Origin of the sequence: Asticcacaulis taihuensis (assembly GCF_900100255.1) — a bacterium.
In the GTDB taxonomy this organism is placed as follows: domain Bacteria; phylum Pseudomonadota; class Alphaproteobacteria; order Caulobacterales; family Caulobacteraceae; genus Asticcacaulis; species Asticcacaulis taihuensis.
Genome location: NZ_FMTS01000001.1, coordinates 1 through 57,671 on the forward strand (window position 1 = coordinate 1; position 57,671 = coordinate 57,671).

The 57,671-nt window shown below is 58.9% G+C and carries 49 protein-coding genes, 1 tRNA gene and 1 pseudogene (1 of these 51 running past the window's edge); 33 read left to right on the plus strand and 18 right to left on the minus strand.

Annotated elements, in window-relative coordinates; genetic code table 11:
• From BLO49_RS00005 to BLO49_RS00060, 12 genes are all read left to right on the plus strand, one after another.
• The coding region (locus BLO49_RS00005) for an EF-Tu C-terminal domain-related protein (RefSeq protein WP_245678794.1) at positions 1-649 on the plus strand (649 nt) is incomplete at its 5' end.
• A gap of 287 nt (positions 650-936) precedes the next feature.
• Complete coding sequence (locus tag BLO49_RS00010) at positions 937-1,209, plus strand: hypothetical protein (protein ID WP_090642672.1); 273 nt, start codon at positions 937-939, stop codon at positions 1,207-1,209.
• Positions 1,210-1,293: 84 nt separating this feature from the next.
• Positions 1,294-1,629 (plus strand): YbaN family protein, encoded by a 336-nt coding sequence (locus BLO49_RS00015; protein ID WP_090642674.1) that lies wholly within the window; start codon positions 1,294-1,296, stop codon positions 1,627-1,629.
• Positions 1,626-1,868, plus strand: a complete 243-nt coding sequence (locus tag BLO49_RS00020; protein WP_090642677.1) for a putative signal transducing protein — start codon at positions 1,626-1,628, stop codon at positions 1,866-1,868. The genes BLO49_RS00015 and BLO49_RS00020 overlap by 4 nt, the downstream gene beginning before the upstream one ends.
• Before the next feature lie 123 nt (positions 1,869-1,991).
• Complete coding sequence (locus BLO49_RS00025) at positions 1,992-4,220, plus strand: S9 family peptidase (protein WP_245678795.1); 2,229 nt, start codon at positions 1,992-1,994, stop codon at positions 4,218-4,220.
• Positions 4,221-4,350: 130 nt separating this feature from the next.
• The gene (locus BLO49_RS00030; protein ID WP_090642679.1) at positions 4,351-5,178 is read left to right on the plus strand and encodes a GIN domain-containing protein; all 828 of its coding nucleotides are present in this window, start codon (positions 4,351-4,353) and stop codon (positions 5,176-5,178) included.
• 52 nt (positions 5,179-5,230) lie between these two features.
• Complete coding sequence (locus tag BLO49_RS00035; RefSeq protein ID WP_245678796.1) at positions 5,231-7,300, plus strand: DUF3857 domain-containing protein; 2,070 nt, start codon at positions 5,231-5,233, stop codon at positions 7,298-7,300.
• A 92-nt stretch (positions 7,301-7,392) separates the two neighbouring features.
• On the plus strand, positions 7,393-8,637 hold the full coding sequence (locus BLO49_RS00040) for an endo-1,4-beta-xylanase (RefSeq protein WP_245678797.1): 1,245 nt from the start codon (positions 7,393-7,395) through the stop codon (positions 8,635-8,637).
• 119 nt (positions 8,638-8,756) lie between these two features.
• Positions 8,757-8,832: transfer RNA gene (locus BLO49_RS00045), tRNA-Trp, on the plus strand.
• Positions 8,833-8,932: 100 nt separating this feature from the next.
• Positions 8,933-9,250 carry a preprotein translocase subunit SecE gene (secE, locus tag BLO49_RS00050; RefSeq protein ID WP_415499943.1) on the plus strand — a complete coding sequence of 106 codons (318 nt, stop codon included), beginning with the start codon at positions 8,933-8,935 and terminating at the stop codon, positions 9,248-9,250.
• A 5-nt stretch (positions 9,251-9,255) separates the two neighbouring features.
• A complete protein-coding gene (gene nusG / locus BLO49_RS00055) occupies positions 9,256-9,831 on the plus strand; it encodes a transcription termination/antitermination protein NusG (protein ID WP_090642685.1) in 576 nt (191 codons plus the stop codon).
• A gap of 132 nt (positions 9,832-9,963) precedes the next feature.
• Positions 9,964-11,967: a TonB-dependent receptor plug domain-containing protein gene (locus BLO49_RS00060; protein WP_170828149.1), complete on the plus strand. Its 2,004-nt coding sequence runs from the start codon at positions 9,964-9,966 to the stop codon at positions 11,965-11,967.
• On the opposite strand, the gene BLO49_RS00065 is transcribed toward BLO49_RS00060, so the two are convergent.
• Both BLO49_RS00065 and BLO49_RS00070 read right to left on the minus strand, forming a co-directional pair.
• Positions 11,964-14,168 (minus strand): copper-transporting P-type ATPase, encoded by a 2,205-nt coding sequence (locus BLO49_RS00065; protein WP_281187164.1) that lies wholly within the window; start codon positions 14,166-14,168, stop codon positions 11,964-11,966. The two genes, BLO49_RS00060 and BLO49_RS00065, sit on opposite strands and share 4 nt — an antisense overlap.
• 9 nt (positions 14,169-14,177) lie before the next feature.
• Positions 14,178-14,450, minus strand: a complete 273-nt coding sequence (locus BLO49_RS00070) for a metal-sensitive transcriptional regulator (RefSeq protein ID WP_090645883.1) — start codon at positions 14,448-14,450, stop codon at positions 14,178-14,180.
• A gap of 223 nt (positions 14,451-14,673) precedes the next feature.
• Between BLO49_RS00070 and rplK the strand changes: the two genes are divergently transcribed.
• Entirely contained in the window at positions 14,674-15,102 is a 429-nt protein-coding gene (rplK, locus tag BLO49_RS00075; RefSeq protein ID WP_090642689.1) for a 50S ribosomal protein L11, read from the plus strand.
• A 1-nt stretch (position 15,103) separates the two neighbouring features.
• Positions 15,104-15,790: a 50S ribosomal protein L1 gene (gene rplA / locus BLO49_RS00080; protein WP_090642690.1), complete on the plus strand. Its 687-nt coding sequence runs from the start codon at positions 15,104-15,106 to the stop codon at positions 15,788-15,790.
• 51 nt (positions 15,791-15,841) lie between these two features.
• Here rplA and BLO49_RS00085 read toward each other — a convergent pair whose 3' ends face one another.
• From BLO49_RS00085 to ftrA, 3 genes are all read right to left on the minus strand, one after another.
• Complete coding sequence (locus BLO49_RS00085) at positions 15,842-16,441, minus strand: MiaE family protein (RefSeq protein WP_090642692.1); 600 nt, start codon at positions 16,439-16,441, stop codon at positions 15,842-15,844.
• Positions 16,442-16,824: 383 nt separating this feature from the next.
• Positions 16,825-17,745 (minus strand): hypothetical protein, encoded by a 921-nt coding sequence (locus BLO49_RS00090; protein ID WP_090642694.1) that lies wholly within the window; start codon positions 17,743-17,745, stop codon positions 16,825-16,827.
• A gap of 87 nt (positions 17,746-17,832) precedes the next feature.
• Positions 17,833-18,807 (minus strand): transcriptional regulator FtrA, encoded by a 975-nt coding sequence (ftrA, locus tag BLO49_RS00095; RefSeq protein WP_090642696.1) that lies wholly within the window; start codon positions 18,805-18,807, stop codon positions 17,833-17,835.
• 401 nt (positions 18,808-19,208) lie between these two features.
• Between ftrA and rplJ the strand changes: the two genes are divergently transcribed.
• From rplJ to rpoC, 4 genes are all read left to right on the plus strand, one after another.
• Entirely contained in the window at positions 19,209-19,721 is a 513-nt protein-coding gene (gene rplJ, locus BLO49_RS00100) for a 50S ribosomal protein L10 (protein ID WP_090642699.1), read from the plus strand.
• A 51-nt stretch (positions 19,722-19,772) separates the two neighbouring features.
• Positions 19,773-20,162 (plus strand): 50S ribosomal protein L7/L12, encoded by a 390-nt coding sequence (gene rplL / locus BLO49_RS00105; protein ID WP_090642701.1) that lies wholly within the window; start codon positions 19,773-19,775, stop codon positions 20,160-20,162.
• Between the two features lie 423 nt (positions 20,163-20,585).
• Entirely contained in the window at positions 20,586-24,659 is a 4,074-nt protein-coding gene (gene rpoB / locus BLO49_RS00110) for a DNA-directed RNA polymerase subunit beta (protein WP_090642704.1), read from the plus strand.
• Positions 24,660-24,750: 91 nt separating this feature from the next.
• A complete protein-coding gene (rpoC, locus tag BLO49_RS00115) occupies positions 24,751-28,941 on the plus strand; it encodes a DNA-directed RNA polymerase subunit beta' (RefSeq protein ID WP_090642706.1) in 4,191 nt (1,396 codons plus the stop codon).
• A gap of 95 nt (positions 28,942-29,036) precedes the next feature.
• On the opposite strand, the gene BLO49_RS00120 is transcribed toward rpoC, so the two are convergent.
• Entirely contained in the window at positions 29,037-29,492 is a 456-nt protein-coding gene (locus BLO49_RS00120) for a hypothetical protein (RefSeq protein WP_090642708.1), read from the minus strand.
• A gap of 227 nt (positions 29,493-29,719) precedes the next feature.
• Here BLO49_RS00120 and BLO49_RS00125 point away from each other — a divergent pair, with 227 nt between their 5' ends.
• From BLO49_RS00125 to BLO49_RS00135, 3 genes are read left to right on the plus strand one after another with little or no spacing between them, the layout of a single operon-like run.
• Positions 29,720-30,166 carry a hypothetical protein gene (locus BLO49_RS00125; protein ID WP_139159586.1) on the plus strand — a complete coding sequence of 149 codons (447 nt, stop codon included), beginning with the start codon at positions 29,720-29,722 and terminating at the stop codon, positions 30,164-30,166.
• Between the two features lie 2 nt (positions 30,167-30,168).
• Positions 30,169-30,375, plus strand: a complete 207-nt coding sequence (locus BLO49_RS00130; protein ID WP_090642713.1) for a helix-turn-helix transcriptional regulator — start codon at positions 30,169-30,171, stop codon at positions 30,373-30,375.
• The gene (locus BLO49_RS00135) at positions 30,372-30,551 is read left to right on the plus strand and encodes a hypothetical protein (protein WP_090642716.1); all 180 of its coding nucleotides are present in this window, start codon (positions 30,372-30,374) and stop codon (positions 30,549-30,551) included. The genes BLO49_RS00130 and BLO49_RS00135 overlap by 4 nt, the downstream gene beginning before the upstream one ends.
• On the opposite strand, the gene BLO49_RS00140 is transcribed toward BLO49_RS00135, so the two are convergent.
• Positions 30,548-31,738 (minus strand): BaiN/RdsA family NAD(P)/FAD-dependent oxidoreductase, encoded by a 1,191-nt coding sequence (locus BLO49_RS00140; RefSeq protein ID WP_090642718.1) that lies wholly within the window; start codon positions 31,736-31,738, stop codon positions 30,548-30,550. The two genes, BLO49_RS00135 and BLO49_RS00140, sit on opposite strands and share 4 nt — an antisense overlap.
• A 92-nt stretch (positions 31,739-31,830) precedes the next feature.
• On the opposite strand from BLO49_RS00140, the gene BLO49_RS00145 reads away from it, so the two are divergent.
• Complete coding sequence (locus BLO49_RS00145; protein ID WP_090642721.1) at positions 31,831-32,139, plus strand: SCP2 sterol-binding domain-containing protein; 309 nt, start codon at positions 31,831-31,833, stop codon at positions 32,137-32,139.
• 45 nt (positions 32,140-32,184) lie between these two features.
• On the opposite strand, the gene BLO49_RS00150 is transcribed toward BLO49_RS00145, so the two are convergent.
• Entirely contained in the window at positions 32,185-32,874 is a 690-nt protein-coding gene (locus BLO49_RS00150) for an MBL fold metallo-hydrolase (RefSeq protein ID WP_090642723.1), read from the minus strand.
• 154 nt (positions 32,875-33,028) lie between these two features.
• Between BLO49_RS00150 and BLO49_RS00155 the strand changes: the two genes are divergently transcribed.
• The 3 genes from BLO49_RS00155 (at position 33,029) to BLO49_RS00165 (ending at position 37,839) form a co-directional block, all read left to right on the plus strand.
• Positions 33,029-34,612, plus strand: a complete 1,584-nt coding sequence (locus BLO49_RS00155) for an amino acid permease (protein WP_090642726.1) — start codon at positions 33,029-33,031, stop codon at positions 34,610-34,612.
• 62 nt (positions 34,613-34,674) lie between these two features.
• Positions 34,675-37,137, plus strand: a complete 2,463-nt coding sequence (gene hrpB / locus BLO49_RS00160) for an ATP-dependent helicase HrpB (RefSeq protein WP_090642728.1) — start codon at positions 34,675-34,677, stop codon at positions 37,135-37,137.
• 42 nt (positions 37,138-37,179) lie between these two features.
• On the plus strand, positions 37,180-37,839 hold the full coding sequence (locus BLO49_RS00165; protein ID WP_090642731.1) for a glutathione S-transferase: 660 nt from the start codon (positions 37,180-37,182) through the stop codon (positions 37,837-37,839).
• 328 nt (positions 37,840-38,167) lie between these two features.
• Here BLO49_RS00165 and BLO49_RS18290 read toward each other — a convergent pair whose 3' ends face one another.
• From BLO49_RS18290 to BLO49_RS00185, 5 genes are all read right to left on the minus strand, one after another.
• On the minus strand, positions 38,168-38,332 hold the full coding sequence (locus BLO49_RS18290; RefSeq protein ID WP_170828150.1) for a hypothetical protein: 165 nt from the start codon (positions 38,330-38,332) through the stop codon (positions 38,168-38,170).
• A 127-nt stretch (positions 38,333-38,459) separates the two neighbouring features.
• Positions 38,460-39,440 (minus strand): bile acid:sodium symporter family protein, encoded by a 981-nt coding sequence (locus BLO49_RS00170; protein ID WP_245678798.1) that lies wholly within the window; start codon positions 39,438-39,440, stop codon positions 38,460-38,462.
• Positions 39,437-40,228, minus strand: coding sequence for a TrmH family RNA methyltransferase (locus tag BLO49_RS00175; protein ID WP_090642737.1), 792 nt, complete (start codon positions 40,226-40,228; stop codon positions 39,437-39,439). The genes BLO49_RS00170 and BLO49_RS00175 overlap by 4 nt, the downstream gene beginning before the upstream one ends.
• Positions 40,221-41,147: a class I SAM-dependent methyltransferase gene (locus BLO49_RS00180; RefSeq protein WP_415500105.1), complete on the minus strand. Its 927-nt coding sequence runs from the start codon at positions 41,145-41,147 to the stop codon at positions 40,221-40,223. The genes BLO49_RS00175 and BLO49_RS00180 overlap by 8 nt, the downstream gene beginning before the upstream one ends.
• Positions 41,092-42,387: a glycosyltransferase family 2 protein gene (locus BLO49_RS00185; protein WP_170828151.1), complete on the minus strand. Its 1,296-nt coding sequence runs from the start codon at positions 42,385-42,387 to the stop codon at positions 41,092-41,094. Before BLO49_RS00185 ends, BLO49_RS00180 begins: the two co-directional genes overlap by 56 nt.
• A gap of 503 nt (positions 42,388-42,890) precedes the next feature.
• Here BLO49_RS00185 and BLO49_RS00190 point away from each other — a divergent pair.
• From BLO49_RS00190 to BLO49_RS00200, 3 genes are read left to right on the plus strand one after another with little or no spacing between them, the layout of a single operon-like run.
• Positions 42,891-43,670 (plus strand): ABC transporter substrate-binding protein, encoded by a 780-nt coding sequence (locus BLO49_RS00190; RefSeq protein ID WP_090642745.1) that lies wholly within the window; start codon positions 42,891-42,893, stop codon positions 43,668-43,670.
• Positions 43,667-44,662 (plus strand): FecCD family ABC transporter permease, encoded by a 996-nt coding sequence (locus BLO49_RS00195; RefSeq protein ID WP_090642748.1) that lies wholly within the window; start codon positions 43,667-43,669, stop codon positions 44,660-44,662. The genes BLO49_RS00190 and BLO49_RS00195 overlap by 4 nt, the downstream gene beginning before the upstream one ends.
• A 55-nt stretch (positions 44,663-44,717) precedes the next feature.
• Positions 44,718-45,479 carry an ABC transporter ATP-binding protein gene (locus BLO49_RS00200; protein WP_090642751.1) on the plus strand — a complete coding sequence of 254 codons (762 nt, stop codon included), beginning with the start codon at positions 44,718-44,720 and terminating at the stop codon, positions 45,477-45,479.
• A gap of 31 nt (positions 45,480-45,510) precedes the next feature.
• Here BLO49_RS00200 and BLO49_RS00205 read toward each other — a convergent pair whose 3' ends face one another.
• Entirely contained in the window at positions 45,511-47,919 is a 2,409-nt protein-coding gene (locus BLO49_RS00205) for a lytic transglycosylase domain-containing protein (RefSeq protein ID WP_090642754.1), read from the minus strand.
• Between the two features lie 176 nt (positions 47,920-48,095).
• On the opposite strand from BLO49_RS00205, the pseudogene dapA reads away from it, so the two are divergent.
• A pseudogene (gene dapA, locus BLO49_RS00210) lies at positions 48,096-48,986 on the plus strand (4-hydroxy-tetrahydrodipicolinate synthase); the annotation flags it as partial.
• Between the two features lie 231 nt (positions 48,987-49,217).
• Positions 49,218-49,694 (plus strand): SsrA-binding protein SmpB, encoded by a 477-nt coding sequence (smpB, locus tag BLO49_RS00215; protein WP_090642757.1) that lies wholly within the window; start codon positions 49,218-49,220, stop codon positions 49,692-49,694.
• Here smpB and BLO49_RS00220 read toward each other — a convergent pair.
• The 3 genes from BLO49_RS00220 to BLO49_RS00230 form a co-directional block, all read right to left on the minus strand.
• On the minus strand, positions 49,691-50,470 hold the full coding sequence (locus BLO49_RS00220; protein ID WP_090642759.1) for an SDR family oxidoreductase: 780 nt from the start codon (positions 50,468-50,470) through the stop codon (positions 49,691-49,693). The genes smpB and BLO49_RS00220 overlap by 4 nt on opposite strands.
• Positions 50,471-50,473: 3 nt before the next feature.
• Positions 50,474-50,902 carry a VOC family protein gene (locus tag BLO49_RS00225; protein WP_139159587.1) on the minus strand — a complete coding sequence of 143 codons (429 nt, stop codon included), beginning with the start codon at positions 50,900-50,902 and terminating at the stop codon, positions 50,474-50,476.
• 169 nt (positions 50,903-51,071) lie between these two features.
• Positions 51,072-51,659, minus strand: coding sequence for a LabA-like NYN domain-containing protein (locus BLO49_RS00230; RefSeq protein WP_090642761.1), 588 nt, complete (start codon positions 51,657-51,659; stop codon positions 51,072-51,074).
• Between the two features lie 33 nt (positions 51,660-51,692).
• On the opposite strand from BLO49_RS00230, the gene folK reads away from it, so the two are divergent.
• Positions 51,693-52,223 (plus strand): 2-amino-4-hydroxy-6-hydroxymethyldihydropteridine diphosphokinase, encoded by a 531-nt coding sequence (gene folK / locus BLO49_RS00235; protein ID WP_090642762.1) that lies wholly within the window; start codon positions 51,693-51,695, stop codon positions 52,221-52,223.
• Here the strand turns inward: folK and BLO49_RS00240 are convergent.
• Entirely contained in the window at positions 52,196-53,185 is a 990-nt protein-coding gene (locus BLO49_RS00240; protein ID WP_245678800.1) for a DMT family transporter, read from the minus strand. The genes folK and BLO49_RS00240 overlap by 28 nt on opposite strands.
• A 241-nt stretch (positions 53,186-53,426) precedes the next feature.
• Here BLO49_RS00240 and BLO49_RS00245 point away from each other — a divergent pair, with 241 nt between their 5' ends.
• Together BLO49_RS00245 and BLO49_RS00250 are read left to right on the plus strand one after the other, a co-directional pair.
• Entirely contained in the window at positions 53,427-53,924 is a 498-nt protein-coding gene (locus tag BLO49_RS00245) for a thermonuclease family protein (protein ID WP_090642765.1), read from the plus strand.
• A 202-nt stretch (positions 53,925-54,126) separates the two neighbouring features.
• Positions 54,127-57,671 carry the start of a beta strand repeat-containing protein gene (locus tag BLO49_RS00250; RefSeq protein ID WP_090642766.1) on the plus strand. It continues 3,961 nt past the right edge of the window, so the window shows 3,545 of its 7,506 coding nt (coding positions 1-3,545); it begins with the start codon at positions 54,127-54,129; its stop codon lies off the right edge, out of view.

Below are 57,671 nucleotides of genomic sequence, written 5' to 3' on the forward strand. Positions count from 1 at the left end.
CGTCAACCCGGAAATCGGCGAACAGTCGATCCTGGCCCTGATGAAGACGGTCGACGAATACATCCCGCAGCCGGAACGCCCGATCGACCAGCCCTTCCTGATGCCGGTCGAAGACGTGTTCTCGATCTCGGGCCGTGGTACGGTTGTGACCGGCCGCGTCGAGCGCGGTATCGTGAAGGTCGGTGAAGAAGTCGAAATCGTCGGCATCCGTCCGGTTCAGAAGACGACCTGCACGGGCGTTGAAATGTTCCGCAAGCTGCTGGATCAAGGTCAGGCCGGTGACAACGTCGGCGTCCTGCTGCGCGGCACCAAGCGTGAAGACGTTGAACGCGGTCAGGTTCTCTGCAAGCCGGGTTCGATCACCCCGCACACCAAGTTTGTTGCCGAAGCCTACATCCTGACGAAGGAAGAAGGCGGCCGTCACACCCCGTTCTTCACCAACTACCGTCCGCAGTTCTACTTCCGCACGACCGACGTGACCGGTATCGTGAAGCTGAAGGAAGGCGTGGAAATGATCATGCCGGGCGACAACGCTGAGCTGGATGTCGAACTGATCACCCCGATCGCCATGGAAGAGAAGCTGCGCTTCGCTATCCGTGAAGGCGGCCGCACGGTTGGCGCCGGCGTCGTCTCCAAGATCGTGGAATAAGGGCCACAGGCCCTTAACCCGGACCTGCTACGGTGGAGGTGGAAACATCTCCATTAAGCGGAAACGGTACGATGAAGATAATGAAACCCCGTCGGTGCAAACCGGCGGGGTTTTGCTTTGACAGATCTATTGAACGGCGTGATATTCAAGTAGATTTGGGAGGGGATAATGGTAAACCGTAAGTTTTTAGTGGCTATGCACCAATTGCATGGGCCTTCCTGGCCAGTTCTGCATCTGCTCAATTTTATCTCCGCGACTTTGAAGCACCGCCTCTGAGCGAAGCCGAAATGAATGCGGGGATCGCGTATATTGAGTCTAACATCAAGATGCCGGATGGCGCTTATGCGTTGACTGATTATGGGAGATATTACGCGCAGGAAAGGGGTATTGTTTATGCCTTTTATGCAAAGCCGTGGGGTGGGGAAGGGTGGAAGCCCGGTGTGCATGTCGTGGCCTACGATGATCTGCCGGGCGTCATGGATGGCGGTTGCGACTTTATCGATGTCGTGTATGTCCCGTCCAACAAGACAATTTTCGCGGAATGCCACGGTTTGGCATGAGATAGTGACCAGAGTTGAAACATAAATAAGCGACTAGCCTATATCCGGAATCCTCTCTATTATCTGCGTATGAGAATAGTTTTCATGCTGGCGGGATTGCTTTTTGTCGGGCTCGGAATTGTCGGTGCCTTCCTGCCGGTCATGCCGAGCACGGTCTTCTTCATCATTGCCGCCGTCTTCTTCGCGCGCTCCAATCCCGTTTGGGAGGCGAAGATCATGAACCATCCGAAAATCGGGCCGCCGATCCGCGCTTTTCGTGAGCGCGGTGCCATCGCCAGGAGCGCAAAGATCGCCGCGGTGACAGCCATGGCGATCAGTTCCGTTATTTCGGCTTTCCTTCTACATGGCTGGTGGCGATTTGCCCCTGCCGGCGTTTGCGCCCTGTGCGCCGTGTTTATCCTGACGAGACCGAATGAATGAAAGAACTTGTTCGCGCCAATAATCCGGCCCTGATTTCCTTTGTGGAATCGCTGCTCAAGGAACTGGACATAAATTACTTCGTCGCCGATCAGGCGATCAGCGCGGCCGAAGGCTCCATCGGCATGTTCCCCAAGCGCATACTGGTCAGCGAGGACCATTTCGACAAGGCGCGCAATCTGCTGATCGATGCCGGACTGGAAGACGAGCTCCGCCCCCTTAACCCCGGATTTTGGCCATAGTTGCAATCGCAACAGGCTTGACGGGCAGGCCGGCGCGGGGATAGCGTCGGCGCTTCCATTTATGGGGAGTATGCCTTGATGAAATCCGCCCGTCTGTCCGCGATTCTTTTCGGATCGTTCTTGATGACCACCACGATGATGACGGGAGCCGCCATGGCGCAAGCCCCAACCGCCAGTGTCTCCGGCGCCAGTATCCAGCAAATCGCGCTCACGCCTGAGCGCGCCTTTGCCGATCCGGCCCTGTCCGGACCGAGTGCCGTAGGTGTCAAGCTGTCACCGGACGGCACGCTCCTGACCTTCCTCAAGCCGAAGGAAAAGGACCATAATATCCAGGATCTGTGGGCCGTGCCGGTAAAAGGCGGCGAGCCCTATGTGCTGGTTGATGCCGATAGCCTGACCTCATCCGACAAGGCACTTTCCGAAGCCGAAAAATCACGCCGCGAGCGGATGCGGGTATCGGCGCGTGGAGTCGTCGCCTATGAATGGTCGGAGAATAGCCAGTCAATCCTGCTGCCGCTTGATGGTGATGTCTACATGGTCGATCGCGCCACGAAAAAGGTGACGCGCCTGACCGAAACAGCAGGTGACGAGGTGGACGCCAAGCTGTCGCCGGACGGCAAGGGCATTTCCTATGTCCGCGACCAGACCCTCTATCTGAAAGACCTGAAGACCGGCGCCGAAACCGCGCTGACGCCGAAAGGTGAGGGCACAACCACCTACGCCACAGCCGAATTCATCGCCGAGGAGGAACTGGACCGCCACACCGGCTACTGGTGGAGCCCGAAATCAACCCAGGTCGTTTACCAGAAGACCGACGAAAGCGGGGTCGATATCGCCCAGCGCGTCGAAATCGGCGGCGAGGGCATCAAGATCGTCGATCAGCGCTATCCCTTTGCTGGCAAGCCAAACGCCGTGGTCGAACTCTATGTCAAGACGATTGGTGGCGGCGATGTAAAGGTCGATCTCGGCAGCAATCCGGATATCTACCTGGCGCGCGTCAACTGGGCCAAGGACGGCAAGTCTTTCTATGTCCAGCGTCTGAGCCGTGATCAGCACACCTTGGACTTGCTTCAGGTTGACCCAGCCACTGGCATTTCAAAAGTGATCCTGTCGGAAACCTCTGACACCTGGGTCGAACTGCATGACGACTTCCGCCTTCTGGCCGATGGCAGCTTCATCTGGTCGTCCGAGCGCGATGGCAACAAGCACTTCTATTATTACGGCTCAGACGGCAAGCTGATCCGCCAGGTGACGCATGGTGACTGGCCGGTCGACAAACTGGCCGATCTGAATGAGAAAACCGGCGAGCTTTATTTCACTGCCTCGAAGGATACGCCGATCGAGCATGGCCTGTACAAGGTCAGCTACAAGACGCCGGGCGAACCGGTGGCCCTGACGAAATCCGGTGGCTGGTGGACGGCCGATGTCTCCGGCGGCGGCGCGGCCTTTATCGGCGGTTATTCCGACCCGCAGACCCCGCCGCAGACCGCGCTTTATGACGGCACCGGCAAGCGCCTGCGCTGGATCGAGGAAAACAGGCTCGACGCCAGCCATCCGTATGCGCCTTACAAGGACGAATACAGCCAGCCGGAGTTCGGCGAGTTGACGGCTGCCGATGGTGAAAAGCTGGAATATTCGATCCTTAAGCCGAAGGGCTTCGACTCAGCGAAAAAGTATCCGGTGATCTTTTCCATTTATGGCGGGCCGGCCTCGAAGACGGTGAAAAAGACCTGGGTGTCGCCCGCCACGCGCCTGTGGCAGGAAGCCGGCTACATCGTCTTCTCGCTCGATAACCGCGGCACGCCCGGCCGGAGTGTAAAATTTGGTCGCGCCATTTACAAGAGCTTTGGCCAGAAGGATATTGACGACCAGATCATGGGCGCCAACTGGCTGAAGACCTTGCCCTATGTCGATGGCGATCATATCGGCATCATGGGGTGGTCGCAGGGCGGTTTCGTCACCCTGATGGCCCTGACCGCGAAGGATACGCCGTTCGCTGCTGGTAATGCCGGTGCGCCACCGACCCAGTGGGAGCTGTACGACACGGCCTATACCGAGCGCTATATGTCGACCCCGCAGGACAATCCGGATGGCTATGCCAAATCCGATGTGCTCAACCGCCTCGATAATCTCAAGCCGGGTTCACTTTTGCTGATGCAGGGCATGTCGGACGATAATGTCCAGTTATCCAACTCGACGCGGGTCATGGCGGCCCTGCAAAAGACCGGCGTGCCGTTTGAACTGATGCTCTATCCGGGCGAGCGTCACGGCCTGAAAGGCAACGAACGCAACCTGCAAAAATTCCGGCTCCAGCTCGATTTCTTCAATCGCAAGCTCAAGCCGAACGGGTAACTGAAAGGGCCGGGGAAAACCTCAGGCCCTTTTCTGTTTGATTACAAACGCTTCATGACAGCTAATTAAGTTGTCTCCGGCGTGCCTTGTGTCCAAAATGTGTTCAACACCCTATCAAAGGACATCGATCATGAAGACCCTCTGCCTGATTTCTGCCGTATCCATTTCCGCCCTTATGGCCGGCGCCGCCTCGGCCCATACCGAGGTTGAACTGAAGAATATCGCCGCCCGTGTGGTGGTCACGCCGGAAAACCGCCCTGATGTCGAACTGAAGGTGGCCTATGGCAATGCCAAGGTGCCGGTGATCATGGTCTCGACCAGGGGCAATACCCTGGTGGCCGATGGCAAACTGCGTGGCCGTCATCTGAACTGCAAGGCCGGTGGCGTCGATATCGGCGGCCTGGGTTCTGTCGCCAGCGCCGATCTGCCGATCGTCTATATCAAGGTGCCGATGGATGCCAAGGTTTCGGCCGGCGGCGCCACCTACGGCAAGCTGGGCGCCAGTCAGTCGCTGGAGTTCAGCGAAGGCGGCTGCGGCAACTGGCAATTGGGTGACGTGGCCGGTAAGGCCGAGGTCAATATCGGTGGCTCCGGTGATGTCTCCCTGACGCGCAGTGCGGATGCCGCGGTCAATATCGGCGGGTCCGGTAATTTCACCGCCACCTCGGTCAATGCCATTGAGGCCAATATCGGCGGCAATGGCGATATCCTCGTCAATCAGGTCAGCGGGCCGGTCGAGGTCAATATCGGCGGGTCCGGCAATGTGAAACTGGACAGCGGCGTGGCGTCGAAAATGGAGGTCAATATTGCCGGATCGGGTGATGTGCGGTTCGGCGGTGAGGCCAAGTCACTGGAAGTCAATATCGTCGGCTCCGGCGATGTTCGCGTCAAGACGGTCTCCGGCAATATCAGCAAATCCGTCATGGGCTCCGGCAATGTCCTTGTTGGTCAGTGGTAAATCGTACGCATCTTCGCCTCCCACGGTTTAGACCTTTACAGGGTTAAGCCTTGTGTTAACGATTAACGGCCCGGTCAGCACCAAGCTGGCCGGGCCTGATTTATTGGCGTTTGTTGGGGTGGGAAACGTGTTCGAGGAAGAGGTCAGGCGGCATATCCGTTTCGCGCCGGAACCCGACTGGGTGAAGGTGCAGGCGTTTCGGCGGCCGCCCGCTCTTGACCAATCCAAGGCCCCCTATGGTTTCTATACCTGGCTGGTCGATGACCAGTCGCGGCTTGATATCCGGCCGTCGCGATATAACCGTACGATCGAAGAAGTGGTCAATCTGTCGTCATTGAGCTACCTGGCCAATGTCACCCTGCCGTTCAATCCCTATTATGATGACCTGACCATCCACCATATCCGCATCCTGCGGGGTGATGAGGCGATCGAGGTCGATGTTCAGTCGCGTTATATTGTTATGCGCCGCGAACGTAGTTTCGAGCGCCTGGTGCTCGATGGGCGCTGGACCCTGGCCATCACCCTGCCGGATGTGCGGGTAGGGGATATCATAGATACCGCCATGACCCTGACCGGTGATCCGGCCTGTTTTCAGGGTGAATTCTCCGTACCGGTCATGTTGCAGAATGTCATCTACTGGGACAGGCGCCATGCGCGCCTGCTGGTGCCGCCGGAGCGCCAGATGTACATGCAGCCGTTTCCGCTGGGCTGGATCGAGCCTAAAGTAAGCAAGCTCGATGACGGCTACAGCGAAATCCTGTTCGAGGCCGACCACGTCCGTGAATGCGACTACGAGGACGATGCGCCGGGCTGGGTCATGCCGGTGCGCGGCGCCTATGCCTCAAGTATCGATAACTGGCCGCGGGTCGCCGATGTCATGCGCGCCGGCTTCGAGGGCGATGACGATTATCCGGAGGGGCTGCTTGAGGTCATCCGGCAGATAGAGACAGACCACGAAGAGACGAAGGACCGCATCGTCGCCGCCGTGCGCTGGGTGCAGGAAAGCATCCGCTATTTTGCCTTTTCGTTCGGGGAGGGCGGCTTTGTACCGCGCAATCTGAAGGAGATTTTCGCGGACCGTATCGGGGACTGCAAGGATGTCTCCAAGATGATCGCGGCCATGCTGACCAAGATGGGCGTGGAAAGCTGGCCGGCCCTGGTCGATACCAAGCGCGGCTTCGATCTGATCAATACGCAGCCGCGCCTCGGCTCCTTCAATCACTGCATTTCCATGTGTGTGCATGAAGGGCGCATGTACTGGTTTGAGGGTACGTCCGATGTGGCGCAGGGCGGCGATCTTGACCACATGGCGCAGAATGATCTCGGCTACGCCCTGATCCTCAAGCCGGGCGGCGACCTGATCCGCATGATGGAGAAGGCGCCGGGCCTGGACTATGAGGTGCGTGAAACCATTCACCTGCCTGAGAAAAAAGGACAGGAAACTCTCATAGAGATTGAATATATCTATCGCGGGGCGCGGGCCGATGGCGTTCGGCGCGAACTGCGCCACCACAGCCTGACGAGCTATGTCGAGGATCGCTGCGCCCTGTTCAGCTATATCTACGGCATGAACATGTGCGCCATTCCGCAGATGGTCGATGATCGCCGGCTGAATGAGATCACCATTACGACGCTGGTGACGACCGATAATCCCTGGCATACGAATGGTGAGGCCAGGGTCTTCTTCAGCCCGGAATCCGGCTTTGATTATGTTCTGGAAGAGCCGGAGGGCCGCCGGCGTTTTCCGTTTGATATTGGCGATGTGCGCGAAGGGCGGATCACGACCCTGATCAAGACGGCACTGCCTCTGACCTGGCCGGACAAGGCCAAAATATGGGATTTCGGGGGGCTGCGCCTGAGCTTCACCCCTCGCCAGACGGTGGAAGGGTATGAGGCGGTGCGGGACTATACCGTCCTGCGTCCCTGGTTGTCGGCAGATGAAAAGATGGCGCTCGACCGTGCCTATACGGAGATCGGCACCTATGATCGTATGAGCATCTGCGTGCCACCGAAACCGGTGGCGACGTGGCGATCGGGCCTGGTGACGCGCGTAGCCATCTGGGCCGGCCTGCCGGTCGCAGGTCTGCTGGTCTGGCTGATGAGTCGTTTCCTTCTTTCATAAGTTTTGATAGTCAACCGCAAAGAACACTTGACGCCATGATAGCGCTATCATTTAATGGTTTTTAACATATAAAAATATCAGGGATGGAACCAATGAAACCAACGGGACAAATGAACCGTCGTGGGTTGCTGCTGAGTGTGGCGGCCTCCGGACTGGTCGCAGCCTGTGGAGGTGGCGGCGGCGGCGGTGGAAGCAGCACCGGAGGTGGCGGCGGTAGTTCGTCCTCCAGTTCTTCCAGTTCTTCTTCCTCGTCCTCCAGTTCTTCTTCCTCGTCCTCCAGTTCTTCCAGCCTGCCGGACCCGGCGACCGCGCCGGCGCTCAAGACGCATTTCACCAGTCATTTCAAGATCGGCTTTGCGGTCGATCCCGGTCTGACCACACAATCGCCTACACATGAGTTGCTGCTCAAGCACGCCAGCACGCTCACAGCGGAAAGTGTGATGAAGGCCAATCCGATCGGCGTATCGGCTGGCGTTTATGATTTTACCGAAGCGGACAAGCTTATCACTTTCGCGCAAGCCAATGGTATCGCGGTGCGTGGTCACGCGCTGGTCTGGCACCAGACCTCACCGTCCTGGTTTTTCGATGGCGACCGCAGCGATATGGCCACTTACCGGGCATTGGTCCGCGGGAGACTGGAAACCTACATCACCGATGTGGTCACGCATTTCAAAGGCAAGGTGTATTGCTGGGACGTGGTCAATGAGGTGACCAGCGATGATGCCTCGGCTACCTACCGCAATTCCGACTGGTATCAGATATTCGGTTCCGATTTCATAGATTATGCCTTCCGGGCGGCACGTGCGGCGGATCCATCCGTAAAGCTGTTCATCAATGAATATTCAACCGAAGATGCTGCCAAACGCGGGCGCCTGATGACCATTGTGCAGGGAATGCTGGATCGGGGTGTGCCGGTTGATGGCGTAGGGCATCAGATGCACATTAATACCGGTTATCCCTCGGCGGCGCAGGTCGAGGGGGCCCTGACCGATGTTGAGGGCAAGGGGCTGATCAATCACATCACAGAAATGGATGTCTCGGTCTATAATGATCCGGTCAGTTGTTTCAGCGGCACCGGCTGCGCCGCACAGATTTCAACGGGCACCGCAGCTTTCAATACGGCCATGACCGCTCAGGCGCTGAAATACCGGGAGTTGTTTGATGTGTTCACTGCGCACACCAGTGTCGAATCCGTGACGCTTTGGGGTGTGGCCGATAATCATACCTGGTTGGACAGTTTTCCGGTCACGCGCAAGAACTATCCCTTGCTGTTTGACCAGGTGGGTGACCCGAAAGCGGCCTTCTGGGCAATTGTCGATCCGGCATTTGTACCGTAAGTCATTTAAGTTGTGAAAAATCCTGAGATTGCCTGTTGCGTGCCGGGCGATCCACTGATAAACCGCACGCCTCCCATGGATATGTACGGATTCTGGTCCGGACTGTCCCTGAGAACTGCAGGGGTGTAGTTCAGCTGGTAGAGCGTCGGTCTCCAAAACCGGATGTCGTGGGTTCGAATCCCTCCGCCCCTGCCACTTTCTCTTTTCAAAGGCTTGAAACCTGGGTTTCTAGCCTCATTTCTGTTGTTCGGAAGCCGCGATCCGCGGCGCTCACATTGAATAGGCGTTTTTGACGGTGAAGAAACCTGAGACGAAGACCAAGACCGTTGAGCCGGGCCGCAAGGTCGCCATTGGCAAGATAAACGTCGCGCAGGCGCCGGCAGGTGCCGCCGCCGTTGAAAAGGCGCCGAAAAAGCCATTCAATCCGACGAAGTTCTTCAAGGAAGTCCAGATCGAAGCCAAGCGCATCACCTGGACCAGCCGCAAGGAAGTCTGGATCACCACTGTGATGGTACTGATCATGGTCGTGCTGGCCGGTATTTTCTTCTTTGTTGTTGACGGCGGTATTGGCTTCCTGACCAACTACGTCACTAAAATCGGCCTGCAAGGATAAATTATATGGCTACCGCTGCACATTCCGAAACGCCGGTTCTCTCCAACCCGAACCACAAGTGGTACATTGTCCACGCCTATTCCAATTTCGAGAAGAAGGTGGCCGAGGCTCTGCGTGATCAGGCGAAGTCGCAGGGTCTGGAAGACAAGTTTTCTGAAATTCTGGTTCCTACCGAGGAAGTGGTTGAGGTCCGCCGTGGCCGCAAGTTCAATTCGGAACGCAAGTTCTTCCCCGGCTATGTGCTGGTAAAGATGGAGCTTTCGGACGAAGCCTATCACCTGGTCAAGAACACGCCGAAGGTGACCGGTTTCCTCGGTTCGGGCTCGAAGCCGATGCCGGTGTCGCAGAAGGAAGTCGACCGCATTCTTGGCAATTCGGCGGCTGCGGTCGAGCGTCCGATGCCCGTCCTGTCGTTCGATATCGGCGAGAAGGTCAAGATCGTCTCTGGTCACTTCGCCTCCTTCGATGGCGTTGTGGAATCGGTCGATCAGGAACATGCCCGCCTGCGCGTCTCGGTGTCGATCTTTGGTCGCGCCACGCCGGTCGAACTGGAATATGCTCAGGTCGAAAAGACGGCCTGACGGCCTTCGGGGTCGAGAAGACGGCTTAAATTCACTGACGGCATGAATGTCGAAAAAGCGCTTCGGTAAGCCGGAGCGCTTTTTTGTGTCCGGAGGCTGTGTTATGCCGCGTTCGGCCATATGGGGAAAGGCATGAAGAGGATTATCTGTGCCGTATCTGGCCTCGGCCTGATGGCTGCCGGTATGGCACATGGGCAGGTCATGACCGCCTTGCCGGCCGAGATCGAGGTTGTGGTGGCCGGCCATGAGGCTGAAACACCTGATCGCCAGACCTACGACGTCACTCCGGACCCCGAAGCGCGCAGCGGCGTCATTGCCGATATCCTGCGCAAACTACCCTCAGTCACTTTTTCTCCGAATGGCACTGTTGCGCTGCGGGGCGCCGCCGTGACGGTCCTGGTTGATGGCAAAGCGCCGCCGGAGGGCAATGCGGTGATCCAGAGCCTGCCATCGGCGGCGGTAGACCGTATCGAAATCATGGCCACGCCTTCGTCGCAGTTTGCGCCCGCCGGAACGGGTGGCATCATCAACCTCATTACGCGCCGGCACCGCCTCATGAAGCGCTCTGGTGAGGTCACCGCTCAGACCAACACATTGGGGCAGGGGAATGCGTCGCTGTCCTCCAGGCTGGAAACCGACCGCTGGACGGTGAACAGCCAGTTCTATGCCGATCATTTCCTTGATCGCAGTGTGCCCTATCTCCAGCAAGCTGCGCTTAACGAAAACGAGGATGACTATGACGTCACCGACCGTGAAGATCACACGCGGGCCGTTTCGGCCACAGTAAACGGCCGGCTCAGCGCGGCCTGGAAACTGTCGGACCGCGCCGATCTGACCTTCAAGGGAGAGGCGGGCCGTTATGACTCTGTCAGCCGCGGCATTACCTATTATCGGGGGTTTGATGACTTCGATGAGCGTTCCGACATCCGAAGCGCCAACCGGCATAGTGATGTTCAGGTGCTTTATGATTACGCAGGCGACAGTCATGGTGAATATCTCTCCCTGACGGCTGAACATCTGCAGAACCGGAGCCGGACCGCCTCGGTATATGATCAGGTCGGCGGATATCCTTATGATACCTTATTTGCCAGCAAGAGCGTCACGGACCGGGCGCAAGGGGATTATGAGCGCCGGTTCGGCCAAGGGCGGCTGACCTTTGGTGCGTCGTTCGACCGGACGGGCCTGAAACTGCAATCCGGTTCGGAAAGCGTCGAACTGGCAATCGGGCTGGCGGATTATTTCGATGGGTTCTCAGCCAGCCGCACGCTTACGGCGGTTTATGCCACCTGGCAAATGCCGGTTGGCCCCTGGACGGTTCTGAGTGGCCTGAGAGCAGAAAGGGAGAAATTGCGGCTGGTGGATACGGGTAAATCCGATGCCCTGGCCTGGTATCCGTCCTTTCACGCCGGCCGGGATCTGACTGACAGGGCGCGACTGAAGATCGACTACAGCCGGCGCGTGCTGCGTCCCGACCTCGGTGAATACGATCCAGGCATCCGCTACTTCGGCGCCTTCAAGGCATTTTCGGGAAATCCGGACCTTAAGCCACAGACAACGGACTCATACGAGATCGGCTATGCCTATGACGAAAAGGACTTCGGCACTGATGCGACCTTATACTACCGTGAAACGCGCGGCAGCTTCACGGGCTATGCCGAACTGACGGATAACGGCCTGCTGCTGACCAGTCGCATCAATTCCGGCCGCAGCCGGTCCGGTGGGCTGGAACTGACCTGGCGCGGCCCCTTGTCGAAGCGCCTGAGCTATTCCGCCAATGGTAACCTGTCCTACACGGAATTCCCGTTTGCCGATGGCGGTACGCACAGCCAATTCGGCTGGTCCGGTAATGTGCTGCTCGAATACAACACCGACAATGGCGATCAATATCAGCTCAATGCGACGGGGTACGGCCGGGCCCTGACCTTGCAGGGCTATACCCGCGGCGTTTGCCGCCTTGACGCCAGTTACCAGCACCGCCTGAATGACAGGCTGTCGCTTGTGGTCAGCGCAGCCGATATTTTCAATACGTCACGGTTCAGCACGGTCGTGGATACACGGGCGCTGAAGACCGTATCAACAGGCCGGCCGAACCTGCGGACGCTGAAAATCGCGTTGACCTATCGCTTCGGTGCTTAAAGCTTCGCCGCGCGTATGCGCAGGGCATTGGCGATGACGGAGACCGAACTGAGCGACATGGCGGCCGAAGCAATGACCGGTGACAGCAGCAGGCCAAACGCCGGGTAAAGCAGGCCGGCCGCCACCGGCACGCCGATGGTGTTGTAGGCAAAGGCAAAGACCAGGTTCTGCTTGATATTGCGCATCACCACCCGGCTCAGGGCGCGCGCCTTGACGATGCCGCCCAGGTCGCCCCGGATCAGTGTGATGCCGGCGCTTTCCATGGCGATGTCGGTGCCGTTGCCCATGGCAATGCCGACTGTGGCGGCGGCGAGGGCAGGGGCGTCATTGACGCCGTCACCCGCCATGGCGACCTTGCGGCCCTGGCGGATCAGATCCTCGATCACGTTGGCTTTCTGGTCCGGCAGAACATCCGCGCGCACGTCCGTCAGGCCCAGTGAGACCGCAACTGCCTGGGCGGTGGCAGTATTGTCGCCGGTCAGCATGATCACGTTCAGGCCCTCCGCTGTCAGGGCTTTCAGGGCGGCAGGCGTGGTGGTCTTGACCGGATCGGCGACGACGATGATCCCGGCGGGGGCGCCATCGAGGGTGAGGCTGACAACCGTCTGGCCCTGATCGCGGTAAGGCTGGGCCAGCGCGGTCAGTTCCGGCGTCTCGCCGAGCAGAGCGGCATTGCCAAGCGCGATGGCCGTGCCGTCAGCCGTGCCGGTGACCCCCTTGCCGTTCAGAACCTTGAAGTCACTGACCGCATGGGTCGGCAGGCCCTTGGCCTTGGCCTCCCTGACGATGGCGTCGGCAATCGGATGTTCGCTGAGCGCCTCGACAGCCGCGGCCATGGCCAGGACACGGTCCTCATCGATCGTGCCGACCGTCCTGACCGCAATCAGGCGCGGCCTGCCCTCGGTCAGGGTGCCGGTCTTGTCAAAAACCAGGGTGTCTACGCTTTCAAAGGCTTCCAGGACAGCCGCGTCGCGCACCAGGATGCCTTCGCGGGCGGCGCGGCCGGTGCCGGCCATGATCGACATGGGCGTGGCCAAGCCCAGGGCGCACGGGCAGGCGATGATCAGTACGGCGATAGCGTTCATCAGGGCGTGGCCGAGACGCGGCTCCGGTCCCCACAGCATCCAGCCGGCAAAGGTCAGCACGGCGCAGAGGACGACGGCCGGCACGAACCAGCCCGAAACCGTATCAGCGACACGCTGGATGGGCGCGCGTGATCGCTGCGCCTGGCCGACACGGGCGACGATCTGCGCCAGCAGGGTATCATTGCCGACTCGTGTGGCTTTCATCGTCAGGCTGCCGGACTGATTGACCGTGGCGCCGGTCACCTTGTCACCCGGCTGTTTGCTGACCGGCATGGCCTCGCCGGTCAGCATGGATTCATCGACATGGCTGGCGCCATCGACCACCTCACCATCCGTCGGCACCTTTTCGCCCGGACGGATGCGCAAAGTATCGCCGACCTGCACCTGTTCGAGCGGGATCGTCTCTTCTTCACCATCGCGCAGACGATGGGCCGTGGCGGGAGCCAGTTTCAGCAGGGCGCGAATGGCGTCACCGGTCTGGGCGCGCGCCTTCAGTTCGAGCACCTGGCCGACCAGTACCAGGGTAGTGATGACGGCCGCAGCTTCAAAATAGACGGCGGGCGTCATGCCGGCCATATGCGGAAAAGCGTCGGGCACAATCACCGCCACCGCGGAGTAGGCCCAGGCCACCAGAACGCCCAGGGCGATCAGGGTAAACATGTTGAGGTGGCGCGTCGTCAGGGATTGCCAGCCGCGCACAAGGAAGGGCCAGCCGCCCCACAGGGCCACCGGTGTGGCGAGGAGTAGCTGTATCCAGACAGACAAGTGGTCCGGCACAAGGGAGGGCAGGCCCAGATGGGCGCCCATGGCCAGTACGGCGACCGGGACGGACAGGATGGCCGAAATCCACAGGCGGCGCGTCATGTCGGCCAGTTCCGGATTGGCGGTATTCTCCAGGGTGATGACTTCGGGCTCCAGCGCCATGCCGCAGATCGGGCACGAACCGGGGCCTTCCTGACGAATCTGCGGATGCATGGGGCAGGTATAGACGACGGCCTCGCCAGCCTTCGGTTCAGGGACGGGCGTTGCTGGAGTTGTGTGGGGGTGGCAGCAGGACTTGGCTTCAGGACCGGTGTCAACAGGCGTGTGTGAATGATGATTTGTGTGTTCGGGCATGGTATCCGCCTATTCGTATTTCTTCAGCAGGGTCATAATCTCGGCGATCTGCGCCGCCTGCTGCGTTTCGTTTTCACTGGCGGAACGCTTGAGGCAGGATTGCATGTGCGTTTCCAGTACGGCCAATTCGATGGATTTAAGGGCGCTGCGGGCGGCACGGAGCTGGGTCAGGATGTCGATGCAGTAGCGTTCGTCCGCGACCATGCGCTTGACGGCTTCGATCTGTCCGGCGGCGCGGTTAAGCGCAGGCAGTTGGGCGGAATGGGAGGGGTGATGCGCCATTTTGATGTCCATATACCTGGGGTGGGTATGTGTTGGATATACCCCTGCTGGGTATAAATCAATGCGGCATTGTGTCGGTTTTCAGTCTTCTAAGCCTTGCCAAGCCGTGACAAAGCGGTTATAGCGCCGGCTCTTCGTTGCATGACGAGGGTAAATCCGTGGGAGCAGAGATGCGCACCACGGCTCACATTGTCCTCATCGTGAGGACTACAGGAGATATCTAATGGCTAAGAAAATCCTGGGCTATATCAAGCTCCAGGTGAAGGCCGGCTCTGCCACGCCTTCGCCCCCCATCGGCCCGGCACTGGGTCAACGCGGCGTCAACATCATGGGTTTCTGTAAGGAATTCAACGCCCGTACCGAAAACGTCGAGAAGGGCACACCGCTTCCGACCATCATCACGGTCTATCAGGACAAGTCGTTCACCTTCGTGACGAAGACTCCGCCGGCCACCTTCTTCATCAAGCAGGCACTGAACCTGAAGTCCGGCTCGAAGCTGCCGGGCCGCGATTCCGCCGGCAAGATCACGCGCGCCCAACTGCGCGATATCGCCGAAAAGAAGATGAAGGATCTGAGCGCCCACGATCTCGATCAGGCGACCAAGATCATCGAAGGTTCCGCCCGTTCCATGGGCCTGCAGGTGGTGGACTAATATGACCAAGATCGCAAAGCGTATTAAGGCGTGGGAAAACGACGCCAACAAGCTCTACGGCCTGACCGAAGCGCTGAACGTCGTCAAGGCGAACGCCAAGGCCAAGTTCGACGAATCCGTTGAAATCGCCGTCAACCTGGGTGTCGACCCGCGTCACGCCGACCAGCAGGTCCGTGGCGTCGTCAACCTGCCGTCCGGCACCGGCAAGGACGTTCGCGTCGCCGTGTTCGCCAAGGATAAGAAGGCTGAAGAAGCTCTGGCCGCCGGCGCTGAAGTCGTTGGCGCCGAAGACCTGGTCGAAAAGATCATGGGCGGCTTCATGGACTTTGACCGCGTCATCGCGTCCCCGGACATGATGGCCCTGGTCGGTCGCCTCGGTAAGGTGCTCGGCCCGCGCGGCCTGATGCCGAACCCGAAGGTCGGCACCGTCACCCCGAACGTCGCCCAGGCCGTCAAGGATGCCAAGGGCGGTGCGGTCGAGTTCCGCGTCGAAAAGGCCGGTATCGTCCACGTCGGCGTCGGCAAGGTGTCGTTCACGGTTGAACAACTGGAAGCCAACGTCAAGGCCCTGGTCGACGCGTTGGTCAAGGCCCGTCCGTCGGGCGCCAAGGGCCTCTATGTCAAGAAGATCGCTCTGTCTTCGACCATGGGGCCGGGCGTGAAGGTCGATACGGCCTCTGCCTCGTAAGTCTTTCAGACTGAAAAGAATTAAGCCGCTCCAGCAATGGAGCGGCTTTTTTTATGCCGGTGGGCCTGAGTGAAAACGGAATTCTGTGTCGGGTTCGGCGATCAATGCCTGTTCGGTTTCGCGGATGACCGGAAGGCGCCGGGCAATGTCATCCGCGTCACCGTAAAGATGCGCCAGCTTGAGGTAACCGGTGAAATGGCGCGCTTCACTTTTCAGCAGACCGAAATAGAACTTTCCCAGTTCCTCATCGAGATGCGGCGCAACGGCGCCAAAGCGTTCGCAGGAGCGTGCCTCGATAAAGGCGCTGATCAGCAGGATATCGACCATCGTGCCGGGCTCGGTGCGGCGACACAAACGCCGCAGGCCCATGGCGTAGCGTGACGGGGTGAGGGGGCGTAGCGCAATGCCGCGCCGCTTCATGATCTTCATCACCTGCTCATGATGCGCCAACTCCTCGCGGGCCAGACGCGCCATGGCAAGGATGAGCGCCTCGCTTTCCTGATACTTGGCCATCAGGTTTATGGCATTGCTGGCCGCCTTGTACTCGCAGTTCTTGTGATCGAGCAGCAGCAGGTCCTGGTTCTGCAGCGCCGCATCGACCCAGGCGGGCGGTGTCGGGCTGCCCAGAAAACTATGGATATCACTCAGCATGGAAACTCCTTGCGCATCTATTGGCAAGGCCGCGTTTTGAAATCAAGTCGTTCGTTCAGACTGACGTCATGAAGTTGTAACAAATGTAAATAATGGCAGCCAAGAAATTTGCACGTTTATGCAAAAATATCTCTTGAAAACATTACCTATTGTTCACTCGACTTCCTGTGCCGTTGCGGTATTTTCAGACTTGTGGGATTCGGCATATTAATGTTATGCGGGCCGCGGGATTTCAAGGCGGCTTAATACTGCTTTTGCCTCACTTATTTCCTGCCATTATTTGGCAGATGACAGGTTTATCTGAGTGAACTTCCTCTCCGGGTTGCCGCAGCTCAGGTAATGTGGGGGAAGATGTAGGCGCATCTTCCCCTTTTATATTGCCTTCAGGAGGCGAGGCGCTCTGCCTCGGCGTCTGGATCGGGCAGGACGCCCAGTTCAATAAGGTCCGGCTCACCGGCGGTCTTGATGATGTCGTAGATGACCTGTTTCTCTTCGGCGCTGAAATAGGCGTCGCCCCGGCCGCCGACGCCCTTGTTGAAGCGCACGGCCTCCTTGTCCTGCATCGCCAGTTGCAATGCCGCCTGCGCCTGTTCACGGCTATAGGTATGGGCGGGATCAACATGCTGGATGATAGCCATCAGCAGGTCGACCGGACGTTCCACGAGATCTTCGTAACGCATCCACAAGGGTGGACGTATGCCCTTTTCCATGCAGGCTTTTGAATAGCGCAGCCAGCTACCGTAATGGCGCGCGTACCATAGGGGGGCGAAGTGGATCAGTCCATGCCGGCGTTCCTCCGCCGTCATTTCCGAAAACGGCTTGCCGTTTTCGGTCAGGAAATCCCAGTCGGGATAGCCGCCGGTCGCCAGGTTTTTCTCCTGGTGGTTGGCCCAGGAAACGAGCGTGTCGTAAATATTACGCGTGGCGATCAGGACCGGAATATCAAAAGCTTCGACGATTTCAGTGGTTGCCTGGGTGGCCACTGTATGCAGGTGCATGACGGCGGCGCGCGGCGTGGTGTCGGTCAGGACATGTTGGTTGAAGATCAGCGGAAAATAGGGCTCGCGGTTGGGGCCGACGGCGACATAGGAGCCGCGCGACAGGTGCGCCTGGTAGTGGAAGCTGAGCAGGTGGATCAGCGCCACGCGCATATAGGTGCCGCCGACCTTCAGCGGGTAGGCCAGTATGGTCTGGATGTTTTTGGTCTTGGTGGCGGTGATCATGCCACGCATTTCCGCCGTGATTTCGCCGGTATGGACCGGCATGGTGCTCATGATTTTATAAATGGCTTCATATGCGGACATGATGTCTCCTAAACTCACAGCTACGCGCTTTGTACATCAGACGCGATTCAGAGTTAGAATTTCATTAACCACGTTTGGAGCGGCGGTTCAGGCCGAAACCCGTCCGAAGGTCTGCCGATAGGCGGTGGGGGTGGTGCCCATCTGTTCGCGGAAGTGGTGGCGCAGGTTGGTCGGCGTGCCGAAGCCGGTATGTTCGGCGATGCGCTCGATGCTGATGTCGCTGGTCTCCAGATGATCGCGGGCTTCGCACAGCCTGACATTCAGAAGCCATTTGGCCGGAGTCATGCCTGTGGCCTCGCTGAAGCGGCGCAGGAAGGTGCGTTCGCTCATTCCGGCGCGACGGGCCAGGTCCGGGATGCGATGTTCCTGATGCAGGTGCTTGCGCATATGGTCAAGCAGGGGGCCGAGGCGGTTACTTTCATGACTTGTCGGTACGCTGCGCTCGATAAATTGTGCCTGACCGCCATCGCGGTGGGGCGGCACGACCAGCCGGCGCGCCACGGTATTGGCGGCGCCCGGACCGAAATCCCGGCGGATCAGATGCAGGCACAAATCGATTCCGGCGGCGCTGCCGGCCGAGGTCAGGATTTGGCCCTCGTCGACATAAAGCACATCGGGGACGATTTCGATTTCGGGATAGGCGGCCTTGACGTGATCGGTATATTTCCAGTGCGTGGTGGCTCGCTTACCAGCGAGCAGACCGCTGGCGGCCAGGACGTAGACACCGGAACAGATGGTCAGGATACGGGCGCCGCGCCTGTGGGCCGCGCGCAGAACCTCGGTCAGTTCGGGCGGTACGGGGCGGTCGATCGGCCAGCCCGGAATGATGATCGTGCCGGCATCCGCGAAAATCTCCAATCCGGCATCGGCCGTCACGCGCAGGCCGGCCGTGGTGCGCACCGGGCCGCCTTCGAGACTTGCGATTTTAAAGCTGTACCAGTCGGGGCCCATCTCCGGGCGATCTAGGCCAAACAGTTCGACGGCGATACTGAACTCAAACAACGGCATACCGTCGAAGGCGAGGAGGGCGACTTGACGGTTGAGGGGGTGCGATTTTGGCATGATCTATACGTTAATACGCATTTGCGCCATGTTCAAGCCATCCGGGATCGGCTGAGAAAACATGACCCGGCCTCTTGATTTATCAACGCTTTGCCTGTAAGGAGCGCGCCTCGGCCTGGAGAACCCATGTTCTCCGTGTCGTTCTGTCAGAGACCTTCGGGGATCAGGGGCCGCCTGATCCATAATAGCCGGGAGCCCCCGGATGCCGAAATTAGACGGGACGCGAAACGCCATCAAAGTTTACCTGTCTTTCCTTAAGTGCGAAAGGTCCGGTGCCTTTGGGTGATCAGCATCTCATCTCGACAGCGACTGCCGCGTTTGGAGATTTCTCCAGACGCTAAAGTCATTTGTTAGTTTTGAACGGATTGTCCGTTTGAAGCATCACCCCATGGAGGCCAGCAATGGACCGCGCAAAAAAGGCCGAGTCGATCGAAGAGCTCAAGAGCGTCTTCGCCGAATCCGGCTCCGTGGTTGTTACCCAGTATTCGGGTATGACCTTTGTGGAAATGTCTGAACTTCGCAACCGTCTTCGTAAGGAAGGCGCGGTGCTGAAGGTGTTTAAGAACCGTCTGGCTCAAAAGGCCCTGAACGGCTCGGTCGGCGAAAAGGGCGATGCCCTGTTCAAGGGCCCGGTCGCTCTGGTCTATTCGGCCGATCCGGTTACCGCTGCGAAAATCTCTTCCCAGTACGCCAAGGAAAATGACAAGCTCAAGATCATTGGCGGCATCATGGGAACGGATGTTCTCAACGAAGCAGGCGTCAAGGCCCTGGCCACCCTGCCTTCGCTCGACGAACTGCGCGGCAAGCTCATCGGCCTCCTGCAAGCCCCGGCGACCAAGATCGCTGGCGTTCTGCAGGCCCCGGCCGGCGCTGTGGCCCGCGTTATCGCGGCCCACGCCGAAAAAGCGGCTTAAGCAACCTCATACATTATCACATCAACACATCTTATCTTTTAAGGAAATCACATGTCTAAGTTGGAAAAGCTGGTCGAAGACCTGTCCGCCCTGTCCGTCCTGGAAGCCGCTGAGCTCTCCAAGCTGCTCGAAGAAAAGTGGGGCGTCTCCGCTGCCGCTCCGGTCGCCGTTGCCGCTGCCGCTCCGGCCGCCGGTGGCGCTGCCGCCGCTGACGCTGGCGAAGAGCAAACCGAGTTCACCGTCGTCATCGTTGACGGCGGCGACAAGAAGATCAACGTGATCAAGGAAATCCGTGGCATCCGCGCCGATCTCGGCCTGAAGGAAGCCAAGGACCTCGTTGAAGGCGCCCCGGCGACCGTCAAGGAAAACATCTCGAAGCAGGAAGCCGCTGACATCAAGAAGAAGCTTGAAGAAGCCGGCGCCAAGGTCGAAGTGAAGTAATTTTGGCGACTGCCAGAATTTAAAAATTGCAGGCCCGGAGGTTCGCTTCCGGGCCTGTTTTCATTATGTGCATTCGGGATTGCGCAGTCACTCAAAAAACCGTCTTGACAAATTTGAAAATAATTAAAACCACCCCCTTTACATATGGGGATAAGTGGGGTACGTGACGCTCCCCCTTGAGGCGTATTGCGTCCGAAATCGGGGCCCGAATGCCGGTCTTATGCTCTTTCTACCGGAGAAGGGTTGGTCCTCAAGGATCATAAAAACAGCGTCTTTGGTCCTTTGGCCAAAAAAGAGCAGGCGCAAGGCAAACCTTTCGGCCCGGAAACGGCCCAAACCCTAACCTTCGCGCGCAGTTCCACTGCACAAATTCGATCTCATAAAGCGTTTTATACGCCCACCTAACCTGTGTCAGGAAAAACGATGGCCTTATCGTTCACCCAGAAGAAGCGGATTCGCAAGTCTTTCGGCCGTATCCCCGAAGCTATCCGTATGCCCAACCTCATCGAGGTGCAGCGCTCGTCCTATGAGCAGTTCCTGCAGCGCGACGTTCGCCCGGCCAATCGTATCGATGACGGCCTGGAAGCGGTGTTCAAGTCCGTCTTCCCGGTGAAGGATTTCAACGAGCGCGCCACGCTGGAATACGTGTCGTATGAGTTTGAAGAGCCCAAATATGACGTTGAAGAGTGCATTCAGCGCGACATCACCTATGCCGCGCCGCTGAAGGTCAAGCTGCGCCTGATCGTCTTTGAAATGGACGAGGAAACCGGCGCCCGTTCGGTCAAGGATATCAAGGAGCAGGACGTCTATATGGGCGATATCCCGCTCATGACCGACAAGGGCACCTTCGTTGTCAACGGCACCGAGCGCGTCATCGTTTCGCAGATGCACCGGTCTCCGGGCGTCTTCTTCGATCATGACAAGGGCAAGACGCACTCTTCTGGCAAGCTCCTGTTCGGTGCCCGTGTCATTCCGTATCGCGGGTCTTGGCTCGACTTCGAGTTCGACGCCAAGGACATCGTCTATGTCCGTATCGACCGCCGCCGCAAGCTGCCGGCCACCTCCTTCCTCTATGCCCTGGGCATGGATGGCGAGGAAATTCTGACCACTTTCTACGACGTAGTGCCTTACGAAAAGCGCGAAGCCGGTTGGGTCACGCCGTATAAGTTCGAGCGCTGGCGCGGTGTGAAGCCGGAATTTGACCTGATCGACGCCGACAGCGGCGAAGTGGTGGCTCAGGCCGGCACCAAGATCTCGGCCCGTACCGCCAAGAAGCTGGGCGATACCGTCAAGTCGCTTCTGCTCAGCCAGGATGCGCTGGTCGGCCGTTATCTGGCCCGCGATGCGGTCAATTTCACGACCGGTGAAATCTACGCCGAAGCCGGTGACGAGCTCGATGCCGCCGCCGTGAGCGTGCTGGAAGAGCAGGGCTTCACGACGGTCGACGTGCTGGATATCGACCATGTCACCGTTGGGCCGTACATGCGCTCCACCCTGCGCGTCGACAAGAACTCAAGCCGCGAAGATGCCTTGTTCGACATCTATCGCGTCATGCGTCCGGGCGAGCCGCCCACGATCGAAGCCGCCGAAGCGATGTTCAACTCCCTGTTCTTCGAACTGGAGCGTTACGACCTGTCGAGCGTCGGCCGCGTGAAGATGAACATGCGCCTGGAACAGGAAGTCGCCGACAGCGAGCGCGTCCTGCGCAAGGACGACATCCTGAAGATCCTCAAGATCCTGGTCGGCCTGCGTGACGGCCGCGGTGAAATCGACGATATCGACAACCTCGGCAATCGCCGTGTGCGTTCGGTCGGCGAACTGCTGGAAAACCAGTACCGCGTCGGTCTGCTGCGCATGGAACGCGCCATCAAGGAGCGCATGTCGTCGGTCGATATCGACACCGTCATGCCGCACGACCTGATCAATGCCAAGCCGGCCGCCGCCGCGGTGCGTGAATTCTTCGGCTCGTCGCAGCTCTCGCAGTTCATGGACCAGACCAACCCGCTGTCGGAAATCACCCACAAGCGCCGCCTGTCGGCCCTGGGGCCAGGCGGTCTGACCCGTGAGCGCGCCGGCTTTGAAGTCCGCGACGTTCACCCGACCCACTATGGCCGTATCTGCCCGATTGAAACGCCGGAAGGTCCGAACATCGGCCTGATCAACTCCCTGGCTACCCACGCCCGTGTCAATAAGTACGGCTTCATCGAAAGCCCGTACCGTAAGGTGATCGACGGCAAGGCGCAGGAAGAGGTCGTCTATATGTCGGCCATGGAAGAGTCGAAGCACGTTATCGCTCAGGCCAACATCAATATGAAGAACGGTGAGATCGCCGACGACCTGGTTCAAGGCCGCGTAAACGGTGAGCCGGGCCTGCAACAGGCATCGACCGTCGATTATATGGACGTGTCGCCGAAGCAGGTCGTGTCGGTCGCCGCCGCACTCATTCCGTTCCTTGAAAACGACGACGCAAACCGCGCGCTGATGGGCTCGAACATGCAGCGTCAGGCCGTGCCGCTCGTAAAGGCAGATGCACCGTTCGTCGGCACCGGCATGGAAGAGGTTGTGGCCCGCGATTCCGGCGCTACCGTTGCCGCGCGCCGCACCGGTGTGGTCGAACAGATCGACGGTACGCGTATCGTTATCCGCGCCACTGAGGAGCAGGATCCGAACAAGCCGGGCGTCGATATTTATCGCCTGTCGAAGTTCCAGCGTTCCAACCAGAACACCTGTATCAACCAGCGTCCGCTGGTTCGCGTGGGTGACAAGGTGGCTGCCGGCGACATCATCGCCGACGGCCCGTCGACCGATCTCGGTGATCTGGCCCTTGGCCGCAACGTCCGCGTGGCGTTCATGCCATGGAACGGTTACAATTTCGAAGACTCGATCCTGATCTCTGAGCGCATCGTGCGTGATGACATCTTCACCTCTATCCACCTGGAAGAGTTTGAGGTCATGGCCCGCGATACGAAGCTCGGGCCTGAAGAAATCACCCGCGACATCCCGAATGTCGGCGAAGAAGCCCTGCGCAACCTCGACGAAGCCGGCATTGTCGCCATCGGCGCCGAAGTCCAGCCGGGTGATATCCTGGTCGGCAAGGTGACCCCGAAGGGCGAAAGCCCGATGACTCCGGAAGAAAAGCTGCTGCGCGCCATCTTCGGTGAAAAGGCCTCCGATGTCCGCGACACCTCCCTGCGCCTGCCGCCGGGTGTTGCCGGTACGATCGTCGAAGTTCGCGTCTTCAACCGTCACGGTGTTGAAAAGGACGAACGCGCCCAGGCCATCGAGCGCGCCGAAATCGAACGTCTCGGCAAGGACCGCGACGACGAACTGTCGATCCTGGAACGCAATATCTATGGCCGTCTCAAGGAACTGCTGCTCGGCAAGATCGCCGTGTCGGGTCCGAAGGGCATGGGCCGCGGTGAAGTGACCGAGGAAAAGCTGGCCGAGGTCTCCAAGGGCCTGTGGTGGCAAGTGGCCCTCGAAGACGAGAAGGTCATGTCCGAGCAGGAAGCCATGAAGCGCCAGTTCGAAGACGCCCGCAAGCGTCTCGACCGCCGCTTCGAGGACAAGGTCGAGAAGCTGCAGCGCGGTGACGAGCTGCCGCCGGGCGTCATGAAGATGGTCAAGGTGTTCGTGGCGGTGAAGCGCAAGCTGCAGCCGGGTGACAAGATGGCCGGTCGTCACGGCAATAAGGGGGTTATCTCCAAGATTCTCCCGGTCGAAGACATGCCGTTCCTGGCCGATGGTGAGCACGTTGATATCGTTCTGAACCCGCTGGGCGTGCCTTCGCGCATGAACGTCGGCCAGATCTTTGAGACCCACCTCGGCTGGGCCTGTCACAATATCGGCCTGCAAATCGCCGCCCTGTTGGAAGACTGGCAGAACGGTGGCCAGAAGCAGGCCCTGATCGATCACCTGCGGGGCGTCTATGGTCCGGATCAGGAACTTCCCGAGTCGGAAGAGGAACTGATCGACCTGGCGAAGAACCTGTCGCGCGGCGTGCCGATAGCGACCCCGGTCTTCGACGGTGCCCACATCAACGATATCGAGGACATGCTCGAATTCGCCGGTCTCGATCGTTCCGGTCAGTCGATCCTGTACGATGGCCAGACGGGCGAGCGCTTCAAGCGTCCGGTCACCGTCGGCATCATCTACATGCTGAAGCTGCACCACCTGGTCGACGACAAGATCCACGCCCGCTCCATCGGGCCATACTCGCTCGTCACCCAGCAGCCGCTGGGTGGTAAGGCGCAGTTTGGTGGTCAGCGCTTCGGGGAAATGGAAGTCTGGGCTCTGGAAGCCTACGGTGCTGCCTACACCCTCCAGGAAATGCTCACCGTCAAGTCGGACGACGTGGCGGGCCGCACCAAGGTTTACGAGGCCATCGTCCGCGGCGACGACAGCTTCGAAGCCGGTATCCCGGAAAGCTTCAACGTTTTGATCAAGGAAATGCGTTCGCTTGGTCTGAATGTCGAGCTTGAGAATGGGCAAGGGTAAGTAAGCAAGGCGAGGGGGCACGGCCCCCTCGACCCCATAACTTAGCCGCATTGAAATTTTTACGGGCCTCGCCCAAAATTGGAGTACTGGCATGAACCAGGAAGTCCTGAATATCTTCAACCCGGTCCAGGTCGCCCCGACCTTCGATCAGATCCGTATCACGCTCGCTTCGCCGGAAAAGATCCTGTCGTGGTCGTTCGGAGAGATCAAGAAGCCGGAAACCATCAACTACCGCACGTTCAAGCCGGAACGTGACGGCCTGTTCTGCGCTCGTATCTTTGGTCCGACCAAGGACTACGAATGCCTGTGCGGCAAGTACAAGCGCATGAAGTACAAGGGCATCATCTGCGAAAAGTGCGGTGTCGAAGTCACCCTTAGCCGCGTCCGTCGTGAGCGCATGGGCCACATCGAACTGGCCTCGCCGGTCGCCCACATCTGGTTCCTGAAGTCGCTGCCGTCGCGTATCGCCATGATCCTCGACATGGCGTTGAAGGACGTGGAACGTGTTCTGTACTTTGAGAACTACATCGTCACCGAGCCGGGCCTGACCTCGCTGAAGCTCCACCAGCTTCTGTCGGAAGATGAATATTATCGCTGCCAGGAAGAATTCGGCGATGACAGCTTCACGGCTGAAATCGGCGCCGAAGCGGTCCGCAACATGCTGATGGCGATGAATCTCAACGAAGTCGCCGACAAGCTGCGCGCCGATCTGGTTGACCAGACCTCGGAAATGAAGGCCAAGAAGTATTCCAAGCGCCTCAAGCTGATCGAAAACTTCATCGAATCCGGCAACCGCCCGGAATGGATGATCCTGACCGTCGTGCCGGTCATTCCGCCCGAACTGCGCCCGCTGGTGCCGCTCGATGGCGGCCGCTTCGCCACCTCCGACCTCAACGACCTCTATCGCCGCGTCATCAACCGGAACAACCGTTTGAAGCGCCTGATGGAACTGCGCGCGCCGGACATCATCATTCGTAACGAAAAGCGCATGTTGCAGGAGTCGGTCGACGCCCTGTTCGACAACGGCCGCCGTGGCCGCGTCATCACGGGCGCCAACAAGCGTCCGCTGAAGTCGCTCGCCGACATGCTGAAGGGCAAGCAGGGCCGTTTCCGACAGAACCTGCTTGGCAAGCGTGTCGACTATTCCGGCCGTTCCGTTATTACGGTTGGTCCGGAACTGAAGCTGCACGAATGCGGCATCCCGAAGAAGATGGCTTTGGAACTGTTCAAGCCGTTCATCTATGCCCGCCTCGACGCCAAGGGCCTCTCCGGCACCGTCAAGCAGTCGAAGCGCATGGTCGAGCGTGAGCAGCCCCAGGTGTGGGATATTCTCGAAGAGGTCATCCGCGAACACCCGGTGATGCTGAACCGCGCCCCGACGCTCCACCGTCTCGGCATCCAGGCGTTCGAGCCCAAGCTTATCGAAGGCAAGGCCATCCAGCTTCACCCGCTCGTCTGTTCGGCCTTCAACGCCGACTTCGACGGCGACCAGATGGCCGTCCACGTCCCGCTCTCGCTGGAAGCCCAGCTTGAAGCCCGCGTGCTGATGATGTCGACCAACAATATCCTGTCGCCGGCCAATGGTCGTCCGATCATCGTGCCGTCGCAGGATATCGTGCTGGGTCTCTATTACCTGTCGCTCGTCAAGGATGGGGAAAAGGGCGAGGGCATGATCTTCGGCGATCTGAACGAAATCCAGCAGGCGCTGGATACCGGTTCTGTATCGATGCACGCCAAGATCAAGTGCCGCTTCACCCAGAAGGACGAAGACGGCGTCATCCGTACCAAGGTCGTCGATACGACTCCGGGCCGTATGAAGATCGCTGCCCTGTTGCCGTATAACGAAAACATTGGCCTCAAGGTGCTCGACAAGACCTTGACCAAGAAGGAAATCGGCAACCTGATCGACATCGTCTACCGCCACTGCGGCCAGAAGGCGACCGTGATCTTCGCTGACCAGATGATGGCTCTGGGCTTCAAGGAAGCGGCCCGCGCCGGTATCTCCTTCGGCAAGGACGACATCGTCATCCCTGACACCAAGAAGGGCATCGTCGATGAAACCCGTCACCTGGTCGAGGAGTACGAACAGCAATACGCCGACGGCCTGATCACCAAGGGTGAGAAGTACAACAAGGTAGTTGATGCCTGGTCGAAGGCGACCGATCGCGTTTCCGACGAAATGATGAAGGAAATCAGCCGTAAGCATCTGGACGCCGATGGCCGCGAAAAAGAGATCAACTCGATCTACATGATGGCCAACTCCGGCGCCCGTGGCTCTCAGGCCCAGATGAAGCAACTTGGCGGTATGCGCGGCCTGATGGCCAAGCCGTCCGGTGAGATCATCGAAACGCCGATCATCTCGAACTTCAAGGAAGGCCTGTCGGTTCTGGAATACTTCAACTCGACCCACGGCGCCCGTAAGGGCCTCGCGGATACCGCGCTGAAGACCGCCAACTCGGGTTACCTGACGCGTCGTCTCGTTGACGTCGCCCAGGACTGCATCATCATGGAAACCGACTGCGGCACCACCAAGGGCATCACCATGAAGGCGGTGGTCGAAGGCGGTGACGTGCTGGTCTCGCTCGGACAGCGTGTTCTCGGCCGTACCACGGCGGAAGACATCAAGGACGTGGCGACCCAGGAAGTCGTGGTCGAGGCCGATACCTATATCGACGAAGACGTGGTCGATATCATCGAAGCCTCGGGCGCCCAGTCGGTCAAGGTCCGCTCGGTCCTGACCTGCGAGGCCGAACTCGGCACCTGCGCCGCCTGTTACGGCCGTGACCTGGCCCGCGGCACGCGCGTCAACATGGGTGAAGCGGTCGGTGTCATCGCGGCGCAATCGATCGGTGAACCCGGCACCCAGCTCACCATGCGTACCTTCCACATCGGTGGTACGGCTTCGGTGGCCGAACAGTCCTTCTACGAAACGACCTCGGACGGCGTGATCAAGCTGTCGGCCGCCCCGACCGTCAAGGGCTCGCATGGCGACCTGATCTCCATGTCGCGTAACCTGGTCATCACGGTTCACCATGATGGCAAGGACCGCGAGACCTACAAGGTGCCTTACGGTTCGCGCCTGCGCGTGACCGAAGGCGCCACGGTCAAGAAAGGCCAGCGCCTGGTCGAGTGGGATCCGTACACCACCCCGATCATCACCGAAGTCGGCGGTAAGATCCGCTTCGAGGATCTCAATGACGGCCAGACCGTCCGCGAGGAAACCGACGAAGCGACGGGTATCTCGAATCGCGTGGTTGTGGATTATCGCTCCAGCACCAAGGGCGCGGAAGTCCGTCCGGGCATGGGCATCACCGACGAGGCCGGCGCCTACAAGAAGCTGGCCAATGGCGGGGATTCCCGTTACCAGCTTCCGGTCGGGGCCATTCTCTCGGTCGGCAACGGCGACGAAGTCAAGCCGGGTGACATCCTCGCCCGTATCCCGACCGAAGGCGCCAAGACCCGCGACATCACCGGTGGTCTGCCGCGCGTCGCAGAACTGTTCGAAGCCCGCCGTCCGAAGGATTGCGCCGTCATCGCCGAAATGGATGGCCGCGTCGAATTCGGCCGCGACTACAAGAACAAGCGCCGCATCAAGATCACGCCGGAAGGCGAGGGCGAAGCCGTCGAATTCCTGATCCCGAAGGGCAAGCATATCTCCGTCCATGACGGCGACTATATCCAGAAGGGCGACTACATCATCGATGGCAACCCCGATCCGCACGATCTGCTGCGTATCCAGGGCGTCGAGGCGCTGGCGGAATATCTGGTCAACGAAGTGCAGGAAGTCTATCGTCTGCAAGGCGTGCCGATCAACGACAAGCACATTGAAGTCATCGTGCGCCAGATGCTGCAGAAGGTTGAAATCCTTGAACCGGGCGATACCGGCCTGATCAAGGGCGACCATCTCGACAAGGCGGAAGTCGATATCGAGAACGCCAAGGCTGAAAAGCGCGGCGGTCGTGCGGCCCTCACACAGCCCATCCTGCTTGGCATCACCAAGGCATCGCTGCAAACCAAGTCGTTCATCTCGGCGGCTTCGTTCCAGGAAACGACGCGTGTCCTTACCGAAGCTTCGGTGCAGGGCAAGATCGATACCCTGGACGGCCTGAAGGAAAACGTCATTGTCGGCCGCCTGATCCCGGCCGGTACGGGCGCCTACCTGCGTCAACTCCAGCGCGTGGCCATGAAGCGCGACGAGCAACTGTCGCATCAGCGCGAAGAGGCCATGGAGCCTCTGCCCGCCGAAGTGCTGTTGGAAGGCCCTGTCGACGCCGGCGAATAACAAGGGACGCGTCCCTTGACCCGGAAGTTGGCGTTCGCGTTGACTTTCGTACTTAAAATTGAAGCCCCTGAGCCGTAAGGTTCAGGGGCTTTTTCTTATTTGGTGAAGGTAATGGTTCGCCAGTTGTTTATTTCAACAAACTTCCGGTATTTTTCATAACCGGCCACCGCTGCTTCGCCTTTTTCCTTGCTGAAGACAGCATAGATTTCTTTCTCGATCGCCTGGTCGCGGGCCTGGTCCGGTTCCATGGCCGCGGCATTGACATAATGCGTGGCGATGATGACGTTCGGCGCGCCGGCATTATAACCGTCCTTGATCATGAAGATGTAGTTGTCGATCAGGCCGTGCTTTTTCATGATCTCCAGGGCGGGCACCTGGGAGGCTTTCAGGCCGACCAGATAATCATCGACATGGTTGGGGTCGACCTCGACAACGGTCTCGCTCCAGATGCCTGTATCAGGCGTGTAGTCTTTGTACATATCAGCGGAAGCCACCGTTGCGGACACGAGCAGGAGGGCGGCGCTAACGGCCGGCAAATACTTGATAAACATGGGATAGCCCCTTCAATAGGGCGCAAAGGCACACATGCGCGGTGAACGTATGAAAGCATACTGTCGCTTAGGTACTGACTTAAAATATCACGGTTATTTAATTCCCGCTATCGGCATTATTATGCCGGTCCTGACGGAATTGGGAGTGGCTGACAATCCGATTGAAAAGGCTTGACGAAATGTAACCTAGGGGTTACGTGTAACTTATGGGTTACATGGAGGGTGCTATGAGTGATAACGAAAAACTTTTGCGTCAAGCGGAACGTTATGCTGGAATGCGCCGGGCGCTTCTGTTCATCAATGCGCTGTCATACTTCGTATGGATTGGTGCTCAGGCGCTCCAGTTCTTGCCAGGTTTTACACCGCACCAATCCGCTTTGATTCAGTTTGTCGCCGGCCCGATATGGCTGGTCAGCCTGCTGTGTATTCTGGTTATGGGGGTTCGCCTGTACATGCGCCGCGACCTGCGCGGACTGGTTGACGACGAACGCACTATTAAAATCGGCAACCAGGCATTTCAGGTCGGATACTGGGTGCTGTTGATTGGTATTGCCTTAGTCTATGCCTTGCTTTTTTGTGGCATCCAGATTGAAGGCGGAATTTTTCTTCCGATCCTGCTGTCTTTGGGTGTCGCCGTACCGGGCCTGACATATGCCGCGCTTTATCGGAGTTGAGCGTGGAGACGTTTAAAAACCGGCTCAGAGACCATCGCGGGGCCCGAAATCTGACTCAGGCAGATTTGGCAGTCATGGCGCAGGTGTCGCGTAAGACCATCAATACAATAGAGAACGGAGTATTCGTGCCTTCGGCCTTTCTCGCGCTGAAGTTGGCGCGGGTTCTGGAAACCAGAGTCGAGGATCTGTTCTATCTGGAGAATCTATGAAACGTTTCAGCATGAAATTGCACACCATGAATCAGCATTTTGGGGGCCGCAAGCCCGATCCACGCAAACTGGCCGCCGACGAAAAACGCCGCAAGGTCATGATTTACAGCGCCGTCTCTGGCGGCAGTGCAGCGGCCTTCATGATGACCATGGCCGCTTTAGCTGCCCTGCATTAAACCGCCTGTCCGGCTGCCCAGCCGGATGACCAGGCCCACTGGAAATTATAGCCGCCCAGCCAGCCTGTGACATCGACGCATTCGCCGATAAAATAGAGGCCGGGGCAAAGCTGGCTCTCCATGGTCTGGGAGGAAAGGGCGCGGGTGTCGATACCGCCCAGGGTCACTTCGGCCGTGCGATAGCCTTCGGTTCCATCCGGGATAAAGGTCCAGCGATTGACGGCATCCGCCAGGGTTTGCAGGGTGGCATTGCCGAGGTCGGCCATGCGGGCTTCGGGGGGCAGATCGTGCCACTCCAGGATGCGATCGGACAGGCGTCGCGGCTGGATTTCCGCCACAACATTGCCGAGCGTCTGTTTCGGGCGATCCTTACGCCGGCTTTGCAGATAATCGAACCCATTCATATCGGGCAGCAGGTCGACCTCGATGGCCTCGCCGGGCTTCCAGTAGGAGGAAATCTGCAAAATTGCCGGCCCCGAAAGGCCGCGATGAGTGAATAAAAAACCATCGGTAAAGCTGGCCTTGCCACAGGCGACTCTGGCCGTCAGCGACACCCCGGAAAGCCCTTCAATGGCCGCCAGTTTTTCACCGCCCAGCGTAAAGGGAACCAAGCCGGCGCGGGTTTCGATAATCTCGTGGCCGAACTGCCGGGCAATACCGTAGGCAAAGCCGGTGGCGCCCATCTTGGGAATGGACAGGCCACCCGTTGCGATCACCAGTTTTTCAGCCGTCAGGTTACCATTCGATGTATCGATTTCAAAACCGGGGCCGGTTTTCGTGACGCCTTCAACCGATATGCCGAGATAGAGTTCGCCACCGGCATCCGCCAGATCATCCAGCAGCATGTCGATAATGTCACCGGCCGAGGTCTCGCAAAACAACTGCCCTTCGGTTTTCTCGAAATAGCGAATGCCGCGTTTGACGACGCGATCGAGAAAATCCCACGGCGTGAACCGCTTCAGCGCCGAGATACAGAAGTGCGGATTTTGTGACAGAAAGTTTTTCGGCGTGGCCTGAAGATGGGTGAAATTGCACCTGCCGCCGCCGGAAATGCGGATCTTTTCCGCCGGCTTTTTCGCATGATCGATCACGGCCACGCGTCGTCCGCGCCGGGCGGCTTCGATACCGCACATCAGGCCGGCGGCGCCCGCGCCTACAATCACCACATCGAATTTTGCTGCTGTCACTTTTTTCTCATAACTTGACTTAAGGTCTGTCTTGCCGGGATCGAAACTTAACCTTAAGGTCACCCGGCTTTCAGCAGACAAAGGAGTCGGCCATGTCCGATCTTGAAACCATTACACAAAAAATCAGCGCCGCCGTCGGGGAAAATTCCGGCCTGGGCAAAATCATCAAGGTCGACTTCGGCGACGCCGGCAAGATCCTCATCAACGGTGCCGCTGTGCCAAACACCGTGACAAATGATGATGGTGAGGCCGACACCACCATCCAGATCGCCATCGACGACCTGATCGCCATGTCCAAGGGCACGCTGGACCCTATGATGGCCTTCATGATGGGCAAGATGAAAATCCAGGGCGACATGAGCGTTGCCCAGAAACTCGCGCCGCTGCTCAAAGGCGCCTGATTGTTACAGAGGCAAGGGGGCAGTGCCCCCTTGCCTTTTTCTTGTCTATCCGGGCCCTTGCGTATTCGGCCCGGCTTTACCGATAACGCGATCCGCCACGAAGGGATTGCTTTGCCGCTCTATATTAAAACTCGACATTGGCCCGTGCCCCGGCACGAACTGAACATCGCCCAGCGGCCAGAGTTTCTTTGTAATTGAGTTGATCAGGTCGGCGTGATTGCCGCGTGGGAAATCCGTCCGGCCGATCGAGCCCTTGAACAGGACATCGCCCACCTGTGCGAATCTTGATGGCGCGTGATAAAAGATCACATGTCCAGGCGTATGTCCGGGACAGTGAATAACCTGCCAGGTCGTCTCCCCTAAAGTCACCGTATCGCCGTCATGCAGCCAGCGGTCGGTCGTGAAACTGCGCATGTCGGGTATGCCGTAGCGTTGACCCATGGATGGTATATTGTCGATCCAGAACTGGTCGTCCTCGTGCGGGCCTTCGATGGGGGTGCCGGTGCGCTCTTTCAGTTCCGCCGCACCGCCGGCATGATCGGCATGGCCATGGGTGATCCAGATTTTCTCCACTGTCAGGCCGCGCCGCTTGATCTCATCCAAGATCGGATCGAGATCGCCGCCGGGATCGATGATCGCGGCCCTGTTGGTTTTCGTACACCAGACCACCGTGCAATTCTGCTGCAACGGCGTGACGGGGGCGACAAACAGTCGGATGAGGGGCTCGGTGGTCATGACTTATGAAATAGGCGAAACAGGCCCTTAAGGCTACCCACCGGTTAAGATAGTTGCAGATTTAATTTTTGTGTGTAGGCTTCATGACAAGACAGGCACTGGGGTGGTCCTTGGAATGACTAGTCGCCTGTTAAAACACATAAAAAGGTGAAAAATGAATCCTTTGCGAATTAAGTCGCTGGATGCGATCCTGGCGACAGCAGAGAAAAAGTCGCTGCATCGATCCCTGGGGCCTGTCCAACTGACCTTGCTGGGTATTGGCGCGGTCATCGGCACCGGTATCTTCGTGCTGACTGCCGCAGCCGCTCAAAAAGCCGGTCCGGGTATGATGATCTCCTTCATCATCGCTGGGGCCGTCTGCGCGGTCGCCGCACTTTGTTATTCCGAACTGGCTTCCATGGTGCCGGTCGCAGGCTCTGCCTATACCTATTCCTACGCGGTCATGGGCGAAATGGTGGCCTGGCTGGTCGGCTGGGCGCTTATTCTGGAATATGCGCTTGGTGCCTCCGCCGTCGCGGTCGGCTGGTCCGGTCATATTGTCGGGTTTCTCGATGACATCGGGATACACATACCGCACGCGTTAACCGTGGGACCGCCCATCTCCATCGGCTTTATCAAAGGGGGCGAAATCGGCGGTGTGCTCAACCTGCCGGCGGTTATCATCACGGGTATTGTCACGCTTTTGCTGGTCATTGGCACGAAGGAAAGCGCCACGGCCAATGCAGTTCTGGTCGCCATCAAGATTGCCGCGTTGCTGTTGTTCATCGTCCTGACCCTGCCGCTGGTCACCGGGCACATGGATAATTTCAGCCCATTCACGCCCCGCGGCTGGGGTAATCCGCTGGACGGCACCGGAACAGGCGTGCTGGGCGCCGCGGCCTCCATCTTCTTCGCCTATGTCGGTTTCGATGCGGTTTCGACCGCCGCCGAGGAAACCAAGAACCCGCAGCGCAACGTGCCGATCGGCCTGATCGCTTCGCTAGGTATCTGCACCATCTTCTATATACTGGTTGCGACGGGCGTAATCGGTTCGTTCGGCGCCCAGCCGCTGGCTGATCCGGCGACGGGCCAATATTTCGCTGACGGCTCGACTGAGCTTTATGCCAGCGCCGCCTGTCAGGCCGCCCATGCGCCGCTCGTTTGCTCCAAAGAAGCCCTGGCCCATGTCTTGCGCGAAGTGAACAGCAATCCATTGTTTGGTAACCTGATCGGCTTGGCCGCGACAATTGCATTGCCGTCGGTCGTGCTGCTGATGATGTTTGGCCAGACGCGCGTCTTCTTCGTTATGGCGCGTGACGGACTGTTGCCGAAGGGCCTGTCAGCCGTTCATACCAAATTCAAGACGCCATGGGTGATCACCCTAGTCACCGGCGTCGTCGTGGCCATTGCCGCGGCTTTCCTGCCGGTCGGTTCACTGGCGGATTATTCAAACGCCGGCACACTGTTCGCTTTCGCGGCTGTCTCGCTGGGCGTCATGATCCTGCGCTTTACGGACAAGACCCGCAATCGTCCGTTCAAGACCCCGCTGCTGTGGATCATCGCCCCGTTGTCGATTTTCGGCTGCGTACTGCTGTTCGTCAGTCTGGGCACGGAATCCAAGCAGGTCTTCTTCGGCTGGACCGCGATTGGCCTCGTTCTCTACTTCGCCTACGGCTTCTGGCACTCGAACGTCCGCAAGGGCATCATCGAGGACCATGAAAACGATGCGGACCTGCCGCCGCCTCCGGGTACGACCTGATCCTAAAAAGGCGCCCCAACGGGCGCCTTTTTTATTGCGTGAAGACCTGCTAGGTGCAGGTCATGCTTCCAGTTGAAGAAATATATGTGCCGCTGAAATCCTGGCTGACGGAAAAGACCACGGCCCTGATAATCGCGCCGCCGGGCGCCGGCAAGACGACTGGCATACCATTGGCCCTGTTGGATTCGGCATGGCTGGACGGTCAGAAAATCATTCTGCTGGAGCCGCGCCGGCTGGCCGCCCGCGCAGCCGCCGCCCGCATGGCTGAAACCCTGGGGGAGGCGGTTGGGCAAACGGTCGGTTTCCGGGTGCGTGGTGAAAGCAAGGTTAGCGGAAAGACGCGCATAGAAGTCGTCACTGAAGGAATTTTCTCGCGTCTGATCCTGAATGATCCATCGCTGGAGGGCATCGGCTGCGTTATCTTTGATGAGTTTCACGAGCGCAGCCTGGATGCCGATCTCGGCCTGGCCTTCGCCCGTGACGCGCAACTCCTCCTGCGTGATGATCTGCGCCTGCTGGTCATGTCGGCGACTCTGGATGGTGATCGGGTGCTGGACCTGCTGCCCGATGCCGAGCGTTTTGAGTCACAAGGCCGAAGTTTTCCTATCGAGATCCATTATCTCGGTCGCAATCAATCGTTGCTGATAGAGCAGGATGTCGCCCGCCATGTGGCGCGATTAGCCACCAAGCTTAAGCCTGAACAGGCCGAAACCATGCTGGTCTTCCTGCCGGGGCAGGGTGAAATTCACCGCGTGGGGCGCTTCCTCGACGAGATCGGTCTGCCTCCGCATATCGACCTTTGCAAGCTTTACGGCGCCATGGATTTCAGGGACCAGACATATACCCTGGCGCGCAATACGCCCGGCCGCCCGAAGATCGTGCTGGCCACCGCCATCGCCGAAACCTCCCTGACACTCGATCGCGTGTCAATGGTTGTCGATTGTGGCCTGTCGCGCCTGGGGCGCTTCGATCCGGCGCGCGGCGTCACCCGCTTCGTCACCGAACGCGTTTCCAGAGCCTCAGCCGACCAGCGCCGTGGCCGGGCCGGCCGAACCCAGGCCGGCGATGCTTATCGCCTGTGGGATGCCGAACAGGATCGCTCACTTATCCCCTTCGCCAAGCCGGAAATCCTGGAAACGGACCTGTCGCAACTGGCGCTTTCCTTGCGGCTGTGGGGTGCCAAATCGACGGAGAGCTTAGCTCTACTGGACCATCCGCCAAAAGCGGCGATGGACGAGGCCGTGAAACTGCTTCAGGCACTGGGTGCATTGGACAATAATGGCGATCTGACATTGCATGGCAAGGCTGTGGCGCAATTACCGATGGCGCCGCGCCTGGCACATATGTTGATCCGCGCGGCGGAAAGTGGTTCGGCCGAGCAGGGCGCTAATCTGGCCGTCCTGCTCTCTGAAAATGGATTGGGTGGCAAATCGACCGATCTCGATGCCAGACTGGAGGCCCTGTCACACGATAAATCGCCGAAAATCCACCAGGCGCGCAGTCTTGCACAGACCTGGGCCCGGCAGGCTCAGGCCCTGACCAAGGCGACGGGAAAGGCTGGTGGCCGTATCCTGTCGCATCATCTGCTGGCGGAATGTTTTCCGGAACGTATCGCCAAGGCGCGGGGTAAGGCTGGTGAGTTCGTTATGGCCAATGGTCGCGGCGTCTATGTCGATGAACATGACCGGTTGGCCCGCGAGCCTTACCTGACGGTCGGCGATCTCGGTGGCGGGACCGGACGCGACCGTGTCCTGCTGGCTGCACCTCTGAGCGAAGCCGAGATACTGAAGCTATTCGATGATCGGCTGGAACGGACGACGGCGTTGGAAAAGGTCAATGGCCGGTTTCGCGCCTTCGATCAGGTTCGACTGGGGAACCTGGTGCTATCGAGTAAGCCGCGCGAATCCATTCCGCCGGAAATGTTGCTTCAGGCGGAATCTGAGGAAATCCGAGAAAAGGGATTGAAAGCCCTAAATATTCCGGAATCTGCGCAGAGCTTCCGCGCGCGTGTCGCCTTCCTGCGCAGTCAGGACGAGACATGGCCGGACCTGTCGGATGAAGCGCTTCTGTCCGGGTTGGCCGACTGGCTGGGGCCCTATGCTGCCGGCAAGTCCATGCTGTCGCTGAATGGCGGCGTCATTTCGCAAGCTCTGCACGCCATGCTCGATTATGACCAGCAGCGGATGCTGGATAAACTGGCGCCGGAAGCCCTGAAGATGCCAACCGGTTCAAATATCCGCATCGATTACGAAGCCGAAGGCGGGCCGCGTCTGGAGGTTCGGGTGCAGGAACTATACGGTACGACCACCCATCCGGTCGTCGGCCCGAACCGGACGCCGATTACGCTTTCCCTGACATCACCGGCGCACCGGCCGATCCAGATCACCAAGGACCTGCCGGCCTTCTGGGACGGCTCGTGGGCTGAGGTGCGCAGCGAGATGAAGGGGCGCTATCCGCGGCACGTCTGGCCGGAAAATCCGCGCGAAGCCGATCCAACCACCCGCGCGAAACCGCGAGGCACCTGATCCTTTCCGCTTCCGGCGCGTATAAGCCGACAAGGAGCCGTCATGATCACTGTTCACCACCTCGATAACTCCCGTTCGCAACGCATTCTGTGGCTGCTGGAAGAACTTGGCCTGCCTTACGAGGTCAAGGCTTACAAACGCGGCAAGGATATGCTGGCGCCGCCGGAACTGAAGGCGGTGCACCGGCTTGGCAAGGCGCCGGTTATCACCGATGGGGCTCTGGTGGTGGCAGAGACCGGCGCAATTATAGACTATATCCTCACGACCTATGGTCATGGCCGGTTGATGCCGGTCATCGGCACCGAAGCAAGGTTTCATTATACATACTGGATGCATCACGCCGAAGGCACCGCCATGACGCCTTTGCTGTTGAAACTGGTGACCAGTGCGATCAGGAACCAGGCGCCGTGGCTGATCAAGCCGGTTGCCAATCGTATCGCCGACAGCATCGATGCCGCACTGGTGGCGCCAAACCTGAAGACAAATATCGATTTCTGGGAAAACACCCTGGCCAAGTCATCCTGGTTCGCCGGCGCCGAATTCAGCGCGGCGGATATTATAATGAGTTTCCCGCTGGAGGCGGCCGCCAGCCGGGCCGGGGCGGGAACAAGGCCGCATATCAGCGCCTGGCTTGAGAAAATTCACGCCCGACCGGCTTATCAGAAGGCGCTGGTACGAGGCGGGCCGTATGCTTATGTCTGATCAGATGGTGATGCAGCCGGCGAAAGCCAGGCCGATAAAGGGCAGAACGACGAGTTTGAGAATCAGCTTTTTCATGATGGCACTCTCTTGAAAGTTCAAGCACGCTACGGTGCGCCCGAGCTATTGTAAATGCAAAAAGGCACCGTTTTTAGTGGTGCCTTACGTGACCGGACATATTCCGACCAGCATATTTAACGGCTGGATGAATAGGTCAGATGGTCGGCGCCGCTGCGGTCGATGATGATGCAGCCGGAGAGGCTGGCCGCGAGAATGGCGACGCAGGCGAGTTTGATGGCGATGGATTTCATGATGTTCCCCAGGGTTGGATTTAGAAGGATTGTGAGCCGCTGACCGTTTCCGCCGGTTTTTCATCAGCCGGCGGCGGGCCATTGTCGGTGTGGTAGGTGTGATCCGGCGATACATACATGATGCAGCCAGTAAGGCTTGCGACCAATGCCGCGGCGCAGGCCAGTTTGATGATAAGGTGTTTCATGGCGGTGTCTTTCGTCGAGACGCCGGATGCGCCCCCTTAAATTCAAATTTAGATTTCGATCTATGATCGGTAAATGAACCGTTTCCACCTTAATTCTATTTAATATTCAGGCGGTAATCGCCCCTTTTTACGCCTGTGCTTCCTTTGCCCAGCGGCTGGCGAGCGGCGTACAGATCAGCAATTGCAGCGGATGATAGATCATGATCGGCAACAGGATCAACCCCAGGCCAGACGCATGACCGGCGAATATAAGCGAGGCCATGGGCACGCCGGTTGCCAGACTCTTTTTGGTGCCGCAGAAAACCACGGCTGAGCGGAAGGCGGGGGCTATGCCGCCAAGATCGCACAGTTTCCATAGAAGCAGCAGCACGCCAAAGAACAGAACAAGCGTGGCCGCGATTACGGACAGCATGACGATTAGATTGGTGGAACTCCAGATATTGAGCGCAAAGGAGTCACAGAACGAGGTGTAGACGAGCAATAATATGGTGCCACGGTCAGCCGTCTGGGCCAGCTTCTTACGGCGATGCAGCCAGGCGCCGATCCAGCGGCGCAAAACCTGACCAATGATCATGGGCAGGACCATCCATTTGAACAGGTCAATAAAAACACCTGCCACATCAAGGTGATGCCCGGAGGTTTTCAACAGGAGACTCATCCACAGGGGCGTGACCACAATGCCGATCAGGCTGGAAATCGTGGCGTTGAAGACGGCCACGGGAACATTGCCTCGCGCTGCCGAGGTCATGGCCACTGATGAGGATACGGTCGATGGCAAGGCGCAGAGATAAAAGAAGCCGAGTTGCAGGTCCGGGCTGATCCAGCGACCGGCGACGGCCAGAAAGACGAGACCTATCACTGGAAAAAGTACAAAGGTCGCCACTTGGATAATCAGGTGTAGCCGCCAGCGCAGGACGCCGTCCTTCAGGGCATGGAAGGAGAGCATTGCGCCGTTCAGGAAGAAGATCAGGGCGATGCCGAGCTTGGTCAGCAGTTCCGGATGCAGAAAGCCGCCATGTACACCCGGCGTTGGGAACAGCGCCGCCAGTATAATGGCCAGAACCATTCCGGTAAGGAAGGCATCAATCCTGACCTTGCCAACTTTCACAGGCCGGCCGCGGCGTAGATCATAATGCCGGTGGCGACGGACAGGTTAAGGCTGTCGGCACGGCCCTTCATCGGGATTTTGACATTGGTGTCGCACGTGGCGGCAATTTCCGGAGTCAGACCGGATTGTTCCGTGCCCATGACGATCAGGGTCGGACGGGCATAAGGCGCCGTGCGATGGTTGTGTGTGGCGGTCAGCAGAGTGCCGACCACCGAACCGGTCCACCGCTTACGATCAGCCAGAAAAGCTTCACGAGTACATTTGACCACCGGCAGGGCAAAGATCGAGCCCATAGTGGCACGTACGGTTTCGACTGAGAAGGGGTCAACGCAGTCTCCGATCAGGATAACGCCGCCAATGCCGGCTGCGTCGGCGGTGCGGATGATGGTGCCGAGGTTGCCTGGGTCGCGGATCTGTTCCAGCGCTACCCAGACATCATTTGAAGCAGGATCGATATCGCTCAGGCTTTTGGCAATCTGCGCGAATACCGCAACCACCATCTGCGGATTATCCTTGCGTGAAATCTTTTCAAGAATTTCGCGGGTTACTTCCAGAACTTCACCATCTGACTTAATCGTCTCATCGATGGCGCGCTTCAGGAGTGGATGATAGTCTGTATCCTTTCCGTAAACCAGAATCTGCGGGGCAAAGCCCTGATCGAGGGCGTCGATGATGATCTTCAGACCCTCGGCCAGGAATTGCCCGGTGGCCTCGCGTTCCTTGCGCATATGCAGGGCGCGGATATCCTTGACCGTCTGATTAGTGAGTGAAGTGACTTGCTTAATCACGCATCCACCTCGCAAAGAAGCTGAGACCGATCTCGCGCGGCGCAATATCGGCCGCTTTTATGCCCTTGAGCGGTTTTACGTCCTCTATAAGGGTCAGTTCGCCGTAATCAACGCGTCCCCCCTTGGCCGGGCCCACCGCTTCGGCCACCAGATGCGCCAGGGCCGGGCCAGAGACACGCGCGGCATAGGCGTTCAGCAACAGGAACGACGCCTCATCGCTCAAAAGCTGGGCGCACAGATGGACCATTTCCGGCAGATCCTCAAACAGCCGCCAGACCTCTCCGGTGGGGCCGCGACCGTATTTCGGCGGATCGAGGATAATGCCTTCATATTTCGATCCACGCTTGACCTCGCGCTGAACGTATTTTCGCGCGTCCTCGCAGATCCAGCGGATCGGCGCCTCGCTCAGGCCGGAAAGTGCCGCATTCTCGCGCGCCCAGGCGACGGCCTTCTTGGAGGCATCGACGTGGGTGACGCGTGCGCCGGCTTCGGCGGCCACCAGGCTGGCAACGCCGGTATAACCGAACAGGTTCAGCACGCGCGGGCTGTCGAGTTTCGCCACGGCTTCTTTTTGCCAGGCCCAGTTGGCGGCCTGTTCCGGGAAGAAGGCCAGATGGCGGAAATTGGTGAAGCGGCCATGAAATCTGATCTTGTCCCAGCTCAGTGTCCATTGTTCGGCCGGCTTGCGCGAAAAACGCCAGTTGCCTTCGTCGTCCTCGCCCTGCGGATCGAAAATGGCATCGGCCTTATCCCACAATTGCGGGTATTTCGGCGCCCACCAGCATTGCGGTTCCGGGCGGATGACAAGGTAATCGCCATAGCGCTCCAGCTTCCGGCCGTCGCCGGAATCGACGAGGGCGTAATCAGCCCAGGCTTTGGTGCGCAAGGTGGTCGGGGTATCGGTGATGATCATGCTCAAGGCCATAAGCGCATGGCCCGTCTTCGTAAAGAGGCTGGACGGCAAAAGTTGCGGGCGTATGATCGGTCTTGTCCCAGTGGAAGGGCCGGGTTGCCAGTTGCCAAAGGGCGAAACCGGCGGCGATCGATTGCAGGCACCAGTAAACCGGGGCGCCGCATATGTCGGCCCATGTCACACTCTGGCCGGCGCGACGCGCGGCAATGGCAATCGTGATCATGCCGCTCAAGGTTCCTAACAGGAACAGGGACAGGTCAAATGGTGACAGAATATGCAGGGGATGCGCGGGATCGCTGATCCGCTGCAATTCGGTCAGCAAAAGGGCCATGATCACCATCAGGCTAAAAGGTGCATAGCAGATGGCCGCAGCGACGCTTAAACCGACACCGAGGAACAAGCCCAGCCAGGCGCGTGGTTTCAGGGGCGTATTCAGGCGCGTATGAACCAGCAGGGTCTGCATATAGCCCTTGATCCAGCGGGTCCGTTGCGGAATCCATGCCTGAGTGAAAGCAGGCGGAGTCTCGATGGTGGGAGGAGCAATCAGACTGGTCTTGTAGCCCAGTTGCGCCAGACGCAGACCGAGATCAGCGTCCTCAGTGACATTGAAAGCGTCCCAGCCGCCAACGGTACGCAGGACGTCCGCTTTGAAATGATTGCTGGTACCGCCAAGCGGAAAGGGCAGTCGCAGGCCGTTCAGCGCCGGCAGCAGGACATCGAACTGCACGGCGTATTCAGCCGCGAACTGACGGGGTATGTAGCCGTGTCCGCCCACTGGCCGCAAAGGGGCCTGCAGGCAGGCCAATGCCGGGTCACCCCTTGCAAACGTCCTGGCGGCCTCCCGGAGCTGGTCCGGTTGCGGTTGATCCTCGGCATCATAGATCACGATCAGGTCGCCGCCGGCCTGTTCCAGTGCGTGGTTGAGCGCGCGCGGCTTGGTGCGGGGAAAGCCCGGCGGTACGGCGATGATACGCATATAGTCCGGCAGGTTATGGGCACGGAATGCCGTCAGGGTATCTTCGTCATCCGCTTCCAGGGCAAACAGAATTTCCATCCGGTCGCGGGGATAGTCGAGCGCCTGCATCGCACCCAGAAGCTGCGGGATAATGCCGGCTTCCTTATAAAGGGCGACAATGACGCTGTAGGATGGCAGGTTTTCATTGACCGCCTCGGTCAGGGGATCGGCCGGTACGTTGGCGGCGGGAAAGTTCAGGCAGGCGATCAGGCGCAGCAGTGCATTGCCCATGAAGCAGGCCCAGCCTGTCCAGTACAGGCCCCTAAGCAGGCCGGAGGGCGACCACAGGCATAATCCGCAGAACATCAGCCCGATGATGATAAACAGGCTGAGTTGCTGCCAGGAAAGCCCTGAACGTGCGGAGAAAGATGCCTTCAGAGGGGAGATGGCCGCGGGGCCGCGCCAGGGGGATGACGACCGTGAAAAAACCTGCTTTAAAGCGGCCTGGGAAAATCTGAAATGCGACGTTGCGGCATCCGAGTCTGCGGATAACCACTTATCGGTAAATGTGCGCAAGAGCGCATCGCTTCTTCGATATGGTTTCATTTTGAAACGCCCCCCGAATAGACATAAGGCGCAGGTTTTGGTGCCGAATAAACCAATTGGAAGTAGGCGGTTTGCGAAAAAAATACACGCGTGGGTTTATTTTTTGGGGTGCGTCCGGGGTAATTCTTTGCCTGTGCGCCGTTGCCGCCGTCATATGGGCGGGTCGGTTGCCGCCAAGGATTGTACCGGTGGCGGGGACGCAGCCGCTGAAGGTCGTTTCGCTCGATGGCTGTGCCGACCAATATGTGCTGGCCCTGGTGCCGCGTAGCCAGATATTAGGTCTGTCGGATCGGGCGCGCCTGCCGGATTCCTATTTCCGCGAACGTGCGTCGACGGTGCGGCGTATACAACCTAATCTGGAAACCATCCTGGCACTCAAGCCAGACATAGTGGTGCGGACATGGGGCGGGGACTTGAACCTGATTAAGGCGCTGGAAAGGCATCACATCCGCATCGTAAATGTCAATGACATCACAAACTATGACCAGGCCAAGCCGGAACTTTTTCGCGTCGCCGCCGAACTGGGGCAGGACGCCGGCGCCGGCATAGAGGCCCGCAGGTTCGACCAGGCCATGGCCGCGATCCGGCCGGTGGGCCAGGGCCGAACCGCGCTGTACTACACGCCGGGGGGATATAGCGCTGGTCCGGACACCATGGTTGGTGACATGCTGCAAAGACTGGGTTTCAAACTGGAGACTCAGAATAAGGGGTTCTTCTACCTGTCGCCCGAGGTTCTTCTCAGCATGAAGCCCGATATATTCGCCCTGGCCTTTTATGATGACCATTACGCCATGCGGCGGGTGCCGGGGCGGAATCCACTGGTGCGGGCGAAAATCGCGGCGTCGCCCAATTTCACCCTGCCGCGGCAATCGGTAAGCTGTTCGGGTTGGTATACGGCCTATGACCTCAGCGAACTGTCGCAATCGCCACTGACGGGCAGCGGCGGGCTTAAGGCGGTGCCGCAATGACGCTTTCGCTCCGTAGTCTATCTCTGGCGCTTGGCATGGCGATTGTCGGTCTGCTGATTGTCCTGATGCTCTTCGGCGATGTGGCCATGAGCGGCGACATGTGGTTCGATGCGTTCTTCCGCTGGAACTCATTGCCGGCGGAAATCATCTGGGGCATCCGCTTGCCGCGCAATCTGGCAGGTGTCGGTGTTGGGGCTATGCTCGGCATGAGCGGCGCCCTGATGCAGGGATTGCTGCGCAATCCGCTGGCGGAACCGGGCCTGCTTGGCGTTTCTGCCGGTTCGGGACTTGGGGCGGCGCTGGCGATTGTGTTCGGTCTGGGTTTGACGCCTTTTGCCGTTGAAGGGTTTGCCCTGGCCGGCGCGGTTCTGGTCGCCGTCATTCTGCTGGTTTTCGTTCAGCGCTTTCCACAGCGTCAATCATTGATCTTGTTGGGGGTCGGACTCTCCAGCCTGTGCGGCGCCCTGATGGCACTGGTCTTCAACCTGTCACCATCGCCGGTCACCACGTCCGAAATGCTGAGCTGGATGATGGGTTCGGTGCAGAACCGAAGCTGGTACGATGTGCTGATGTGCCTCATCGGTCTGGCGGTTGTATCCGGCCTTTCCTTACGCCTCGGTAAGGGATTGCGTTTCCTGACCCTGGGGGAGGAAACCGCGCGTTCCATGGGAATTGATATGACCCGCCTGACCCAGGTGATTGTCATCGGCTCATCGCTCCTAGCAGGGCTTTCGGTATCAGTGGCGGGCGTAATCGGTTTTGTCGGCCTGGCGGCGCCGCACTTCGTTCGCGCCTTTGGCATCAAGGATCCGTTTACGCTTATCTGGCCGTCAGCCCTGACCGGCGGATTGATGGTGCTTGTGTCGGACGGCCTTATCCGCCTGCTGCCGCCCACGGCCGATGTCCACCTCGGTGTCCTGACCTCGCTGGTCGGAGCGCCGCTTTTCGCCATACTGGCCTATAAGAGCGCCAGAAGCTGGATGCAGGACTGATTTACTTGGCGCGCTTTTTACTCCAAAAAGTGCGGACACTTTTTGGAAAGCGCTTATGCCGAACCTCCGTCTCCAGTCTGTCAGCATAAAACTCGGGCGTGACATCGTGGTTCATGAGGTGTCGGCCGAACTGGCGCCCGGCAGGCTCTACATAATGGTCGGCCCGAACGGCGCCGGCAAGACGACCCTGCTCAAGGCCATGACCAGCCTCATATCCCTGCAGTCGGGTATGATCAGCTACAATGGCCTTGATCTCGCCTTGCAGCGGCCGGGCGTGCGTGCCGAGCACATCGCCTACCTGCCACAGGAACGCAGCATCGCCTGGGATCTGAGCTGTGTCGATGTGGCTGCCCTGGGCGCGCAGCATCTCGAACCTGAACTGGCCCGGCAGAAGGCATTTGCCGAACTTCAGTCCCTGGGGCTGCAGGAGGTTGCCGATCGTGGCGTCTTCAAGCTTTCAGGCGGTCAAAGAGCGCGGGTGTTGCTGGCGCGGGTAATGGCCAGTCCGGCCGATGTTCTGTTGTTGGATGAACCCCTGATCGCGCTTGACCCGGCCTGGCAGAGGCAGGTGCTGATCCGTCTGAAGCAGCGTGCCGAGGCCGGCCAAACCGTGATCCTCAGCCTGCATGACCTGCATCTGGCGGCGCAGTTCGCCGATACCGTCCTCCTGATGGACAAGGGACGGCTGGTGAAGATGGATGTGCCGGAAAAAATATTTGTTCCCAGCCTGTTATCGGAAGTCTTTAATCTGAAAGGCGAGTTGATTGCCGGCGAGGGACAGAAGACTCTCAGGCTGGAGAGCCTGCCGCTCCTTTAATCGCGTTTCTTCTTCGTCGATTTCTTCTTTTTTACAGACTCGGCCTTTTCTTTTTAGCCGCTTTCGCCGTTGTCTTCTTCTTGGCTGGCTCCGCCTTCGCCACCGGGTTAGGGACCGGCCTCATGCTGACGGGCGGGTTTGGCACGGGCGCCATAGTGGTCGGGGCAGGGGCTGTCGCCGTTCCGGTCAGTTGCGCCGCAGCAGCCGCATTGCTCGTTACGCCCTTGTTGTAATCGGCATAGCTGATCGGAGCGTCGGGCGAAGCGACATCGCTGAATTCAGGTCCGGTGAAAGGGCCGATCGGGCCGGGGAAGCCGCGCTGCACATCGGCCATGGCGGTGAGGGGCGCGGTGCCGCCATTCAGGCGGGCGCGATAGACTCGCATGTTTTCCGTCACGCGCATCATATAGTTGCGCGTTTCGGTGAAGGGGTGGCACTCGATGAAGGACAAAGGATCGGCAGTGGCGCCGCGCGGATCGCCACAGGTGTCGATCCAGGTCTGCATCCGGCTGGGGCCGGCATTATAACCGGCGGCGGCCATGATGTAGGAGCCGTCGAACTTATCCACCAGTTCGCCCAGGTGATACTTGCCGAGCGTCATATTGTATTCCGGTTCGTAGAGTGCTGCATCGCCACTGTAGCCGATGCCCAGGCGCCGGGCGACGGCCCTTCCGGTGGAGGGGATCAACTGCATCATGCCGCGGGCATTTGCGCCGGAACGCACGCTGGGATCGAAACTCGATTCCTGCCGGGTAATGGCCAGCACGAAAGCGGGTTCCGGCCCGGACACATTCGGTACGCTGCGTACGGGATAGGCGCGTTCAGGGAGGTAGAAGCCGCGCTGCATGGCCACACGCGCCACCTTCATGGCCATGAGCTGTGAATCGTACTGCCCGACCAGATCGACCAGCAGCGCCTCTTCCTCGGCATTGGGCATGACATCATCAAGATGCAGCACCAGGGCGCGGAACAGGTCCAGTTCGCCGGCCTGACCGAGAAGGCGTGCGGCCTTGATCATTTCGCGGCCCTCGAAACGGGCACGATCGGCGGCACTTGGTACCGGATCTTTGCCGAGCGTGATGGTCTTGATGCCGGCTTTTTCCGCCGCCATCTGGCCATAGAAGGCGTATATGTACTGACCACCTTGTTCGTAATAGCGCTGGGCGAGGGTGGCGTCGGCGTCGATGCCATTAAGCGCCGGATGGTTGCGGGCTTCATAGGCGCGGCCCAGCCAGTAGTTGGCCCGGCCTTGCGTGATCGGCGAGGTGCCGGCGGTGGCCAGGGCCTGGAAGTGGCGGATGGCCGAATCTGTGTCGTTCAACTTAAGGAGTGCCATCCAACCGGCAAAGAACTCCGCTTCGGCCATGCTTTCACCGGGATCGAAGCCCCCGTTGTTCATCGCATCATAGGCAGTGCGATAATTGCGGGCCTTCAGGGCGGCTTTGAAATAGCCAAGGCGAAGGGAATAAAGCTGGCTGGCCGCTTCCGGGCTGGCCGAAGCCTGGGGCAGGTCGGGCAGTAACTGGAAGCCGAGCGTTTCCAGCCCTTTGCCGTTCAGGTATTTGGCGCGGGCAAAGGCGAGCGCGGGATTATGCGGATCGCCGGCCAGCGCCGTCTGATAGAGCCCGTCCGAGGCCGCCGAACCGGTACGCATGGCGATCACGGCATTGGCGACATCAGCGTCATGCTGACCAACATAGGCGGTCATGTCGCGGATCGTCTGGGAATTGGCATTCTGGTAGTTGATTTCCAGGCAAAGCAGGCGCGCCTTGTGGTCGTCCTGATTGAGGTAGGTGCCAAAGGCCTGATAGAAATTCGCCTGGGCGAGGGAATCGAACACCTTAGTCCGCCACCAGCTTTTGGCCAGGGCGCGGGCCTCATCAGTACGCGCCAGGTTGCCATAGGCCGAGATCAGGGCCGTGGCGCCTTCTGTGGTCTGCGGCGGCGCACCCTTGAACCAGTCGACAATCTGCTGCGCCGTCATGCCCGACAGGCCGATCAGCTTTTCGGCGGCGATCTGGCGCTTGGATTCGCGCGGCCAGCCCCACAGGTCACGGCGGGCGGCATCCAGCGCGGCGAAACTGTAGATATTGCCGTCATTATTGATGATAGTCCAGGTGACGATCTTGCGTGCTACTGGATTGCTCAGGCCTGCGGCCAGCGAATCGGCCTGGGCGAAATTACGTGACTTGGCCGCGGAAAGCGCCTGCTCCAGCAAATCCATATCGTTGCCACTGAGGCCGGACGGGATATAGGGGCGCGCCGTATCGGTCGGCATAGGCATGGTCGCCTGCGGCACGTCATTCACTTCAGGCGCCGGATCATCCTGGGCAGCCACGGGTTGCAGGGTGCCCAGGGTGAGGGCGCTGACACCGGCGATCAAAAGGGTCTTGCGAATAAAGGGATTGAGCTTACGTATCTGGCGGTCAGTCGGGGTCATAATAATCCTGTCATTGGGCCAAAAGCGGTATGGCCGAACTATAGGCGATAGTTTCTTTTTAGAAAGCCATTGCGGCGAATGCTTTGTGTATCTATGGCTATTTTTATATATTCCCAAGCCACAGATGGCCGAAAAACCACAACTTTCCGTGTTTGCGGTGAGACGAGAGTAGACGAATGACCGATACATCTGCCCAGCCCCTGTTTCGCGGTGTGATTACCGCCCTGGTGACGCCGTTCAAGAATGGCGAGGTGGACTATGCGGCCTTCGAGAAACTGATCGAGCTTCAGATAGCAGCGGGCGTTCATGGCGTCGTGCCGGTCGGCACCACGGGTGAAACCTCGACGCTTTCCATGGAAGAGCACCGCAAGGTGGTCGAATTGTGCGTACGCAAGGTGGGCGGGCGGATCAAGGTGATCGCTGGCGCCGGTTCCAACAATACTGCCGAGACCCTGGAACTGGCGCATCACGCCAAGGCCGTGGGCGCTGATGCTGTTCTGGTAGTCGCGCCCTATTACAACAAACCCTCTCAGGAAGGTTTGTATCAGCATTTCAAGGCTTTGAACGATTCCGTTCAGATTCCGGTTCTGCTCTATAATGTCCCCGGCCGCACGGTCGTTGACATGAGCAATGACACCATTGCCCGCCTGGCGAAGCTGCCCAACATTGTCGGCATCAAGGACGCCACCGGTGACCTGGAGCGTATCAGCCAGCAGCGCCTGCTGATCGATGGCGACTTCTCCTACATTTCTGGCGATGACCCGACTCTGCTGGGTTATCTGGCGCATGGTGGCCACGGCGTGATCTCGGTGACCTCTAATGTGGCGCCGGCGCAGGTCGTGGCCATGTATGAAGCGGCCGCTCAGGGCGCCTTTGATACCGCCCGTCAGTGGCAGGACAAGCTGATCACCCTGCACAAGGTGCTGTTCGCAGACTCGTCACCGTCGCCGACCAAGTACGCCATGAGCCGGCTGGGCATCTGCACAGATGAGGTGCGTCTGCCGATCGTTGCCTGTTCGCAGGGCGTGCGGCCGCTGGTCGATCAGGCGCTGGCTCTGGCGGGGCTTGAGACAACTGTTCGACAATTAAGCCGCGATGAAACTATTTCATTAGTGTTCGAAAAGCTGAAGAATGGTGAAATCATAGATGCCAAGCAATTAGAGCTTGCAGGAGCATCTGAATATGACATTCGTGGTGGAGTCGATGCTGCTCGTCGTCAAAACATGAATGTTGTTAGTTTGGGTCATAGCACCTTTAAATGGCAACTTCAGCCCGGTATTTACGAAGAGTAGAAGTCGTTGGCAGAAAAAGATCAGTCCAATTACAAGACGATCGCCGATAACCGGCGGGCGCGATTTGATTATTTCCTTGAGCAGAATACCGAGGCCGGCATTGCTCTTACCGGCACGGAGGTGAAGTCCCTGCGCTCCGGCCGGGCCAATATCGCGGAATCCTATGTCAGTATCGAGAATGGCGACGAACTGTGCCTGATCAATGCCGATATCCCGCCCTATGGCCATGCCAACCGCTTCAACCACGAGCCGCGCCGGCCGCGCAAGCTGCTGCTGCACCGCAAGGAAATCCACCGGTTCATGATCGCCATCCAGCGCGAGGGCATGACGATCATCCCGACCCGGCTCTATTTCAATGACAAGGGCATGGTGAAACTGGAGATTGCACTCGCCAAGGGCAAGAAGAATCATGACAAGCGTGAAGCCACCGCTGAACGCGACTGGGCGCGAGATAAAGCGCGTCTGATGCGGGATAAGGGTTAAAGGACTCCCGGAAAAGCGCCGCCATCGATCAGCAGGCTCTGACCGGTGATATAGCCTGCCTGGGCCGAGCACAGAAAGGCGCAAGCCGCACCGAATTCATCCGGCTCACCGAAACGTCTGGCCGGAATGGTCTGGCGGCGTTCATCGCGGATGATTTCAATATCGACGCCACGCTGTTCGGCATTGCGTTTCTGGCCCGATTGCAGCCGATGGGTGTCGAATGTCCCCGGCAACAGGAAATTGATGGTGACATTGGCATGGGCCACGCTACGCGCCACGCCGGCCAGGAAGCCGGTCAGGCCGAGGCGCGCGCCGCTCGACAGATCCAGCCCGTTCAGCGGCATTTTCACCGAGCCGGAGGTGATATTGACAATGCGGCCGAAGCGCCGTTCGACCATGCCGTCGATCACCCGCTGCACCAGTTCGATTGGCGTTACCATATTGCCGGTCAGTCCTTCCAGCATGGCGGTGCGGTCGATCTGGCGGAAATCACGATAGGGCGGGCCGCCATTGTTGTTGACCAGTATATCGACTTGCGGCACGGCGGCGATCAGGGCATCTTGCGTCTCCGCCAGACTGACATCGCCGGCTACCGGAATGACCTGCGCGCCTGTCAGCTCGCGTATTTCTGCCGCCGCGGCTTCCAGCTTTTCCGCATCGCGGCCATTGATGACCACTGTGCAGCCGGCGTGGGCCAGTTCGATGGCGCAGGCTTTTCCCAGCCCGTCGCTTGAGGCGCAGACAATGGCATAACGCCCCCTTATTCCCAGATCCATGAATTACGCCTTATGCTCCGAAATCGACAGCAGATTGCCGTCCGGGTCCTTGAACCATGCCACCTTGTCGCCACCCGGCGCCGTCCATACGCCATGTGGTGTCTGCGCTGCGCCGAGCCAGTCATAGAGCTCGAACTTGATATCAAGCGCGGTCATAGCGAACACCTTGTCGTCGATATTGGTCACCTGAAAGCCGAAAACCGTATAGGGTGCGACATGTAGCTGTGGCGGTTTGGTCAGAGGGATGAGTGTCGAGCCGGAACGCAGAACAAGGGCGTATTCATCGCGGCTGAAAACGGTCAGGCCCAGAATGCCTTCATAAAAGGCGCGGGCCTGATCGAAATCGCTGACGGCCAGAAATCCCATCGGCGTGGCGTCACGCAAGGGCAGCGGGCCGGCCGGTGCGGATTTGGTCAGATTAAGTCCGAGCATGGCATGGACTCCGCAAATCATACCGCGTCAGCATGACGGCACCCGGCATAAAAAATCAAACCGGAAGCTAAAGCACTTTCCGAAAAGTGTGACGCACTTTTCGGATTAAAAAGTGCGTAGAAGCAAAAAATTAGAGCGCCGATCTGATCCAATCAGATCGGAAAACGCTCTATACGGTCTCGTCGTAATCTTCCTCGGCACCCAGGAATTTTGGCGGGTTGTGGCTGGAGCGCGGGCGGCCGACGACATTGGCCAGGTCTGCGAGATCGACGAAGGTATCGGCCTGGCGGCGCAGTTCATCGGACGTCATGGACGGCTGTGACTTGACGGTCGACACCACGGTGACGCGGGCGCCCTTGCGCTGGACGGATTCGAGCAGGCGGCGGAAATCACCGTCGCCGGAGAACAACACCAGATGATCGGCGTGTTCGGCCATTTCCATCATGTCGCAGGCGATTTCGATATCCATGTCGCCGCGCCAGCGCTTGCGGCCCTGACTGTCGGTATATTCCCTGGCGGTCTTGGTGATCAGGTGGAAGCCGTTGTAATCGAGCCAGTCGACCAGCGGCCGAATCGGCGAGTAATCGTCGCCCTCGACCAGAGCGGTGTAATAATAGGCGCGGATCAGGATACCGCGTTTGCGGAATTCATCGAGTAGCTTGCGATAGTCGATGTCGAAATTCAGCGCCTTGGCGGCTGAATAGAGGTTGGCACCGTCAATAAAAAGCGCGATACGGTCGGTCGGATAAAAGCTCATGGCTATACGCTATCCTGAAAATGTGCAGTTAAAATGGCAGGCGAAGATAAGAATATGTCCGTTTTTATTGCCTACGGTTCCAACCTGTTGTCTGGTCCGGTGACTGCATCGCAAGCTTTCAGCGAGGTTGTCAAGAACTTGCAGGCGCGGGGACTGATTGTGAACAGGATTTCACGCCTGTGGTCTTCAAAGGCCTGGCCAAATCCAGACGATCCAACCTATGTCAATGCTGTCCTGCAGGTTGAAGCGAACTTGCAACCTGCTGAATTGCTGTTGCTTTTGCATGACCTGGAGCGCGAGGCCGGGCGTGTGCGCGATGGACGCCTCAATGCACCGCGCGTGCTTGACCTTGACCTTATTGCTTATGGCGAACTCATTATGAGTGGCGAAAACGGCCCGATCCTGCCGCACCCGCGCGCCGCCGAGAGGGCCTTCGTCATGGGGCCGCTGGCGGAGATTGCGCCAGACTGGGTGCATCCGCAATTAAAGCAGACGGCGGCTGAGCTTTTTAAGGCGGCTACAGTCGGCACAGACGCCTATCCTTTGGATACGGCTGCTTCCTGACGCGTGGCGCGCTGATCGATCCAGACATAGAGGCCGACCCCCGTAAGCACCAACAGGGTGCCGGAGATATCGGCCAGGCTGATGTGCTGGCCGAGGATTAGGCCGCTTAGCACCAGCGTAAAGATCGGATTGATAAAGCTGATAATGGCGTTGGCCTGCGAGGATATCCGGCTCAGGGCGAAATTGGTCAGGTAGCTCGGCAGGACCGTGGCGCCGATGGCCAGACCGATCACCAGGGTGAGCAGGGGCGGGGTCATATGGATATCGCTCACCTTATGGACGATGAGGAAATGGATGCCGGTGGCCAGAGCCGCGCCACTCATGGCCCAGGATGTGAAGAGTGATGGCCCCATGCGTCTGATCAATGGCTTGGCCAGCAGAAGGTAGAGCGCGAAAGCGACGGAAGAGACTGTACACCACAGCACACCGCTGATCACGGCCGAGCCCTGGGTGCGCAGGTCGGTCAGGAAGACCAGCCCCAGGCCGATATAGCTGATGACGAAGGCCCAGACCGCCTTCAGGCGCATGGGTTGTTTGAAAAACAGGGCGCCGAACAGGATAACAAATAGCGGATACGTGAAAAGGATCAGGCGCTCGAATTGCGGTGACAAGGTGGTCAGGCTCTCGAAGTCGGTATAGCTGGCCACCCAGTAGCCGAGGGCACCGACGCCCAGCGTGCGCAGGTAAAGGCCGGGATTGCGATCGATCGGCGGCAGGTCATGCGTGCCTTTCGCCTTGCCGCGGAGGAAGGTGATGAGCCCGAACAGGATGAAAAACGGTGTCGCCACGGAAAGCCGCAGCGCCATCAGGGCCGAGGCATCGACCTGATAATTATAGGCCAGTTTGATCCAGATGCCCTTGCTGGCGAAGAGAAACGCGCCCAGCATGGCGAGAATGTACCCGCCCCAGGTCAGGAACCACGGCGTGGAAAGTGGGGATTTCTTTTCAGAAGGTTCAGACATTTCAGGGCCTTTGTGGGCGCCTGTTGAAATCATGCGCCCCGGAGTTCGGGAAGGGGCGCGGATCGGACGATCTTACGCCTTGGGTTTCTTGCGCGAAATGAGGCGCACGGACTTGCACGCCCAAATAAGCTTGGACATGATATCGAAGTGCGTCAGCGCGAAGGAATTGGCGAAATTAGTGATCATGAGCGGGCACTTAAGGGGTTTGATGATACTAAGCAATCGCAAAAAACGGTTTCCGATGTCACGTTCGGTTACGTTCTGTTTGACCCTGAGTGTTTTGACCCTGAGCGCTTTGGCCCTGAGTGTTCTGGCGGCGCCGGTTCTGGCCAGGCCGGCCATTATTTCCGGTATGGCCTATGTCATTGACGGTGATACGCTTGTAATTCGCAAACGGCATATCCGCCTTTTCGGTATTGATGCTTTTGAGCGCAATCAGACCTGCGGGCGGTTTCGCTGTGGCACCGAGGCGCGAAAGGCATTGCGCGACCTGACAAAGGGCCGGACGCTAACCTGCGAGACGAAGGCAATTGATACCTACGGCAGGACTGTGGCGGCTTGCAAAACATCTGACGGCCGTGATGTGGGGGGCGAAATGGTTCGGCGTGGCCTTGCGGTCGCTTATCGTAGTTTCTCTACACAATATCTCGGTGACGAATCCTATGCGAAATCTCACCATCTTGGCGCCTGGGGCTATGGTTTTGAAAGTCCGCTGCAATACCGCCGGAAAGAGCGCTGAAACTATGGCAATATGTTGATAAAGCTGCGTTATTACAAATGCTTGCGAAATTTGCCTTTATTTTGCCGCATTTTTCTCCAAACGTGATATATGGGTGCTAAAGGCGGGTGAGTGGGTGTAAAATACACCTGGCTTCTGACATTGCAGGCTGCGCTGCCCCTTTCAATCTAACCATTTGAAGGTAGCAGGGAAGCGTACGCGCGTGGTCAGCTCCGTTTATTCGTCATACAGTGTCAGCCAGATCGCCGCCCTAACGCCGGCCACTGTCCGGTCGATGACGGCGACGGATATCGCCTCCCTGTCAGGTACGCAGATTTCGGCCTTTGGCGTCGAGGTCATCCAGGCGCTGAACGCCACACAACTGGCCGCCATTTCCACCACCCAGATGAAGGCGCTGACGACGACCCAGATCGCCGCCTTCACTGCCAGCCAGATGACCTTTTCCGGCAAGCAGTTGTCGGTATTGCTCGAAGCCCAGATGGAAGCCTTCGGCGTTGAGGAAATCGCCGCCCTGACCACACAGCAGATCCAGGGGCTGACGGCGACGGATATCGGCGAGTTCTCGACCCAGCAGTTCTCGGTCCTGTCCCCCGCCCAGATTTCGGTCCTTTCGACCCTGCAGATCAAGGGCATGGATGCGGACCAGCTTGGTATTCTGACGACGACCCAACTCGCCGCCTTTTCCCCGACGCAACTTTCGGGGCTGAGTTCAACCCAGATGAAGGCGCTACCGGCAACGATCATCGACGCCATGACGACGACGCAATTGTCCGGCCTGACCTCCACCCAGATCAACTGGATGGGGGCGACTGGCCTGGGCGCGCTCGATGCCAGCGATTTCGCCAGCCTTTCGGCCACCCAGATCCAGGGTATGACCACCACCGAGGTGCAGTCCCTGACGACGGCGCAACTGAACGCCCTGACCTCCACGCAACTGGCCGCCCTGAACTCAACCCAGATCCGGGCACTGACGGCGGATGAGCTAAATGGCCTGAACGCCGGCCAACTCAGCGGCCTGACCTCGACCCAGGCCTATTACCTCCAATCCACTCAGTTAAGCCAACTCACGACGACCTTTATCGGCAACCTGAATGAAACCCAGTGGACGGCGCTTTCGGCCACGGCGCTCCGGGGCTTGAGCAACGACCAGATTGAGAGCCTGAGCGCCAGCCGGGTCAGCCAGATGACGGCGACCCAAGTCAAGGGACTGACCGAAACGCAGATCGACGCCTTGTCCCCGGTTCAGGCGGCGGGCCTGACAGAGACTCAGGTTTCAGCTTTCAACACCACACAGATAAAGGGGCTGGATACGTCCTTCCTGACCGGCCTGTCGGCGACGCAGGTCGGCGCCCTGACATCGGCCCAGTTGAACGCCCTGACCGACCAGCAGGTCTACAGCCTCACCGAAACCGAGCTTGGCCTGTTGCGTACCGACCAGATTAAGGGGTTGAGCCTGACGGCCATGCAATCGCTCAGCACAACTCAGGTTCTGGCGCTGGGGTCTACGCAGCTCAATGCACTCAGCGTGACGCAGATCAAGGGTTTGACGGCGGACGACATTGGCGTCCTGACCGTTACGCAATTGTCAGGCATCAGTTCCACCCAGATTGCCGGCCTGACGACCACTCAGGTTAGCGCCCTGAGCCCGGACCAGATCGGTAACCTGACGGTGACCCAGATCAAGGGGCTGACGGCCGCTGGTGTTGGTGTGCTGAACCAGGATCAGCTACAGGCGCTTTCCACCGCCCAGCTCAGCAATCTGACCTCCACCCAGATCGGCGGACTGGGCCAGGATATCATCAGTTCGATCAGCAATACCCAACTGGCGGCAATGACGGCCGGCCAGATATCGGCCCTGGGGTCAAAGGCGTTGCAGGGGCTGACGGCGGATCAGATCGGCAGCCTGAACACCACGCAGTTGCGCGCCCTGACCGTGACCCAGATCGGTTGTCTCAGCGAAGACCAGATCGCCAGCCTCAGCCTGACACAGATCGCGCTCCTGACGACGACCCAGATCAAGGGGTTGACGGCGACGGATATCGGCACCCTGGCCAATACCCAGGTTAATGCCCTTTCGGCCACGCAGATGGCGGCCCTGACGATTGGCGCCATCAAGGGCTTAAGCGAAGCCCATATCGCCGGCCTGACGACCACGCAGATCAGGGGGCTGCCGACCACCTTGATCGCGGCTTTGACCACAAGCGAGATTTCCCAACTCAGCACTGCGCAACTGGCCGCGCTTGGGATGGATCAGTGGGCGGCCATGACGTCCAGCCAGGTCAGCGCGCTCAGCGAAGACCAGGTGAGCTCACTCACCACCACGGTTCTGCGATCATTATCGACGACACAACTAAAGGGGCTGAATGCCACCGATATCGCCGAACTGAGTAATACGCAGATTGCTGGCCTGTCGGAAACCCAGGTCTCCGGCCTGACGGCCACCCAGGTGGCCAGCCTGTCCTCAGAAGACCTTTCGGCATTTACCGCCTCGCAACTGGCGGCCCTGACAACGACACAGATGAAGGCCCTGAGTGCGGATCAGATCGCTTCGCTCAATCCGTCGGATCTGGGGCGCTTCAGTGCGTCCCAGTTAAATAACCTGACCTCGGTGCAGATCAAGGCACTGACCACCGACCAGATATCGCAACTGACAACCACCCAGATATCGGCGCTTTCGACCACCGGCCTGAGCGGACTTAAAGATACCCAGGTCGCGGCGCTGAGTTCGACCCAGCTCAATGTCCTGACGACAAAGCAGATCGTGGCCCTGACCACGACGGCGGCCGCCAGCCTGACCCCTGATCAGGTGGCAGGTCTCAGTACCACCCTGTTACGGGCAATGAGCACTACCCAGATCGGCGCACTCTCCAATGACGAAATCGCCGCGCTGACCGCATCGCAAATAACGGCCCTGGTCACCAGCCAGATCAAGGGGATGACGGCGACCCAGCTTGGCGCCATCAACGATACACAACTGGCGGCCCTGACGTCTACCCAGATGACTGTTCTGACGGCGACGCAACTGGCCGGTCTCAGCTCGGACAAGATTTCCGAACTGACCGCAAGCCAGCTTTTGAGTCTGAGCAGTGCCGCTATCGCCGGTCTCAGCGGCGGAAATCTGTCAGGACTGACCACAAGCCAGATGGCGCTGCTATCAACCACCCAGGTCAAGGCGCTGAGCGCCTCCGGTCTGTCCGGCCTCACGACCGAGCAGATCACGGCGCTCAGCACGACCCAGATCCGCTATATCAATACGGCGGCGGTCAAGGGACTGACGGGCGAACAACTCGATGCCTTCGATACCTCTACCCTGCAATCCCTGACGACCACCCAGATCAGGAGCCTGAACCCGACCCAGATCGCTGAACTCAATCCGGACGACCTGGCGAGCCTGACGACCACCCAGCTTCGTAGCCTGACCATCACGGAGGCCGGTGCGCTGACGGATGATCAGGTCTCGGCCCTTAGCATAACCCAGGTCGGCAGCCTGGCCACCTCGCAGATCATGGGATTGACCGCTACGGCGATCGGCGGTTTGTCGGAAACGCAGATGGCGGCCTTAAGCACCAGCCAGATAGCGGCGCTTTCCAAGGGCGGAATGGGCGGCCTCAGCAATACGCAGATATCCAGTCTGACGGCGACCCAGATGGCGGTATTCAGCGCTGCCCAGATCGCCGCCATGAGCGCCGACCAGGTGGCCGGTCTTTCCACCACCGCCCTGTCATCGTTGAGCCGGACGCAGCTTGG

Excerpts from the sequence above, each read along its gene's own strand:
- BLO49_RS00010 (WP_090642672.1), top strand. The coding sequence starts at position 937 with ATGAATGCGGGGATCGCGTATATTGAGTCTAACATCAAGATGCCGGAT.
- BLO49_RS00015 (WP_090642674.1), top strand. The coding sequence starts at position 1,294 with ATGCTGGCGGGATTGCTTTTTGTCGGGCTCGGAATTGTCGGTGCCTTC.
- BLO49_RS00020 (WP_090642677.1), top strand. The coding sequence starts at position 1,626 with ATGAAAGAACTTGTTCGCGCCAATAATCCGGCCCTGATTTCCTTTGTG.
- BLO49_RS00025 (WP_245678795.1), top strand. The coding sequence starts at position 1,992 with ATGACCACCACGATGATGACGGGAGCCGCCATGGCGCAAGCCCCAACC.
- BLO49_RS00030 (WP_090642679.1), top strand. The coding sequence starts at position 4,351 with ATGAAGACCCTCTGCCTGATTTCTGCCGTATCCATTTCCGCCCTTATG.
- BLO49_RS00040 (WP_245678797.1), top strand. The coding sequence starts at position 7,393 with ATGAAACCAACGGGACAAATGAACCGTCGTGGGTTGCTGCTGAGTGTG.
- nusG (WP_090642685.1), top strand. The coding sequence starts at position 9,256 with ATGGCTACCGCTGCACATTCCGAAACGCCGGTTCTCTCCAACCCGAAC.
- BLO49_RS00060 (WP_170828149.1), top strand. The coding sequence starts at position 9,964 with ATGAAGAGGATTATCTGTGCCGTATCTGGCCTCGGCCTGATGGCTGCC.
- BLO49_RS00065 (WP_281187164.1), bottom strand. The coding sequence starts at position 14,168 with ATGCCCGAACACACAAATCATCATTCACACACGCCTGTTGACACCGGT.
- BLO49_RS00070 (WP_090645883.1), bottom strand. The coding sequence starts at position 14,450 with ATGGCGCATCACCCCTCCCATTCCGCCCAACTGCCTGCGCTTAACCGC.
- rplK (WP_090642689.1), top strand. The coding sequence starts at position 14,674 with ATGGCTAAGAAAATCCTGGGCTATATCAAGCTCCAGGTGAAGGCCGGC.
- rplA (WP_090642690.1), top strand. The coding sequence starts at position 15,104 with ATGACCAAGATCGCAAAGCGTATTAAGGCGTGGGAAAACGACGCCAAC.
- BLO49_RS00085 (WP_090642692.1), bottom strand. The coding sequence starts at position 16,441 with ATGCTGAGTGATATCCATAGTTTTCTGGGCAGCCCGACACCGCCCGCC.
- BLO49_RS00090 (WP_090642694.1), bottom strand. The coding sequence starts at position 17,745 with ATGTCCGCATATGAAGCCATTTATAAAATCATGAGCACCATGCCGGTC.
- ftrA (WP_090642696.1), bottom strand. The coding sequence starts at position 18,807 with ATGCCAAAATCGCACCCCCTCAACCGTCAAGTCGCCCTCCTCGCCTTC.
- rplJ (WP_090642699.1), top strand. The coding sequence starts at position 19,209 with ATGGACCGCGCAAAAAAGGCCGAGTCGATCGAAGAGCTCAAGAGCGTC.
- rplL (WP_090642701.1), top strand. The coding sequence starts at position 19,773 with ATGTCTAAGTTGGAAAAGCTGGTCGAAGACCTGTCCGCCCTGTCCGTC.
- rpoB (WP_090642704.1), top strand. The coding sequence starts at position 20,586 with ATGGCCTTATCGTTCACCCAGAAGAAGCGGATTCGCAAGTCTTTCGGC.
- rpoC (WP_090642706.1), top strand. The coding sequence starts at position 24,751 with ATGAACCAGGAAGTCCTGAATATCTTCAACCCGGTCCAGGTCGCCCCG.
- BLO49_RS00120 (WP_090642708.1), bottom strand. The coding sequence starts at position 29,492 with ATGTTTATCAAGTATTTGCCGGCCGTTAGCGCCGCCCTCCTGCTCGTG.
- BLO49_RS00125 (WP_139159586.1), top strand. The coding sequence starts at position 29,720 with ATGAGTGATAACGAAAAACTTTTGCGTCAAGCGGAACGTTATGCTGGA.
- BLO49_RS00135 (WP_090642716.1), top strand. The coding sequence starts at position 30,372 with ATGAAACGTTTCAGCATGAAATTGCACACCATGAATCAGCATTTTGGG.
- BLO49_RS00145 (WP_090642721.1), top strand. The coding sequence starts at position 31,831 with ATGTCCGATCTTGAAACCATTACACAAAAAATCAGCGCCGCCGTCGGG.
- BLO49_RS00150 (WP_090642723.1), bottom strand. The coding sequence starts at position 32,874 with ATGACCACCGAGCCCCTCATCCGACTGTTTGTCGCCCCCGTCACGCCG.
- BLO49_RS00155 (WP_090642726.1), top strand. The coding sequence starts at position 33,029 with ATGAATCCTTTGCGAATTAAGTCGCTGGATGCGATCCTGGCGACAGCA.
- hrpB (WP_090642728.1), top strand. The coding sequence starts at position 34,675 with ATGCTTCCAGTTGAAGAAATATATGTGCCGCTGAAATCCTGGCTGACG.
- BLO49_RS00165 (WP_090642731.1), top strand. The coding sequence starts at position 37,180 with ATGATCACTGTTCACCACCTCGATAACTCCCGTTCGCAACGCATTCTG.
- BLO49_RS18290 (WP_170828150.1), bottom strand. The coding sequence starts at position 38,332 with ATGAAACACCTTATCATCAAACTGGCCTGCGCCGCGGCATTGGTCGCA.
- BLO49_RS00185 (WP_170828151.1), bottom strand. The coding sequence starts at position 42,387 with ATGGGCAATGCACTGCTGCGCCTGATCGCCTGCCTGAACTTTCCCGCC.
- BLO49_RS00195 (WP_090642748.1), top strand. The coding sequence starts at position 43,667 with ATGACGCTTTCGCTCCGTAGTCTATCTCTGGCGCTTGGCATGGCGATT.
- BLO49_RS00200 (WP_090642751.1), top strand. The coding sequence starts at position 44,718 with ATGCCGAACCTCCGTCTCCAGTCTGTCAGCATAAAACTCGGGCGTGAC.
- BLO49_RS00205 (WP_090642754.1), bottom strand. The coding sequence starts at position 47,919 with ATGACCCCGACTGACCGCCAGATACGTAAGCTCAATCCCTTTATTCGC.
- BLO49_RS00220 (WP_090642759.1), bottom strand. The coding sequence starts at position 50,470 with ATGGATCTGGGAATAAGGGGGCGTTATGCCATTGTCTGCGCCTCAAGC.
- BLO49_RS00225 (WP_139159587.1), bottom strand. The coding sequence starts at position 50,902 with ATGCTCGGACTTAATCTGACCAAATCCGCACCGGCCGGCCCGCTGCCC.
- BLO49_RS00230 (WP_090642761.1), bottom strand. The coding sequence starts at position 51,659 with ATGAGCTTTTATCCGACCGACCGTATCGCGCTTTTTATTGACGGTGCC.
- folK (WP_090642762.1), top strand. The coding sequence starts at position 51,693 with ATGGCAGGCGAAGATAAGAATATGTCCGTTTTTATTGCCTACGGTTCC.
- BLO49_RS00240 (WP_245678800.1), bottom strand. The coding sequence starts at position 53,185 with ATGTCTGAACCTTCTGAAAAGAAATCCCCACTTTCCACGCCGTGGTTC.
- BLO49_RS00245 (WP_090642765.1), top strand. The coding sequence starts at position 53,427 with ATGTCACGTTCGGTTACGTTCTGTTTGACCCTGAGTGTTTTGACCCTG.